Genomic DNA, 55,356 nt, shown 5'->3' with positions numbered 1-55,356 from the left:
GGCACGATCACGCCGTGGGCAGCGCACAGGCCGTTCAGCGTCAACAGGCTCAGGCTCGGCGGGCAGTCGATCAGCACGAAGTCGTACTCGGCACCGACAGCGGCCAGCGCGGTGCGCAGGCGCTTCTCCCGGCGATCGAGTGCCACCATCTCGACTTCGGCGCCGGCCAGTTCGCGGTTGGCGCCCAGCACGTCGTAGCCGCAACCGCCCTCCACCAGCTTGTCTGCCTTGACGCGGGCCTCGGACACCGAGGCCGATTCGAGCAGCACGTCGTACACCGTCAGTTCCAGCTGGCGCTTGTCGATGCCCGAACCCATGGTGGCATTGCCCTGCGGATCGAGGTCGATCATCAGCACGCGCTGGCCGACCTTGGCGAGGCCGGCGGCCAGATTGACGGTGGTGGTGGTCTTGCCGACGCCGCCCTTTTGGTTGGCGATGCAGAAAATCTTGGCCATGTGAGTACCGGGGATCGATCGATCAGCGCGAGATTGCGAGCTTGACGCCGAAGGCAATCAGGAAACTGCCGGCAAGCTTTTCGAGCGTGGTGAAAATGCGGGGATTCGCGCGGATGCGCTCGGCCAGGAAATGCGTGAGCAGCGTTGAGGTCAGGCCGTACAAGAAGGTCAGCGCGGCGATGGTCACCGCCATTGCGCCGAAGGTGATCAGGCCCTGGTGCCGGGCCGGATCCACGAACAGCGGGAAGAAGGCCATGTAGAACACGATCGCCTTTGGGTTCAGCAGCGTGATGGTGAACGCCTGGCGCATGAAATGGCTGGGCTTGATATTGAGGATGGGTGCCGAACCGGGCTTGGCCAGCAGCATCTTGATGCCCATCCGGGCCAGATAGGCAGCACCCAACCACTGCACAGCCTTGAAGGCGGTCGGGTAAGCCGCCATCACGGCCGACACGCCAGCCACCGCCGCCCACAGCAGAAACTGGTCGCCGATGATCACGCCGGCTGTCGCAGCCAGGCCGCCTCGGATGCCACCCTTGCTGGTCGAGGTGATCAGCGCCAGATTGCCCGGACCGGGAATCAGAAGGAACAGGACGATAGCGGCGACGAATGCGCCGTAGTCAGCAATGCCGAACATGGGTTTTGCCTCGAAAAAGCGAGTCGGAAGAGAGACCGAAGGGAGGCATCGAGTCTAAGCGAGCACGCCGTCACAGAGACTGTTCCGACACCGGCTTTTACCGGTGCCGCCGCATCTTTTGCGTATTCAGTCGCTGATTTGGGCGAGGTCCTTGCGCGCCCAAACGATGCAGCGCTCGGCATCCAGGCCCGGAACCGTCAGTTGTTCCACGTGAAACACTTTGACGCCCTTGGGCAAGACTGCAAGTTCATCGGTAGGCACCTTGCCCTTCATGGCCAGCCAAACGCCGCCGGGCGCGAGGAGATTCATCGAACCGTTGAAGAAGTCTGGCAACGATGCGAAGGCGCGCGAGCTGATGACCTCGTAGCTGCCAGCCAGGGATTCGACTCGGGCATGCAGTCCGCGCAGGTTCGGCAGCTCCAGTTCGGCGGCCACTTGCTGGACAAAGGCCGCCTTCTTGGCGACCGCATCGAGGCAGCTCACATCGAGGTCGGGCCGCATGATGGCGATCACCACGCCGGGCAAACCGCCGCCGGAGCCGACATCGAGCAACTTGCCCTTCCCCGCCCACTCGCGTTGCAGCGGTGCGATGGCCGCGAGACTGTCGAGCAGGTGGTGTGTGAGTACGCTGGCCGGATCGCGCAAGGCCGTGAGGTTGTAGACCTTGTTCCACTTGAGCATCAGCGTGCCGTAAGCCAAGAGGCGTTCACCCTGGCTGTCGGACAAGGCGACGCCCATCGCAGCTGCGCCGGCGCGCAGCGTATCGATCGGCGCCGTCATTCCGCGGACTGCGGCTCGGTGGCTGCTTCCGTGGTGGCGGTGTCGCTGGCAAAGGCCCTATGGCCACCCTTGCGCAGATGAATCATCAGCAAAGAAATGGCGGCTGGCGTCACGCCAGAGATGCGTGAAGCCAAACCCAAGGTCTCCGGACGGTGCTTGTCCAGCTTCTGCCGGACCTCGAAACTCAGCGCCTTGACTTGGCCGTAGTCGAAGTCGGCGGGAAGTTTGAGGTTCTCGAAGTGCGCCGCGCGCTCCACCTCGTCGTGCTGGCGCTCGATGTAGCCTGAATACTTGGCCGAAATCTCGATCTGCTCGATCTCGGTTTCACTCAGCGCCACCTGCGCGCTGTACTTGCCGCCGTCCAGCGACATCAGCGTCTCGTAGTTCACGTCGGGCCGGCGCAGCAGGTCGGCCAGGTTGTATTCGTGGTCGATGGCCTTGCCCAGCACCCGCTCCGACTCGGCGGCCGGCAGGTTACGCGGGTTCACCCAGATCGACTTGAGACGCTCTGTTTCACGTGAAACAGCATCGCGCTTGCGGCTGAAGGCGTCCCACCGTGCGTCATCGACCAAGCCGAGCTTGCGCCCTGCTTCGGTCAGGCGCATGTCGGCGTTGTCCTCGCGCAGCTGCAGACGGAACTCGGCGCGGCTCGTGAACATCCGGTAAGGCTCGGTCACCCCCTTGGTAATCAAGTCGTCGACCAGCACGCCCAGGTAGGCCTCGTCGCGACGCGGCAGCCAGGCGTCTTCGCCGCGACACTGCAGCGCAGCATTGATGCCGGCGAACAGGCCCTGGGCCGCGGCTTCTTCGTAGCCGGTCGTACCGTTGATCTGCCCAGCGAAGAACAGGCCCTTGACCGAGCGGGTCTCGAAGCTGCTCTTGAGTTCGCGCGGATCGAAGTAGTCGTACTCGATGGCGTAGCCAGGCCGAAGGATGTGCGCGTTCTCCAGACCCGGCATCGAGCGCACCAGCTGGTACTGGATGTCGAACGGCAGGCTGGTCGAGATCCCGTTCGGGTAGTACTCGTTGGTCGTCAGGCCTTCGGGTTCCAGGAAGATCTGGTGGCTTTCCTTGTCCGCAAAGCGGTTGATCTTGTCTTCCACACTGGGGCAGTAGCGCGGACCCACGCCGTCGATCTTGCCCGTGAACATGGGGCTGCGGTCGAAACCCGAGCGGATGATCTCGTGCGTGCGCGCGTTGGTGTGGGTGATCCAGCAGGGCATTTGCCGGGGGTGCATGTCGGTGCGGCCCATGAAGCTGAACACCGGCATCGGCCCTGCCCCGCCGGGCATGCCGTCGCCCGGTTGTTCGGTGCACTTCGAGAAATCGATGCTGCGGCCGTCGAGCCGCGGCGGCGTGCCGGTCTTCAGGCGGCCCTGTGGCAACTTCAGCTCCTTGAGCCGCGCCGACAGGCTGATTGCCGGTGGATCGCCTGCCCGGCCAGCCTGGTAGTTATCGAGGCCGACGTGGATACGGCCATCGAGAAAAGTACCCGCGGTCAGCACCACCGTGCGTGCGCGAAAAGCAATGCCCACCTGCGTGACAGCGCCGACCACGCGATCGCCCTCCACCATCAGGTCGTCGACGGCCTGCTGGAACAGGCTCAGGTTCGGCTGGTTTTCCAGGCGATGGCGGATCGCGGCCTTGTACAGAATCCGGTCGGCCTGCGCACGGGTGGCGCGCACGGCCGGGCCCTTGCTCGAGTTGAGAATACGGAACTGGATGCCGGCTTCGTCGGTCGCAATTGCCATCGCACCGCCCAGCGCATCGACCTCCTTCACGAGATGGCCCTTGCCGATGCCGCCAATCGACGGGTTGCAGCTCATCTGCCCCAGCGTCTCGATGTTGTGGGAGAGCAGCAGTGTCTTGGCGCCCATGCGCGCGGCGGCGAGCGCGGCTTCGGTGCCGGCATGGCCGCCGCCAACGACGATCACGTCGAATTCTTCGGGATACAGCATTTGAAATGGGAGCGCACAACTGACGCGTGCGCGGCGCAAAAGGGGGCGCCAATTTTAATCGTCCAGGCTCGTTTGCGCCCGTTGTGTGGACAAGCTAGGGGCGTCTGCCCAGTCGAGCCCCAACGCCCGTTGTCATTGAACAGATTGCTATGTATTTAATAGCAGCCGGGCGGCATCAATCGAGCGTCTTCTTCACCGCGCCAATGCCAAGCGCGGCCAGCACGATGAACAGAACCGCCAGCACCAGGAACAAGCCGAACAGCAGCTTCGCAATGCCGGCAGCACCCGCCGCCACGCCACCAAAGCCCAGCAAGGCGGCCACGAGGGAGATGACCGCAAAAATGATCGCGTACTTCAACATTCGGAAACTCCTTCCGGCAGGCCTGATGCCACCGTGCCGCGGAGCTTAGAAGAGCCATCGACACGCTTGATGGTCCCCGCGCGCGAGCCGCCGTAGGACAAGAACGCGAGGCTGCCGAACCCGCTAGCATCCGCTGCGGTCTCCCGCAAAATCAACCTCCGTCATCCATTGGAGTTTTTCGAATGAAGCTGTATTACTCGCCCGGCGCCTGTTCGCTCTCCCCTCACATCGCGCTGCACGAGGCAGGCCTCGCCTTCGAGCCGGTGCTGGCCAGCACCAAAAGCCACAAACTGCAGGACGGCACCGACTACTACGGCATCAATCCGCTGGGCTACGTGCCGATGCTCGAACTCGACGACGGCGCCCGCCTGCGCGAAGGCCCGGCCATCCTCCAGTACATCGCCGACCTCGCCCCCACCAAGAACCTCGCGCCGGCCGCCGGCACCATGCAGCGCTACCGCCTGCAGGAGTGGCTGACCTTCATCGGCACCGAAGTGCACAAGGGCTTCAGCCCCCTGTTCAACCCGGGCATGCCCGAAGAAGCCAAGGGCATCTTCAAGGACAAGCTCAAGTCGCGCTTCCAGTGGCTCGACGGCGAACTGGCCAGCAAGCAGTTCCTGATGGGCGATCATTTCAGCGTGGCCGACGGCTACCTGTTCACCGTCACCAACTGGACCAAGCCGACCGGCGTCGACATCTCCGACTTTCCCAACCTGCTGGCCTGGCACGCACGCGTTGGTGCTCGGCCCGCCGTACAGGAAGCGATGAAGGCCGAAGGCCTCCTGAAGTAAGCCGAAGCACGCGAAAGCGTGCAGAAGCAGCGCAGCGAGCGGGGCCCATCCTAGGGAAAACCCGCATCGCTTCAGCCACAAGCCGCACGATGCGGCTTTTTTTATGGCGCACGCTACAGGAAGGCTTCAGAAGACCGAAGAAGGAATCCCCACCATGCCCGAGAAGACCCCTCCCGAACTGCGCGAAGAGATGCGAGGGCCCGTCATGTGGCTCACCATCGACCGGGAAGAGCGCCGAAATGCGATCAACGGCGCGGTGGTCGCCCGGCTGTCCGACGCTCTTGCCCGCGCCAACAGCGACAACGCCGTGCGCGCCGTGGTCATCACCGGCGCCGGCACGCGCGCCTTCTGCGCAGGCGCCGACCTGCAAAGCGGCACCTCCTTCAAGTTCGACTACGCCGCGCCCTACCAGAACATCGCCAACCTGTTCCGCCAGGCACGCCAGTCGACGGTGCCGCTGATAGCCCGCGTCAACGGCGCCTGCATGGCGGGCGGCATGGGGATCATGGCGATGTGCGACATGGCGGTGGCCAGCAGCCAGGCCGTGTTCGGCCTGCCCGAGGTGAAGGTCGGCCTCTTTCCCGCGCAGGTGCTCAGCGTGCTCGGCGGCCTGCTGCCGCGCCGGGTGCTGGCCGAGATGTGCATCACCGGCGAACCCATCACCGCCGCGCAGGCGCTCGAACTGAAGCTCGTGAACCGCGTGAGCGACGACGTCGACGAAAGCGTCGACTGGCTGCTCGGCCGCATGCTCGACAAGTCGCCCGCCGCCATCCGGCGCGGCCTCTACACGATGAAGAAGATCGAGGCGATGCCCTTCGAGGAATCGATGGCCTTCACCGAAAGCCAGATCGGCCTGTTCGCACTCACCGAAGATGCAGCCGAGGGACAACTCGCCTTCCGCGAGAAGCGCAAGCCGCAATGGAGCGGCCGATGAACAGCGGCAGAAACGAACGCATCGTGCGCATCGGCGGCGCCTCCGGCTTCTGGGGCGACAGCAGCGTGGGCGCGCCGCAGCTCGTGGCCAGCGGGCAGGTCGACTACCTCGTGTTCGACTACCTCGCCGAACTCACCATGTCGATCCTTGCGGGCGCGCGGCTCAAGAAGCCTGAACTGGGCTATGCCACCGACTTCGTCTCCGTCGCGATGAAGGCCGTGCTGAAGGACGTCGTGAAACAAGGCATCCGCGTGGTGAGCAACGCCGGCGGCGTGAACCCGCAAGGCTGCGCCGATGCGCTCGCGGCGCTGGCCGCCGAACAGGGCATCGCGCTGAAGATCGCCGTGGTGAGCGGCGACGACGTGTCCCATCTGCTGCCGCAGCTGCGCCAGTCGCAGCCGCCCGTGCGCGAGCTGCAAAGCGGCGCCGCCTTGCCCGAACGCGTGCTCACCGCCAACGCGTACCTCGGCGCACGGCCGATCCAGGCCGCGCTCGACGCGGGCGCGCAGGTCGTCATCACCGGGCGCTGCGTCGACTCGGCCGTCACGCTCGGCGTGCTCATGCACGAATTCCATTGGCAGCCGGGGGACTTCGACCTGCTCGCGGCCGGCAGCCTCGCGGGCCACATCATCGAATGCGGCTGCCAGGCCACCGGCGGCCTGCACACCGACTGGGACACCGTGCCCGACTGGCCCAACATCGGCTACCCCATCGTCGAATGCAGCGCCGACGGCAGCTTCGTCGTCACCAAGCCCGCGGGCACCGGCGGCAAGCTCACGCCCGCGGTGGTGGGCGAGCAGATGCTCTACGAGATCGGCGATCCCGCGGCCTACCTGCTGCCCGACGTGGTGGCCGACTTCACGCAGGTGCGCATCGAGCACGCCGGCAAGCACCGCGTGCGCGTGCACGGCGCGCGCGGCCGTGCGCCGACCGCGAGCTACAAGGTCTGCGCCACGTATGTCGACGGCTTCAAGACCGCGGCGCAGCTCACCATCGTCGGCTTCGATGCGGTGGCCAAGGCCAGGCGCACGGGCGAGGCGATCCTCGCGCGCACGGGTGCGCTGTTCTCGCAGCAGGGCTTCGGCCCCTACAGCGGCGCGCTGCTCGAAGTACTCGGCGCGGAGTCATGCTACGGCCCGCATGCGCAGGCCCTGCAGACGCGCGAAGCTGTGCTGCGGCTCGCGGTGACGCATCCGCGCAGGGAAGCCCTGGAACTGTTCGCGCGCGAGGTCGCGCCAGCCGGCACCTCGTGGGCGCCCGGCACCACCGGCGCGGGCGGCGGGCGGGCCTCGGTCTCCCCGTCGATCCGGCAGTACGCATTCCTGCTCGACAAGTCGCAGGTCGAAGCCCGCGTCAGCATCGACGACGTGCGCATCGACGTGCCCCGCGCCACAGCGCCTGCGCCGCACGCCGGGTCCGTTTCACAGCCTGCCAGAGCCACGGAAACGCATGCGGCACCCGTGCCCGCGGACGCCGTCGAAGTGCCGCTCCTGCGCCTCGCATGGGCGCGCAGCGGCGACAAGGGCGACACCTCGAACGTCGGCGTCATCGCACGCCACCCCGCCCTGCTGCCGCTGCTGCGCGAACAGCTCACCGAGGCGCGCGTGGCCGACTGGCTCGCACACCTCGTCAAGGGCCGCGTCACGCGCTACGAGGTGCCGGGCATCGACGCCTTCAACTTCGTCTGCGAACAGGCGCTGGGCGGCGGCGGCATGGCCTCGCTGCGCAACGACCCGCTTGGCAAGGGCATGGGCCAGATCCTGCTCGCCGTGCCGCTGCGCGTGAGCCCGGCACTGCTGGCGCTGCTTCCCTAGCACCATTCGGGACAACCGTGCGACAGCAGGGTTGAGGCCGGGCGCTTAGCCTTGCGCCTGTTCCAACTCTGCCATTTGATCGCACGATGTCCAACCTCTTCGACCCCGTCCAGGCCGGCGACCTGAAGCTCGCCAACCGCATCGTCATGGCGCCGCTCACGCGCAACCGCTCGCCGAATGCGATCCCGCCCGACCTCGCCGCCACCTACTACGCACAGCGCGCCAGCGCCGGCCTGCTCATCACCGAAGCCACCGCCATCAGCCACCAGGGCCAGGGCTACTCGGACGTGCCCGGCCTCTACGGCACGGAACAGCTCGACGGCTGGAAACGCGTGACCGACGCCGTGCACGCCAAGGGCGGCAAGATCGTGGTGCAGCTGTGGCACGTGGGCCGCGTCTCGCACAGCGAACTGCAACCCGGTGGCGGCAAGCCCGTCGCCCCCTCGGCCATCACCGCCAAAACCAAGACCGTGCTCATCAAGGACGGCGTGCCGACCTTCGTCGAGACCTCCGAACCGCGCGCGCTGGATGCGGGCGAGCTGCCCGGCATCGTGCACGCCTTTGCGGTGGCCGCACGCAGCGCGGTCGAGACCGCCGGCTTCGACGGCGTGGAACTTCATGGTGCCAACGGCTACCTGCTCGACCAGTTCCTGAAGGACGGCAGCAACAAGCGCACCGACGACTACGGCGGCAGCATCGAGAACCGCGCCCGCCTGCTGCTCGAATCCGCGCGCGCCGTGGTCGACGCCGTCGGCGGCGGCAAGACCGGCATCCGCCTGTCGCCCGTGACGCCTGCCAACGACGCGCACGACAGCAATCCGCAGCCGCTGTTCACCTACGTGGTGAAGCAGCTCGCCGCGCTCGACCTGGCCTACATCCACATCATCGAAGGCGCCACCGGTGGCCCGCGCGAGATCGAAGACCGCCCCTTCGACTACGAGGCCCTCAAGGCCGCGTACCGCCAAGCCGGCGGCAAGGGCGCATGGATGGTCAACAACGGCTATGACCGACCGCTGGCCGAGGAAGCACTGAAGGAAGGCGATGACCTCGTGGCTTTCGGCAAGCCCTTCATCTCGAACCCCGACCTCGTGCGCCGCCTGCGCGAAAACGCGCCGCTCAACGAGCTCGACAAGGCCACCATGTACGGCGGCGGCGCGAAGGGCTACACGGACTATCCGGCATTGGCCTGAGCCACGTCGCGCTAGGGGGGCCATGGCAAGATGCGGCGGACCCATCCATCCGCCGTCATCCGCCGACAGGAGAGAAATGCCATGGCCCTCATTGCGCAACGACTGGCCTCGCTCGGCCTCGTGCTGCCGCCGCCCGCGATCCCGCCGGCCGGCGTCATCCTCCCCTTCCAGTTCGTGCGCGTCGTCGGCCGCCGCGCGTTGATCTCCGGCCACGGTCCGCTCAACGCCGATGGCACCATCGCCGCGCCGCTCGGCAAGCTGGGCCGCGAACTGAACGTCGAGCAGGGCTACGCAGCCGCGCGCCTCACGGCACTCGCGATGCTCGGCAGCCTGCAGCGCGCCCTCGGCGGCCTCGACCGCATCACCGCGTGGACGCGCGTGTTCGGCATGGTCGCGAGCGCACCCGGCTTCGACAGGCAGCCCGCCGTCATCAACGGCTTCTCCGACCTCATCCTCGAAATCTTCGGCCCCGACATCGGCGCTCATTCGCGCAGCGCCGTGGGCATGGCCGAGCTGCCGTTCAACATCCCTGTGGAGATCGAAGGCGAAGTGGAGTTCGACGCATGAGCGCCGCGCCGGGCCGCCCCAAGCAAGCTCGCACCGCAGTGCGAAGCACGAAGGTACTCCAATGAGCGCCGTGCCCTGGACCTTGCGGCGCGCCGACACCGCCGATGCAGCAGCCATCAGCGAATGCGCAGGCCTGGGTCGCGCAGCAGCATGAACAAGTCGTCGCGACGCTGGTGCTCGACATCACCGACGAAGGCTTCCTGATCGACGTGATCGCGGTGCACCCCACACAGCAGGGCACCGGCGTAGGCCGCGCATTGCTCGAACTGGCGGAGAGCGAAGCGCTGCGGCAAGGTCATGACTCGATCTACCTCTTCACCAACGAGAAGATGACCGAGAACCGCGCGCTCTACGAGCGCATCGGCTACGTCGAATACAAGCGCCTCGTGCTCGCACAGCGCACCCGCGTTTTCATGCGCAAGCCGTTGAAATGAGGCTTCCCGCGATGCAGCTCGAACGCATTCATCACGTCGCCATCATCTGCTCCGACTACGCGGTGTCGAAGCGCTTCTACACCGAGGTGCTGGGCCTGCGCGTGGTGGCCGAGAACTACCGCGCCGCGCGCGATTCGTACAAGCTCGATCTCGCCCTGCCCGACGGCTCGCAGATCGAGCTCTTCTCCTTTCCCGATGCACCTGCGCGGCCCACGCGACCCGAAGCGCAGGGCCTGCGACACCTGTCCTTCGAGATGCACGACGTGCAGGCCGCCGCCGACGAACTCTCGGCGCAGGGCATTGCGGTGGAACCGCTTCGCATCGACGAATACACGGGTCGTCGCTTCACCTTCTTTGCCGACCCCGATGGCCTGCCGCTCGAACTCTACGAGGCCGCGCCGGGCAAGGATCTCGAAGCGTTTCTACTGGAACTCGAAGGCGCGTTGCATCTGCGCGAGGTGCGCGCGAGCGCCGCACGGCTGGAAGAACTGCTGGACGACGACTTCCATGAACTCGGCGTCTCAGGCACTGTGTGGACGCGCGCCGCCATCATCGAAGCGCTGCGCGACGAAGCCTTTTCGGAACGCACGATCTCGGACTTTCGCGTGCTGCGCATGGCCCCCGATGTGGCGCTGGTCACCTACCGCGCGCACCGAGAAGCCATTCCGCAACGTCCGGCTGCCAACTCTCTGCGCAGCTCGCTATGGAAACTCCGCGCCGGCCGCTGGCGCATGGCATTCCACCAGGGCACGCCGCTCGCCTGAACGCTCAGGCCACTTCGCCGAACGCCACACTCACGCGCAGGCCAGTGGGCTCCGCCGCTTCGAGCCTCAGCTCGGCGCCCAACAGCTCGGCATAACGCGCCACGATCGACAGCCCCAGTCCCGAGCCCTGCCCCAGCTTCTCGCCGGCCGGACCCTGCGCCCAGCGCTGCATCAGGTCGCGCTGCGCCTCCAGCGGAATGCCTGGCCCGTCGTCGATCACACTCAGCGTGTGGCCCGCGAGCTCGACCGTGATGGTGCGCCCGCCATAGCGCAACGCGTTGTCGATCAGGTTGTCGAGGATGCCTTCGACCAGCGCCTCGTTGGCCTGCACGACCACGCCGTCGTCGAGGCCACGCGCGCCCAGGTCGACACCGCGCGCGTCGGCGCGCGCAAGGTGCCGCAGCACCGTCTGCTCGGCCAGCACGTCGAGCCGCACCGGCACGCGCTTGAGCTCGGTGCGCGCCTCTTCGGCCAGCGCCAGCGCCAGCAGCTGGTCGATCAGGTGGCTGGCGCGCGCCTGCCGTTCCGACACGCGCTCCAGCTGTTCGCGCCACACATTGGTGTCGTGCTGCGCCAGCCCGTACTCGGCCAGCGCGCGGATGCCCGCCAGCGGCGTGCGCAGTTCGTGCGCCACGTTGCCCACGAACTCGCGCTGCGCCTGCACGCTGTGGCCGAGCCGCTCGAACAGCGAGTTGACCGCGTTGCCCAGGCGCTGGATCTCGCGCGAGGTCTGCGCCACCGCCACCGGCGAGAGGTCGCGCACGTCGCGCCTGTCGAGTGCACGCTGCAGGTCGCCGAGCGGCCGCAGGTCGCTGCGGATGCCGTACCAGAGCCAGATGGCCAGCAGGATGAGCAGCACGATCTGCGGCGCCAGCGCGTAGCCCAGCAACTGCCGCACCAGTGCGGTCCGGCTCAGCGTGGTCTGCGCGATCACCACGCGGTACGGCATGCTGATGTCGGGCTCGGCGTCGTGCTCGAGCACCACGGCGCGCAGCACGCTGCCTTCGTAGTTGATGTCGGCGAAGCGGTAGCGCGCCCCGTCCGCCGGCAACGGCGCCTGCAGGCCCGGCTGCCCGGAGATCAGCGTGCCGTCGAGCCGCTGGACCGCGAAGTACACCTTGTCGACCTGGTCGAAGAGCACGGTGGCCACCTCGCGCGGCGTCAGCAGCAGCTCGATGCCGCGTTCGCCCGCCTGCACGTTGGCCGACAGCGCATAGGCGTCGTCGAGCATGCCGCGGTCGAAGGCCTGCTCGGAAAAATAGTTGGCGATGACCAGCGCGATGACCGCGCCGACCATCCACGTGAGCGCCAGCGGCACCAGCACGTTGCGCAGCACGCGCCGCGTGAGCGATGGCGCACGAATGGCCGCGGGCTGCGGTTCTGTCGTCTGCTCGGTCACGCTCGGGTCACACCTCGGCTTCGAGCAGGTAGCCGATGCCGCGCAGCGTGCGGATGCTCGCGCCCGAGCCCTGCAGCTTCTTGCGCAGGCGCGAAATGAAGGCCTCGAGCGCGTTGTCGCCCAGCGATTCGTCGAAGCTCGAGAGCTTGTCGGACAGCGCCCGCTTGCTCACGGTGCGGCCCGGCGGACTCATGAGTTCCCACAGCACCTCGAACTCGCGCGCCGGCAGGTCGAGCGGACCGCTCGCGGTCGAGAAGCGGCGCGCCTTGCGGTCGAGCTTCAGCTGGCCCAGCAGCACGAGGTCTTCGGTGCCCTTCGCGCGGCGCACCAGCGCACGCAGGCGCGCTTCGACCTCGGCCAGGTCGAAGGGCTTGCCGAGGTAGTCGTCGGCACCCGCGTCGAGGCCCGCGATGCGTTCTTCGGTGCGCCCGCGCGCCGTGAGCACCAGCACCGGCGTGCGGTCGCCCCGCGCGCGCGCCTGCCGCAGCGCGTTGAGGCCGCTCGCGAGGCCGCTGGTCGGGCTTGCGGTGGCCGGCAGGTTGAGGTCGAGCAGCACGGCATCGAAGGGCTGCACACGCCACAGGTGGTCGGCGTCCTCGACGTTGGTCGAAACGTCGACGCGATGGCCGGCATCCGCGAGGCTGCGCACCATCACGTCGCGCAAAACGGCGTCGTCTTCGACAAGCAGAATTCGCATGGTGTTTGAATGGTTGGGGGGTAATCTGCCTTGCGAACGACGGGTCAGCGGCCGGTCAGTCGCTCCAAGCGATAAACGCTGCATGAGCATACGACAGCACGATGAAACACGGGCCATTTTCATGGCTGGCACCACACGATGAGTGCGCGTGAACCCTCCGATCTGTTGAGCCTTGTGCCGCCGCAAGTGCAGCGCACCGCCGTGGTCCTGCTGCATGGTTTATGCAGCACGCCTGACGAGCTGCTGACCGTGCAGTCCGCACTGCGCAGCCGCGGCTACCCGGTGCACCCGCTGTCGATCGAGGGTTATTCGTTCGATGCCGCTGCGCCGATGCAGCGCGCCGCGCCGTACGAACGCTGGCTCGACGCCATCCAGGCCCATGTGAAGGCGCTGCGCACGCAGCACGACCGCGTGATGCTGGTCGGCATTTCCGCCGGCGCCTCGCTCGCGCTCGGCGCGGCCATCCGCTGCGGCAGCGACGTCGATGCACTGGTGCTCATGTCGACCACGCTGCGCTTCGACGGCTGGGCCATCCCGCGCACGCAATTCCTGCTGCCGCTGGCCTTCTACACGCCGCTCGGCCGGTTCTGGCAATACCGCGAGCGCCCGCCCTACGGCGTGAAGAACGAGCGCGTGCGCGCCTGGATCGAGCGCGAGCTGCGCCATCGCAAGGTTTCGCGCGCCGGCAGTTCCGTCATCGGCGTGGGACATCTGCGCGAGCATGACCGGCTCATCCGCCACGTGCGGCGCAACCTCAACGACGTGCAATGCGGCAACGTGCTCGCGCTGCATGCCCAGCAGGACGAGGTGGCCAGCGTGGCCAACCTCGACATTCTCGCGCGCGGCCTGCGCTGCCGCGACTTCCGCACCGTGGTGGTCGCCAACAGCTACCACATGATCACGATAGACAACGACCGCCAGCAGGTGGTGCGCGAAACGGTATCGTTCGCCGATGCAGTGGCGCATGGCACGACGCCGGAGCATCCGCTGTACGCCTGACCTCGTTCGACACGCCTCAAAGGAAAGCATCTCCATGTCTTCTTCCGCCTCCCCCACCTTCAACAGCATCGCGGCGATCCTCGAGACCGACTTCCGCATCGAGCGCTCGGCCATCTCGCCGGCCACCGCGCTGTCGGACCTCGGCCTCGACTCGCTCGCGCTGATGGAGTTCCTCTTCGCCGTCGAGGACGCCTTCCACCTGCGCATTCCCGAAGACCGCCTCGACCCGCGCGAAGCCGGCATCACGCTGGAACGCCTGTGCGACGTGATCGACGCCGAGAGCGCCCCCGTGGCCGCCGTCCAGCCCGCCGAAGCGGCCGCATGAGCAGCGGCGCCGCCCACGCCGTGCTCGCCGCTTCGGCCACACGCGCCGCCTCGGCGCCGGTGCGCGTGAGCGGCATCGGTTTCGTCACGCCCATCGGCCGTACCGTCGAGGCCTTCGACGAGGCGTTGTTCGCGGGCCGCTCGGCCGTGCGTGCGCAAACGCTGGAGATCGAGGGCATGGACCCGATGGCGCTCGCCGTCGCCGCCTGCGACTTCGATTCGAATGGCATGCGCAGCACCTCCCGCCTGCCGCTGGACCGCGGCACCGCCATGGCCCTGGCTGCGGCACAGGACGCGGCTCTCGAAGCAAAGATCGACCTCGACACCATCGACCGCGACCGCCTCGGCATCTTCTGGGGCAGCGGCCTCGCCGGCGCCGGCACCTTCGACAACACCACCAGCGCGCTCTACGGCGAACAGCGCCGCATGCGCCCGACCACGGTGCTCACCGTGATGCCCAACGCCGCCGTGGCGGAGCTCGCGCTGCACTTCGGCGCGCGCGGATCGGCCATTGCCTACGCCTGTGCCTGCGCCTCCTCGGCCGTGGCCGTCGGCGAGGCGATGCGCGCCATCCGCGGCGGCTGGATCGACGTGGCCATCGTCGGCGGGCACGACGCCATGCTCACGCCCGGCGTGATGGCCAGCTGGAACGCGATGCGCGTGATGGCGCCGCCGCCGGCCGATGCGCCCTCCTCGGCCTGCCGTCCGTTCTCGGGCGACCGCGCGGGCTTCGCCATCGGTGAAGGCGCGGCCGCGCTGGTGCTCGAATCCGAAGCGCATGCGGCCGCACGCGGAGCCGAAGCCGCGCCCTTCGTGCTCGCGGGCTACGCCACCAACTGCGACGGCACGCATATCACCAACCCCGACACCGCGGGCCAGGTGCGCGTGATGCGCGCCGCGCTGCGCGACGCGGGCATCGAGGCCTCGGACGTCGGCCACATCAACGCACACGGCACGGCCACCTCGGCCGGCGATGCAGCCGAGGCCGCATCGATCCGCGAAGTGTTCGGCAAGGCCACGCCAGTCAGCGCGACCAAGGCGATCCACGGCCACGTGCTCGGCGGCGGCGGTGCCATCGAACTCATCGCCGCGCTGCGCGCACTGGCGCGCGAGACGCTGCCGCCCATCGCCAACCTGCAGACGCCCGACGCCGCATTCGACCTCGATTTCGTGCAGGGCGAGGCGCGCGAGGCCAAGGGCATCCGCTATGCGCTATCCAACTCCTTCGCCTTCGGCGGCACCAACGCCGTCATCGTGGCCGGCCGCGCGTGCGAACGCTGAAGATTCGCTGAACACTCTCTGAAAAATCGAACGCGGTGCACCGGCTGGTCATTTTCGTCGTACCCGTGTTCGCGCTGCTCATGGCCTGCGAGTTCGCCTGGGGCTGGCTCCAGCGGCGCAACACCTACCGCTTCAGCGACACGCTCGGCAGCCTGAGCCAGGGGCTGCTGAGCCAGGCGCTCGCGGTGTGCACGCAGCTGTTCCAGATCGGGCTCTATGCCATGGTCTATCCGCTGGTGGCGATCTGGACCCGGCCCGGCTTCTGGGACAGCGCTGCAGGCTGGATCGCCGCCGTGCTGCTGTTCGACTTCTTCGACTACTGGCTGCACCGCGCGGGCCACGAGTCGGCCGTGTTCTGGGCCGCGCACTCGGTGCACCACCAGAGCCAGCATTTCAATTTTTCCACCGCGCTGCGCCAGGAAAGCACCGTTGTCTTCCTGGGCTGGGCCTTCTACCTGCCGATGGCGGTGGTGGGCGTGCCGCCCGAGCAGTTCGGGCTGGCGGGACTCATCGTGCTCGTCTACCAGTTCTGGATCCACACCGAGCACATCGGCAAGCTCGGCTGGTTCGACCGCGTGTTCTCGTCGCCCTCGAACCATCGCGTGCACCACGCGGTGAACGACGGCTATTTGGACCGCAATTACGGGGGCATGCTCGTGGTGTGGGACCGCATGTTCGGCACCTTCGCCGAAGAAACCGAACGCTGCGTCTACGGCACGCGCAAGGCGCTCGCGAGCTTCGACCCGATGCGCGCGATCCTCGGCCCCTATGTGCCGCTGCTGCGCGACGCATGGCACACGAAGCGCTGGCGAGACAAGATCGCCGTGTGGTTCAAGCCCCCGGGCTGGCGGCCGGCCGACGTCTCGGCGCGGTTTCCGGAAGCGCCTTTTTCGCTGGAAGAAGCCATGCACATCCACGCCCCCGCGCTGACGCGCCCGCAGGTCGCGTCGGCCGCCCTCCACTTCGCATGCTGGGTCGGCGTGACGCTGGCCTTTCTCTGGCGCGCCGACGACCTCGCGTTCCATACCGGGCTGACGCTGCTCGTGCTGGCGGTCGGCGGCTTCTGGTCCATCGGCGCGGTGCTCGATTCGCAGCTTCGGCTGCGATGGGCCTGGTGCGCGCAGGCGGCGCTGCTGGCGATGTCCGCGGTGCTGCTCTTCACCTGATCGACATCCGCTCGCCCCCGCTATGCTCGGCGCCTTCATCGTTGCAAGGCACCCATCATGCGCAGGCTGGCCACACACGAAGACATCGACACCGTCTTCGCCCTCTACATGCACGAGAAGGTCGTGCCCTTCCTGGGCTACGACCCGATGCCGATCGAGGACTTCCGCGCCATCTACCAAGAACTGCTCGACGGCCGCAACTTCTACGTCTACGAGCACGAAGGGCGCATCGCCGGCTTCTACCGGGCCACGCGCTACCCGGGCCGGGTGCGGCACGTGGCCTGCCTGGGTACGCTCGCGGTCGATCCGGCATTTCACGGCCAGGGCATCGCGCTCGCCATGGTGAGCGAAGCCATCGACGCGTTGAAGGCCACTGGCATCAGGCGCATCGAACTCTTCGTCGAAAGCGACAACGCGCCGGCGATGCGCTTCTACGAAAAACTCGGTTTCGAACGCGAAGGCACCTTGCGCAAGTTCTACAAGCGCGCCGGCGATGCGCAGGCCATCGACGACCACGTCATGGCGCTGCTGATCGACTGAGCGGAGAGCCTCAGGCCCTCCAGCGCCGCAGCAGCAGCGCATTGGCCATCACGCTCACGCTCGACAACGCCATGGCAGCACCGGCCACCACCGGGCTCAACAGGCCGAAGGCCGCAAGCGGAATGCCGGCCACGTTGTAGGCGAAGGCCCAGAACAGGTTCTGCCGGATCTTCGCGACCGTGCGGCCCGAAAGCTCGAAGGCCTGCGCCACCAGCGCGAGGTCGCCGCGCATCAGCGTGATGCCGGCTGCTTCCATCGCCACGTCGGTGCCGCCGCCCGAAGGCGCCATCGCGATGCCCACGTCGGCCGCTGCCAGCGCGGGCGCGTCGTTGGCGCCGTCGCCGACCATCGCTACGACGTGTCCGTTCTTCCTCAGCGCACCGACCTGTGCCGCCTTGTCGGCAGGCAGCACGTCGGCACGCACGTCTTCGGCCGCGATGCCGAGCCGTGCGGCCATGGCCTGGGCTGCGCGCAGGTTGTCGCCCGAGATCATCACCACGCGCAGGCCGCGCGCATGCAGCGTGCGGATGGCTTCGGCGGCTTGCGGCTTGGGCTCGTCGGCGAAAGCGAGCAACGCCTGCACATGCGCGGCGCCCGCCTCATCGAAGCGCAGCAATGCAGACACGGTGGCGCCTTGCGCCTGCAGGCCGTCGACATCGGCGGCGTCGGGCATCGCGTCGAGTTCGCGGCACCAGCGCAGGCTGGTGATGGCCCAGGTCAGGCCATCGACATCGCCGCGCACACCGCGGCCCGGCATCGCCTGCATTGCGCTCAATGCATGCGGCTGCAGGTTGCGCTGTGCTGCGGCGGCCAGCACGGCCTTGGCCAGCGGATGCTCGCTGCCGCTTTGCAGGCTGGCGGCAGTTGCCAGCAGTTGGTCTTCGCTTGCCTGAATACCTGCCGCCCGTACCAGCGCAGTCAACACCGGTCGGCCCACCGTCAACGTGCCGGTCTTGTCGAACGCGACGGTATCGACGCGGTGCGCAATTTCCAATGCACGCGCGTCCTTGATCAGAATGCCGTGCCGCGCCGCCACGCCCGTGCCTGCCATCACCGCGACCGGCGTCGCAAGGCCCAGCGCACATGGACAGGCAATGACGAGCACGGCCACGGCGTGGATCAATGCGGTCTCGATGCCTGCGCCCGCCATCATCCAGCCAGCGAACGTGACGAGAGCGATCACCAGCACCACCGGCACGAACACGGCCGCCACCTTGTCCACCAACCGCTGGATCGGCGCCTTCGCAGCCTGTGCATCTTCGACCAGCCGGATGATGCGCGCGAGCACGCTCTCGGCGCCGACTGCGCTCACTTCGATGACCATGCGCCCGTCGCCATTCACGGCACCGCCGGTCAACGCATCGCCCGGTCCCTTGGCCACCGGCAGCGGCTCGCCGGTGAGCATCGATTCATCGACCTCGGACTGCCCTTCGATCACCCGTGCGTCGGCCGGCACGCGCTCGCCGGGCCGCACCGCGAGGCGGTCGCCCACCATCACCTCGGCCAGCGGCACGTCGCTTTCCTTGCCGCGCGCGCCCACCAGGTGCGCCACTTCGGGCCGAAGTTGCTGCAGCGCGCGGATCGCGGACGTGGCCTGGCGCTTGGCGCGCGCCTCCAGCCACTTGCCGAGCAGCACCAGCGTGATCACCACCGCAGACGCCTCGAAGTACAGGTGCGGCATCGCGCCATGGCCCGCATGCTCGCCGGTCGCCGCGCGCCACCAGAGCCAAAGCGACAGGCCGAAGGCCGCGCTGGTGCCGAGAGCCACCAGCAGGTCCATGTTGCCGGTGCGCGCTTTCGCCGCATGCCAGCCAGCGCGATAGAAGCGTGCGCCCAGCCAGAACTGCACCGGTGTCGCGAGCAGCAGCTGCAACCAAGGCGGCAGCATCCAGTCCTGCCCGAAAGGATCGCCGAGCATGGGCGCCAGCAATGGGATCGACAGTGCCAGGCCCACGGCGACCGGGCCGAAACCCTGCCAGGGCGACAGCGCAGCGGCTTCGTCGGCCGCGGTGCTTGCCGCGCGCGGCTCGTAGCCCGCGGCGCGCACGGCGCGGCGCAGGCGAACGTCCATGCCTTCGTTGCCGCTCGTGACCACTCGGGCCGATTCGGTCGCGAGATTCACGCTCACGTCCTGTACGCCGGGCACGTTCTTGAGCGCACGCTCGACGCGCATCACGCACGAGGCGCAGGTCATGCCGCCGACCGAGAGGTCCAGCGTCATTGGAGGAGATTGCAGATTTTCCATGCCCCAAGGCTAAAGCCTCACACGATGGCAAGGTCAAGCGGCAGATCCAGTGTCCCTTTGCTGGACATTGACATCGTGAGAGGGTTCAAACTTGCGTCTCACATACTTCCATCACTTCCAAGGAGCCATCACGATGAGCCAGAAATTCCAGGTCACGGGCATGAGCTGCGGCCACTGCGTGAGCGCGGTGCAGAACGCGGTGCAAACGGTGGACCCCGAAGCACAGGTCACGGTCGACCTCGAGACCGGCCATGTCGACGTGCTGAGCGAACAGCCGCGCAAGGACATCGTCGCCGCGATCGAGAACGCGGGCTACGCCGTTCAATGAGCGCGAGCCACGTCGCCATCGGCGAAGCGGCGCAGCGCTCCGGCGTATCGGCCCGCATGGTCCGCCACTACGAAGGGCTGGGCCTGCTGCCGGCGGTGGCGCGCACCGAAAGCGGCTATCGCCAATACGGCGATGCCGACATCCACACGCTGCGCTTCATCAAGCGCTCGCGCGACCTCGGGTTTTCAATGGAAGAAATCGCCGAACTCGTCGGACTGTGGCACAACCGCCGACGCACGAGCGCCAGCGTGAAGCGCATCGCCGAGAAGCACCTCGGCGAACTGGAGCAGCGCATTGCGGACATGCAATCCATGCGCAACACGCTGGCCCACCTGGTGCACTGCTGTCACGGCGACGCCAGACCGGACTGCCCCATCCTCGATGACCTGAGCAAGGTCTAGATCAGGCGCCCCGCACCAGCGAGAGCACCTTGCCTGCATCCAGCGTGCGGGCTTTTTCCTGGATCGCCGGCAGGTACTGCGTCTGCAGGCTCTGCCCTTCCTTCACCACGCCCGAGAACGCGTCCTTCAGCATCTGCGTCGAAAGCGTCCGGCCGCCGGCGTAGTAGCGCTTGGCCACATGGCCCAGCGCATAGGTCGAGGCGAAGCTCATCCCCGAGCTCACGGCCTGGTTGCCCAGCCCGCGCAGCAAGCCACCGCCGACCTTGCCGAGCAATCCGCCGAGCAGCTTACGACCGGCCTGCTCCAGGTATTGCGAGGTCAGGCCCACGCCGACCGTCGCCAGGAAATCCTTCACGTGGCCACTGTCGAGCTGGTAGCCGTACGACTGGCCGATCCGGTAGACCAGCTTCATCTGCAGCGGAATGATCGCCATGGTCGAGAGCGTCTCGGGCAGCAGTTCCAGCGCGCCGTTGAGGATGGCGGCATTGAGGATCGATTTGTCGAGCTCGGCGCTGTCCGGGGTGCCGGGCGCCGCCACGGCGCTGCCCCCAGCGGCGGTAGCCACCGGCACCGCCGCGATGTCTTCCGCCTGCTGCGAGAACGCGGCCGCCGAGGCATCCAGCCCCAGCGAAGTTCGCACGTCCGCCAGGAACATCCGCTCGGCCTCCGACTGCGTGCCGTCCGCATCGCACACGCACACGGCCATCTCGTAGGCCAGCTGCCTCGACTCGGTGCTTTTCAGCTCCCCGGCCACCGAGGCCAGCGACACGCGCTTCATCAGCACGTCCTGGTAGAGCGTCGGCAGGTTCAGGCCGTCGGCCTGCGACAGGCCCTCGGCAATCCGCTTGATCTCGGCGCGCTCGCGCTCGTGCTTCTCGCCGTCGACAAAGGCAGCCAGCAGCGACAGGGTAACTATCGACTTTGTTTCTGAAGGTGTCATTTGTACGAAATTTCGCAATATGAAGGATCCGGTTCGGTCGCCATGGCTGGCGAAGGTTCCGCCGCCGGTTCTCCCCACAAACCTTGGGCAACTCTGTGGATAACGTCGGCACTTCTGTGTAGGGGTTCGGCAAGTCATTGATTCACAAAGGAAATTAACAGTTTGCCCAAATTTTCAGCAATGAATTTCTCGCACCGGAAATCGCCTTTCGCAGATTTTCCGGAGCGCGTCAAAGGACAACTCTGGGGACATTTTTTGAACAAGGCATCGGTTATCCACAGGCCGGAGCGGGTACCCCATGTTGTTCATATGCCGGGTACAAACCCGAAGCGCGGCTGCGCACAGTGACAGAGGTATGACAAGTGCTTGTCGCATAACGAAAAAAGCGGCATGTCCACAGAAGTGGGCGACCCTTATCTACTACTACTAATTTGAATAAGAAGAATAAGAAGATGGGAAAGGGGAAAGCTGCGCCCGAAAAAAAAGCCGCGAACGGCCGCGCCGGTCCACGGCGCCTTCGGTCCAAACCGGTCCTCCCGGCACGTTCCCCTCGCTAACATCTGCGGATGAGCTTCAAACCCCGGATCCTGATCGCCGAAGACGAATCGGGCATCGCCGACACGCTGCAGTACGTCCTGAAAAGCGACGGATTCACGCCGGTCTGGTGTGCCACGGCCGAAGAAGCCATTGCCCAGTTCGCGCAGGAGCCGCCGGCGCTGGCCATCCTGGACATCGGATTGCCCGATCTCAACGGTTTCGAACTCTTCAAGCGCCTCCAGGCGCTGAACCAGTCCATGGGCGGCCCGGAGGTGCCGATGGTGTTTTTGACGGCCCGCAGCGACGAAATAGACCGCGTGGTGGGCCTCGAACTGGGCGCGGACGACTACATTGCCAAACCGTTCTCGCCGCGCGAACTCGTCGCACGTGTGCGGACCATCCTGCGGCGCAGCGCGAGAAACGGCGCAGGAGCCCCGGCAACAGCCGCGGTTGCAAACCATGGGGTGCCCCATCAAATTCCGGCCCAGACGCCTCCTGAGAGCTCTCAAGCACCCGCAATGCCCTTCGCGCTCGACCACGAGCGCATGCAGATCCGCTATTACGGCCGCGCGCTCGAGCTCTCGCGCTACGAATACGGCCTGCTGAGACTGCTGGTGCAGCGCCCGGGACGCGTCTTCACGCGCGACGAACTGCTCGAACTGGTCTGGGACGATTCGAGCGACAGCTTCGACCGGACGGTCGACGCGCACATCAAGACCCTGCGCGCCAAGCTCAAGGCGATCGCGCCCGAAGTCGAGCCGATCCGCACGCTGCGCGGCACCGGCTATGCACTGAACGAAGAACTGCCGACCAAGGCGTCGTGACAAGACGCACGCGCATCTTCATCGGCATCCTGCTGATCTACACGGCGGGCATCGCCTTTCTCCTCTATCGCGTCGTTTCCGACATCGACCCGCGCTACCGCGAGTCGGCCGAGGAATCGCTGGTCGAGACCTCCCAGCTCGTGGCCAGCCTGGTCGAGCAGGATGTGATTGCCGGCGCCATCAACACCGCACGGCTCGAGCCGCTTTTCCGCACCGTCTACGCGCGCGAGTTCTCGGCGCAGATCTACAACCTGCACAAGAGCCGCGTCGAGCTGCGCGTCTACGTCACCGACCGCAGCGGCCGCGTGATGTTCGATTCGCTCGGCAGGCACCTCGGCGCCGACTATTCGCAATGGAGCGACGTGAGCCGCACGCTCGCCGGCCTGTACGGCGCACGCACTTCGCGCGATGTCGATGGCGATCCGCGCACTTCGGTCATGTACGTGGGCGCGCCCATTCGCTGGAACAACGAGATCGTCGGCATGGTCAGCGTCGGCAAGCCGGTGCAGAGCTTCGGCCAGTTCGTGGAAGACGCGCGCGTGCGCACCATCTGGGTCGGCGTCGGTTCGGCGCTCGCACTGCTGCTGCTCACGCTCATCGTTTCTGTGTGGCTGGTGCGCCCCTTTGGCCTGATCCGCGACTACTGGACCTGGGTGCGCGCACAGCGCAGCCTGAGCCTGGCGCGCATGGCACGACGCGCGGTCGACGGTGTGCGCACCGGCTTCAGCGAAATGCGCGATGCGCTGACCGGCCGCAACTACGTGGCCGACTACGTTCAGACCTTCACGCACGAGGTGAAGAGCCCGCTCTCTGCCATCCGCGGCGCGGCCGAGCTGCTGCAGGAACCGTCGATGCCGCATGCCGAGCGCGAACGTTTCCTGAAGAACATCGAAGGCGAGACGCAACGCATCCAGGAAATCGTCGACCGCATGATGGAGCTCACTGCGCTCGAAACGCGGCGCACGCTGGACCGCACCGAGCCGGTGGCGCTGGCTTCGCTGATCGACGACATCGCCATCAGCGCGCAGCCCGCGGCTGCAAGGCGCAACATCAAGTTGCTCGTGAACATCCGCGACGAAGCCCGCACGGAAGGCGACCCGTTCCTGCTGCGCCGCGCGATCAGCAACCTGCTGGACAACGCCATCGATTTTTCACCGCGCGACAGCGAAGTGCTGCTCACGCTGGAAACCACGTCGAAGCTCGCCCGCGTGAGCGTGCGCGACCGTGGCCCGGGCATTCCGGAATACGCGCAGGAAAAGGTCTTCGAGAAGTTCTATTCGCTCGCCAGGCCGCACAGCCAGAAGAAGAGCACGGGACTGGGGCTGGCGTTCGTGAAGGAGATCGCGGCATTGCACCGCGGCCGTATCGAGCTCGGTAATGCGTCGCGCGGCGGGGCCGTGGCGACGCTCACGCTGCCGCTTTCATCGAACCATTGAACGGGCTTTGACGAGTTCAGGACGCGGCGGCAGCGATTCGGGAAGGCGCAGGTCCCACACCAGGCCACACCGCTCAAGCAGCATGAGCATCCACCACCCCGGATCCCACTCGCCGGGCGCGAGTCCCAGCCGGGCAGAGCCCGGAAAGGCATGGTGGTTGTTGTGCCAGCTCTCGCCCATGGTCAGCAGCGAGGTCCAAGGGATGTTGCGCCCTTGCACGGCGGCACCACGCACTTCGTAGTTCATTGCGCCCCTGTTGTGCGCGAACCAGCCGATCAGCCAGTGACCCAGGACGCCCGCAGTGACCCGTGCACACACGCCCCAGAAAACGAAAGCCCAGCCGCCCCAGAGATAGAAGAGCATGGCGACGGGCAGTTGCTGCAGCATCCAGGTCTTTTCGAGCCAATGCAGGAAGCGGTCGTTGGCGACAAGGGGTTCGAGCTGGATGCGGGGTGGGTGTGTGAGATGAAGATCGCAATGCAGTTGCCACCACGCATCGGTCCAGAAACTGCGGCCATGTCGCAGGTAGTCGTGACAGATCGGTAGGCGTTGTGCGTAGTCGCGCAATTCATGCTGGCGAAGAATGCCCAATGGTCCAGCCAGGCCGACAAGCACGCCGCAATAGATCAACGTGCGGCGCAACCACCCTGGACACTGGAAACTGTGATGAATCAGTTGGCGATGGCTGCCCAGCGAGTGGCCGAACAACAGTACGCAGGCGGTGCTGACGACGAAAAGCGCAAGGGCGTCCCAACGAAAGAAGAAGTAGCCGCCGACAAGCGCGGCTGCTGCCATGCCGGAGAACCAGAGCGACTTGACCGGTGCATATCGAACTTCGCCATCACAGGCGAAATCGGCTCGCCTTGCACGAATACGATGGTGATCGAGATTCGTGGGCTGCACCTCAAGCCTCAGGTGCCGATCAGCGCGCCGTACGCACGGCGCGTCTCCGGGCTCACCGCCCCGAGCGCCTGCAGATATTGCGTCTGGTGCTGCGCGATCATGCGTGCCGACGCCACCGTCTTCGAGCGGCAGTACCAGTGGCAGGTGTGCTGCATCAGGAACAGCTCGGCCGACATGGTGAAGGCCTTCGACTTGGGCGTGCGCCCGGCCTCGTTGCGCATGACGACGGCGATGCCGCTCGCGTGGATCAGCAGGGCCTGCCGCATGTCGAAGGTCGCGGCCGGAAAGAAGTGGGTGAACATCGGAATGGCAACCGGCAGCTTGCTCACGCGCGTCACAGCTTCGGGCAAGCGCGAGAACTCGGCGGCGAAGCTGTCGAGCTGGGCGGAGAGCTTTTCCTCGGTGGCGTCCAGCAAGTGCCAGATCTGCTGGCGGCGCTCGGCGTCGTCTTCGCCGAGGCAGCGCATGTAGCCGGAGGTGAGGCTTTCCATCAGCTTCTCGATCTGATGGCGGCCGAGGTGGCTGGCCAGCAGCGCGATGCGCAGGCGCTGTTCCCTGGACTTGAGGATGTAGAAGCCGGCAGCAAAAAGCGCCACCAGAGTAAGAATTTCCATTTATACGTGGGAAAAAAAGAGAAGGCGGGAAGCAGCACCGAGTGTAGGCACCGCGACCCGCCTTCTCTTTTTGGCTTCGACTTCTAGCGGAAGAAATCGAGGATCTTGTTGCGCTCTTCGGGTGGTGGCGGTGCCCCGATTGGCGCACCCGTGAGTTCTTCGGCCGGCGGTGGCGGCGTCCCGTTGTTCTCCAGGCCCAGGCTCGCCACGCTGTGGCCCGGCGTGAAATCGTCGAAGTACCACTCGCCGTCGACGTTCACCACGCCGGACGGTTCGGCCGGCTGCGTCACGGGCACGCCCTGCAGTGCTGTCTGCATGTAGCCGATCCAGATCGGCAGGCTCAGGCTGCCGCCGGTTTCGCCGCGCACGCCGAGCTGGCGCGGCGTGTCGTAGCCGATCCACGCGATGCCGACCATGGTCGGCTGGAAGCCCGCGAACCAGGTGTCGAAGGAGTCGTTGGTGGTGCCGGTCTTGCCATAGAGGTCGTCGCGCTTCAGTGCCTGATGGGCCTTGAAGCCGGTGCCGCTCTTCACCACGCTCTGCAGCAGCGAATCCATGATGAAAGCGTTGCGCTGCGGAATGGCGCGGCGTGTTTCGTCGAGCACCGGCGCTTCGGTTTCCATGATGACCTTGTCCCTCAGGTCGGTGACGCGCGTGACGAGGTACGGATTGACGCGATAGCCGCCGTTGGCGAACACCGAGTAGCCCACCGCCATCTGCATCGGCGTGACCGAGCCGGCGCCCAGGCCCATCGGCAGGTTGGCGGGGTGCTTGTCCTTGTCGAAGCCGAACTTGGTGACCCAGTCCTGCGCATAGGGCGCGCCGATCGATTGCAGCACGCGCAGCGTGACGAGGTTCTTCGATTTCATCAGCGCGGTGCGCAGCGGCATCGGGCCTTCGTAGGTGCCCTCGAAGTTCTTCGGCTCCCACGGCTGGCCACCGTTGGCGGCGGCATCGAAGTACAGCGGCGCGTCGTTCACCACGGTGGCGGGCGTGAAGCCCTTTTCGAGCGCGGCTGAATAGATGAAGGGCTTGAAGCTCGAGCCCGGCTGGCGCCAGGCCTGCGTGACGTGGTTGAACTTGTTCTTGCCGAAATCGAAACCGCCCACCAGCGCCTTGATGGCGCCGCTGCGCGGGTCCATGCCGATGAAGGCGCCTTCGACTTCCGGCAGCTGCGTGATTTCCCAGGTGTTCTTCGGCGTCTTCGCCACGCGGATCACGGCGCCGCGGCGGATCTTGATGTTGGGCGGTGCCTTCGCGGCAAGGCCGGACTGCGCGGGCTTCAGGCCATCGCCAGTAATCTGGATGGTTTCGCCATTGGCGCGCACGGCGCTGATTTCCTTGGCGTTCGCGTCGAGCACCACGGCAGCGACCACGTCGCCGTTGTCGGGATGCTCGGCGAGCGCGTCGTCCACGGCCTCGTCGACTTCCTTCTGCTCGGTCGGCAGGTCGACGAACTTCTCCGGGCCGCGATAAGGCTGGCGCCGTTCGTAGTCCATGATGCCCTTGCGCAGCGACCGGTAGGCCGCGGCCTGATCGGCCGCCACGAGCGAGGTGTAGACCTTCATGCCGCTGGTGTAGATGCTGTCGCCGTACTGCGCGTACATCATCTGGCGCACCGTCTCGGCCACGTATTCGGCATGCAGGCGGTTCGGGTCGGCGGCGTCGCGCAGGTGCAGTTCTTCCTTCTTGGCTTCGGCGGCCTGCTCGGCGGTGATGAAGCCGGTTTCGTGCATGCGGTCGATCACATACAGCTGGCGCGCCCGCGCGCGGCGCGGATTGGCCACCGGATTGTTGGCGCCGGGCGCCTTCGGCAGGCCGGCCAGCATCGCGGCTTCGGCGACAGTGACGTTCTGCAGCGGCTTGCCGAAGTAGGTTTCGGCCGCGGCGGCAAAGCCGTAGGCACGGTTGCCGAGGTAGATCTGGTTCAGGTAGATCTCGAGGATCTGGTCCTTGGTGAGCTGCCGTTCGAGCCGCAGCGCCAGCAGGATCTCGTAGGTCTTGCGGCTCATCGTCCGTTCGGAACTCAGGTACACGTTGCGCGCCACCTGCATCGTGATGGTCGATGCGCCCTGCTTGCGGCCACCCTTCAGGCTGGCGACCGCGGCGCGCAGGAAGCCCTTGTAGTCCACCCCGCCGTGGTCGTAGAAGCGTGCGTCTTCAACGGCCAGCACAGCGTCCTTCATGACCTTCGGAATGCTGGCGAAGGGCGTGAGGTTGCGGCGCTCTTCACCGAACTCGCCGATCAACTGGCCCTCGGTCGAGTACACGCGCAGCGGCAGCTTGGGGCGGTAGTCGGAAAGCTCCGAGACATCGGGCAGCTTCGGGTAGATGGCAACCACCGCGACGATGGCTGCGACCAGCACCACGAGCGCGCCGGAGCCCACCCCGATGGCGCCCCAGCCGGCAACGCGTTTCCAGCGGCGGCGGGGATCGTTCGGCGCCGCGCTGTCGTCGTCGGAAGGTTTGGGGCTTGAGCGTTTGAACATAGGAATTGGCTACTGGCTAGCGAAAGGTTGGAGCCGCCGCGCGCTGCTGCGTTCCAGCATCGAGAGGTCGAGCGCGCCGCACTGCGCCGCCTGCTGCGCGCAATGCATGGCATCGAAATACTTGTCTTGGTCGAAGGCGATCGGCAACAGGTCCACGCTGGCGCCGAGGGCACGGACGGTGGCATCGCAAAGACCGCGGTTGCAGGCCGCGCCCATCGTGAGATCGTCGGTGACGAGCAGGCCCTGGCAGCCCCATTCGCCTCGAATCACCTGTTTCACGATTTTGCGCGAGAAAGAGACCGGATATTCGGCGTCGAGTTCCACAAGGATGACATGGCCCGGCATGACCGCGGCATCCGAATGTTTCGACACGTCTTGAAACGGTTTCCGGCCGCGCGCCCTCAGCAGCTTCATGCCGCCTGCGCTTCGGGCGCCGCGACCGGAGCCGGTTCCACGCGGCGGGAGAGCGCATACCAGTCGACCTTGCGCGTGACGAGCATCAGCACGGCCAGCATGCCGAAGATCAGCAGCGCGCCCAGCAGCAGCGCATTGCTTTCGGAAGCCAGCAGGCCGTAGAGCGCGCCATAGAGCAGCGCAACGAAGGCGCCGAACGACAGGCCGCGCCGCCAGCCTCCGAGCACTGCGCTGAAGTACACGGCCAGCAGGGCGACGCTCGCGGTGGCGGCGCCCGCGTACGCCATCCAGAACGCGAATTTCTCGGAGAGCGCGAGCAGCAGCAGGAAGAACAGCGCGATCGACAAGCCGACCAGCCCGTACTGGATGGGGTGCAGGCGCAGCTTGCGGAACAGCTCGAACATGAAGGCGGCCATCAGCACCAGCCCGATGAACAGCACGCCGTACTTGCCGGCGCGCGTGCTCATCGAATAGACGTTGATCGGCTGCGCGAGCGACACGTCGAAGGTCTGCAGCGGACCCGTGTTGCGGTGCGCGGCGGTGACAACAGCTGCGGCGGCGGCGTTGTCGTCGGCGGGACCGCCGCGGGCCGAGAGACCCGCGCGCACCTGTTCGCGCGCCGAAGTCACGAGCGAGGACACGCGCCAGTGCGCGTCGAAGCCCTGCGGCGTCACGCTGCGCTCGGCTGCGAGAAAGCGCCCACCGAAGCTGGGGTGCGCCCAGGGCGAGCTCAGGTGCGCGGTCGTTTCCTCGGCGATGGGCGCGATCGCGAGCGTGTCCTGCCCGACCAGGCCGAGCTTCATGTCGAACGAAACCGGTGTGCCGGCCTGCCATGCGGTGAGCGCCGCGCCCGTGACCGGTGCGTGGATGCCGTCGGCAAACCAGGCGCCGTCGGCCAGGCCCGGCACGCGCTGCTTGAAACGCAGCGCCTCGCCGCCCATCGTCATCGCCGGCGAACCGTCGAGGCCGCGCAGGTCGCTCACGTTGAAGGCGATGAAGGGCACCTTGAATTCGATTTTCGAATCGGTCTCGCTGTGCGCCACGGCGTTCAGGTCGAAGGCCGCGAAGCCACCGGTGAGCGTGGCGCTGAGTGTGTAGAACGGAATCCTGAAGATGCCGCGGTAGCGTTCCTGCGGAGCCATCGAGCCTTCGATGTGCAGCTTGTCCGGGAACACCACGTGGGCCATTTCCTTGCTGCGCGGCTCCTGGCCGATCACCTTGCCCTGCGCGTTGCGCAGCGGCTCCATCCAGCGCTCCACGTACGGCACCAGCAGCAGCGGGCCGACCATCGTCTGGCGCCCGGCGTAGGTGGCGGCGAGTTCGTCGGCCGCTTCGCGCTGGCTCTCGCCGCGGGCGCGGTTGATCGATTGGATCTCCCCCAGCGGAATGCACAGGAGCAGCAGCAGGAACAACAGGCCGGCGACCTTGGCCAGCATGGAATTCAGCACGGCCTTCAACAACTGAAGCATTTTTTCTCTCCTCGTCTGTAGCGAAGCCGCGATGCTCGCCGCGCGACCCGAAGGCCGTGTGAAGGGCGCACGCCGCCTCGCTTCACACAGACTTCACACAGCGGGCGCGGGCGGCCGGCGACTTCAACGCGCCTTCCAACTGCCTTCTCGTGCGGTGCCGACAGTTGCGGCTGTGCAAGTTCGCACGGACAAGGACCCTCGCCATGGATGCCCAAACCACCCTACGTCCCGGCCGCTGGCTCTGGCTCGCCACCGTGAGCCTGGCGGCCGCGGGCTTCATCGCCATGGGCGCGCGCCCGGCGCATGCGCAGGAAGCGCCCGCCGGACCGCGCCTGAAGACCGAGAGCCCCTATTTCTTCGTGAAGAGCGACGACCCTTCGGTCGACCGCCTGCCCCTGAAGGGCACCGAGGTCTCGGTGAAGATCTCGGGCGTGATCGCCGACGTGACGGTCACGCAGACCTACCGCAACGAAGGCCAGCGCGCCATCGAGGCGAAATACGTGTTTCCCGGTTCGACCAAGGCCGCCGTGAGCGGCCTCAACGTGCGCCTGGCCGACCGGCTCATCACCGCGCAGATCCGCGAGAAGCAGCAGGCACAGATCGAGTACGACACGGCGAAGAAAGAAGGCAAGACCGCCGCGCTGCTCGAGCAGCACCTGCCCAACGTGTTCCAGATGAACGTCGCCAACATCCTGCCGGGCGATGACGTGAAGGTGGAGCTGCGCTACACCGAGCTGCTGGTGCCGCAGTCGGGCAACTACCAGTTCGTGTTCCCGACCGTGGTCGGGCCGCGCTACAACAGCCCGAAGTCGGAGAACGCGCAAGCCAAATGGGTCGCGCAACCGACGCTGGCCGCGGGCGTGGCGCCCAACACCGGCTTCAAGCTCAAGGCCAGCATCGATACGCCGATGGGCCTGAAGGAAATCCGCTCGGCCACGCACTCCATCGACGTGAAGAAGAGCGATGAAGACCAGCACGCCGACATCGTGCTCACGGCCGATGGCCGCCCCGCCGACAACCGCGACTTCGTGCTCGACTACCGCCTGGCGGGTGAAAAAATCGAATCGGGCCTGATGCTCTACAAGGGCCAGGGACAAAACTTGGATGGAAGCGCCGAGAACTTTTTCCTCGCCATGGTCGAGCCCCCCAAGGCCGTGGCCGCCAGCGCGATTTCGCCGCGCGACTACATCTTCGTGGTCGACATCTCGGGCTCGATGCACGGCTTTCCGCTCGACACCGCGAAGACGGTGCTCGAACGCCTGATCGGCGGCCTGCGGCCGAGCGACACCTTCAACGTGCTGCTGTTCTCGGGCAGCAACAGGATGCTGTCGCCGAAGTCGGTGCCGGCCACGCGCGCCAACATCGAGCAGGCGCTGGCCACCATCCAGAACTACAGCGGCAGCGGCAGCACCGAACTGATTCCGGCGCTCAAGCGCGTGTACGCTGAGCCGAAGGAAGAGAACGTGTCGCGCACGGTGGTGGTGGTGACCGACGGCTACGTGACGGTCGAGCGCGAAGCCTTCGAGCTGGTGCGCAACAACCTCTCGAAGGCCAATGTGTTCGCTTTCGGCATCGGCTCGTCGGTCAACCGCAGCCTGATGGAAGGCATTGCGCGCGCCGGCATGGGCGAGCCCTTCATCATCACCGACCCGGTGCAGGCGCCCGAGCAGGCCGCGCGCTTTCGTCGCATGGTCGAGTCGCCGGTGCTCACCAGCGTGAAGGCCACCTTCGGCGGGCTCGACGTGTACGACGTGGAGCCGCAGGCGCTGCCCGACGTGCTCGGCGAGCGCCCGGTGATCGTGTTCGGCAAGTGGCGCGGCGAAGCCAAGGGCCGCGTGATCATCGAAGGCCGCAGCGCCAACGGGCCCTACCGCCAGGAAGTGCGCATCGACGAGCGCACCCGCCAGGACTCGGCCGCGCTGCGCACGCTGTGGGCCCGCCATCGCATCCAGAGCCTGAGTGACCAGGAAACGCTGGAAGGCGGCGCGGCCTTCAAGGAGCGCATCACCGAACTCGGCCTGAAGTACAGCCTGCTCACGCAGTACACGAGCTTCATCGCCGTCGACAAGGTGGTGCGCAATGTGGCACCGCAGAACAGCGTGGACGTGAACCAGCCGCTGCCGATGCCGCAAGGCGTGAGCGACCTTGCGCTGGGCGCCGAGGTGCCGAGCACGCCCGAGCCCGAATCGCTGGGCGCCATCGCTGTCGTGCTGTCGATGCTGGCCATGCTGCGCCGCCGCGCGCGCCGCAACGACCCCCGCCGCTTTACCGCCTGATCCATCGAGAAAGAAAAAAATGTCTCTGGCAACGCTCGCCCACCGCCACCCGCGCATCGTGGACTGGGGCATCCACATCGACCGCACGCCGGCCGCAGGCTGGCTCGGGCTGCAGTTCGTCGCGCTGATGCCGACCTGGGCCTGGATGGCGCAGCGCATGCGCGACGGCTCCGACGATCCGATGGGGCTGCTGGCACTGGTCGCGCTTGCCGCCCTGGCCTGGAGCCGCCGGCGCGAACTGCGCGCCTCGCCGCGCCTGGGCTGGCTCGCGCTGGCGGGCGCGGGCACCGTGCTCGCGACGCTGCTGCGCACGGGGCTTGGCTTCATGCCCGCGCTGCCGCCGCTCGCGGCGGGGCTGGCGGCCGTGCTGTCGCTGGCGTGCGGGCTGCTCGCTTTCCTGCCGCGCCGCGTGGCTGCGCTGCCGGTGGCCGGCCTGTCGGTGCTCGCGCTGCCGCTGCTGTCGTCGCTGCAGTTCTATGCCGGCTATCCGCTGCGCGTGGTGACGGCCGAGGCCAGCCGCTGGCTGCTCGCGCCTGCCTTCGAGGTGGCGCGCGAAGGATCGAGCCTGGTGGTCGACGGCCGGCTCGTGGTCGTCGATGCGCCCTGCTCCGGCGTGCAGATGGTGTGGCTCGGCTACTTCACGGCCTGCGCGGTCGCGCTGTGGGCGTCGCGCAGCGACCGGGCCTTCATGCGGCGGCTGCCGATGGTCGGCCTCCTCGTGCTGGCCGGGAACATCGTGCGCAACAGCGTGCTGATCGCCTTCGAAGGCGCAGGCCATCCGCTCGCGCCCTGGGCGCACAACGCGCTGGGCCTGCTGGTGCTGGCCCTCGTGTGCGGCGCCATCGCCCGCCTCATGGTGCCGGCGCGACCCGTGCCCGAGCCGGCCGAACTGCCCATCCCGGGCCTGATCACCACCCACGGAGGCCGCCATGTCGACACCGTTCTTTGAGCGCTGGTTTGCGAACCATTTCATCAATCGCATCGGCCACAAGACGGCTTTCGCGCTGGCAATGCTGCTGTGCGTGCTGTGGTCGGCCGCCGCGGCGATGCGTGCCCCGGCCGAACCGGTCGCCGCCGCCGTGCCGCATGAATGGCCGAGTGAATGGGATGGTGTTCCGTTGCGCCCGCTGGCACTGAGCGATGTGGAACAGCGTTTTGCCGAGCGCTTCCCCGGCGCCATCGGCCGCATGACCGACGGCGCGCAGACGCTGGTGATGCGCGAGGTGACGCTGCCCACGCGCATGCTGCATCCGGCCGCGGACTGCTACCGTGCGCTGGGCTATCGCATCGAACAGGCGCGCCTGGAACGCGATGCGCAGGAACGGTTGTGGCGCTGTTTTGTTGCGCAACGGCACGGAGCGCAAAAAATCCGCGTTTGCGAGCGCATCGTCGATGCCCGGGGCACCGCTTTCACAGACACTTCAAGCTGGTACTGGGCAGCGGCCAGCGGCCTATCCCATGGGCCGTGGCAAGCAGTCACCGTGGCGAGACCGATCTGAGAACGTGCCTGTGAAGAAGACCCTGCGATTCGTGCTTTTCGGCCTGCTGGCCCTGGTCATTACGGCCTGCGTGGCTATCTTCCTGATAGCCAAGCTGGCGCTCGCTCCGGCTGCCGGCGAATGGAGCACCACGGTGAAGGCGGGGCCGCTGAGTTTCGAGATCGGCGTTCCGACGGCCGTGCGCGTGGCCACCTCGCCGTGGTTCGCGCCGCATCTCGACGGGCGTTCGCTGGACACCCGCTTCGGCACCGTGCGCTTCGCCTGGAAGCCGGCCGGCGAGCTGCTCGAAATGCAGTGCGCGCCCTGCAGCGCCGAAGTGCCGGCGCTCGGAACCCAGCCGATCAGGATCGAGCGCCTGCTCGCCACCGTGAAGCGCGACGGCAACACGCTGAACGGCACCTTCGAAGCCACGCCCCAGAGCACCGACACCACCCGGCTGCAGGGCCATTGGGACGGCAAGGTCACGCTGAAGAACCTGCAGCTCAATGCCAGCGTGCAGGATGCGCCCATCGAGCGCTGGTACGCGGTGCTGGTGCCCACACTGCCCGAGCTGCAGCGCGCACGCATCGGCGGCACGCTCGCGCTGCGCGGCCAGCTCGTGCTGCCCGAGGCCACCTTCGCCGTGCAGCCCGTCATCAGCCAGTTCACCGTCGAGGGGCTGGGCACCGAGGCCATGCTCAACGCGCGCACCAGTTGCGGACCGTCGGCCAGGCTCGCCAACGACAGCTGGCTGGCGCGCGCCGTCATCGCCGCCGAAGACCAGCGCTTCTTCACCCACAACGGCTACGACCTGACCGAGATCCTCGCGTCGATCGACAACAACCAGAAGCCCGGCCAGACCCGGCGCGGCGGCAGCACGATCACGCAGCAGCTGGCCAAGCTGCTGGTGACGGGCAGCGACCGCACCGCCGAGCGCAAGCTGCGCGAGCTGCTCTACGCGGTCGAGATGGAGCAGACGCTGGGCAAGGCCCGCATCCTGCAGCTGTACCTGGACAACGCGCCGTGGGGCGGCAACACCTGCGGCGCCGAGGCCGCAGCGCGCCGCTACTTCAAGCGCAGCGCGCGCACGCTCGAGCCGGCACAGGCGGTGTGGCTCGCCGCCATGCTGCACAAGCCGCAGGCCGTGCTCGAACAATGGCGGCAGGATGGCCACGTCGACGCCGACCGCATCAAGTGGATTGCCGAGGGTATCCGCGGGATCAGCCGGAACCAGCGCGAAGCGCTGCTCAAGGGCGTGGCCGCGGCGAAGTTCACGGCGCCGGAGGCCACGAAACAATGAACACCACACCCCTGGGCGTCCCGGATATCGAGGCCATCGAGCGCGCCACCATCGCGGCGGTGTCGCCCGACCTGACCGAGGAGCTCGACGGCTGGCTGCTGCCCTTTGCCAGCGGCACCGTGAAACGCGCGAGGTCGGCCGTGCCGCTGCACCGCAGCGAGGTCGACCACGGCACGCTCGACCGCATCGAGGACCGCTACGACAGCCGGCAGCTCGCCCCCGCGCTGCGGCTGGCCGACACGCCCTGCTTCGACGGCCTGCGCGCCGAACTGGAGCGGCGCCACTACATCGACGACAGCCCGACCTGCGTGCAGGCCGGCTCGGCGCAGCGCATGCGGCAGGTGGTCGCAGGCGGCGCGCTGGCCGACGTCGATCACGCGCCCGACGCCGCCTGGTCGGCGCTGTTCCTCGGTGAAGGCTTCGATCCGGTGGACGGGGCCCATCGCGTGCGGATGCTGTCGCGCGCCAAGGGCTCGCTCTACGCCAGCGTGCGCGAAGGCGGCCGCACGGTGGCGGCGGGCGCGATGGCGTTCGGGCACGGCTGGGCCAGCGTGCACGGCATGCGCACCGACCAGGCGCAGCGGGGGCGGGGCCTGGCGGCGCGCGTGCTGGCCGGGCTGGCGCAGGCCGCGTCGGCGCGCGGCTTCGAGCGGGTGTTCCTGCAGGTCGATGCGCACAACCATGCGGCGCTGTCGCTCTACCGCCGCGCCGGCTTCGAAACGCAGTGGAAATACTGCTACTGGCAGCGCCAGCAGTGGCCGTGACATTTCAAGCCGTCCGCTGAAAGGCCGCGGGTGGCGCGGTGGGCGCGTTAGTGCCACCATGGACGGATGACGAACGCCAACCACCACGCCAACCATCCCACCGATCCCGTCGCCACGCCGCGCGGCATCGACCACATCGTGGCCGGTGTTTCCACCAGCGACGGCGACGGCGTCAAGCTCACCCGCGTGCTGCAGCAGCCGCTGCAGAAGCGGCTCGACCCCTACCTGATGCTCGATGCCTTCGGCAGCGACAACCCGGGCGACTACATCGGCGGCTTTCCCAACCATCCGCACCGCGGCTTCGAGACCGTCACGTACATGATTGCCGGCCGCATGCGCCACCGCGACAGCGCCGGCCATGAAGGCCTGCTGGAGAACGGCGGCGTGCAGTGGATGACCGCCGGCCGCGGCCTCGTGCACAGCGAACTACCCGAGCAGGAAGAAGGCCTGATGGAGGGCTTTCAGCTGTGGCTCAACCTGCCGGCCAAGGACAAGATGCGCGAGCCCTGGTATCGCGACATCCAGAGCGAGGAGATCCCGGAGTTCACCACCACCGGCGGCGCGCACGTGCGCGTGATCGCGGGCGCGAGCCACGGCATCGAGGGTGCGGTGCGGCGCGAGCACACCGAGCCGCTGTACCTCGACATCACGCTGCCCCCGGGCGCGGAATTCGCGCAGCCGCTGCCTTACGACCACAACGCGCTGGTCTACGTGTTCCGCGAGTCCCTGTGGATCGCGGGCAGCGAAGTCCCGACGCGGCGCATGGCGATCCTGGCCAACGACGCAGGCAGCGACGGCGTGGTGCTGCGCGCCGGCGCGACCAACCACAGCCCCGCGCGTGCGCTGCTCATCGCCGGCAAGCCGCTGCACGAGCCCATCGCGCAGTACGGCCCCTTCGTGATGAACACGCAGGAGCAGGTCCAGCAGGCGGTGCACGACTTCCAGAACGGAAAGCTGGGCTGAGTCTGTAGTCGCCCACCTACCGAAAGTCGGCATCGGGCAGGGTTCCGGCCATCGCATGGGCACCCTAGATTGTGCTCATGCCCACCACGATCCGAAAAGGACAGGCGCCCGCCACGCTGCAACGCGCCCAGTTCCACGAACGCTTCATGCAGCCCTTCCAGGATCCGGCCTTCCAGGCCGAGGCCGACTCGCTGCGGCGCATCGAGATCATCGCCTGGGAAGCCTATGAGCAAGGCCGCAAGGCGCCCGTCACCCGCAGGGCGGGGCCCGGCTATGCGGACCCGGACTACGAACTGTCCGTCGACTGGCTCGAAGCCAAGGCCCGCATCGACGCGGCGCAGCTCGCCTGGGGCCTGCCGCAGACGCCTTCGCGCGTGCTGCTGGTGAACGGTTCGCCGCGCAACGACGGCACCTGCCCCGGCGAAGTCTCCAAGACATGGCGCCTGGCCGAACTCGCGCGCGAAGTGCTCGGCGGCAGCGGCATCGAGACCGACCTGCTCGACCTGAGCCTGCTCACCTCCGAGTACGGCCGGCAGATCCACCCCTGCAAGGGCTGCGTCTCCACCGCCATGCCGCTGTGCCATTGGCCCTGCAGCTGCTACCCCAACCATTCGCTGCGCCAGACCGGCGACTGGATGAACGAGATCTACGAACGCTGGGTGTCCGCGCACGGCGTGATCCTGCTCACGCCCACGCACTGGTACCAGGCGGCGAGCCCGCTGAAGCTCATGATCGACCGCCTCGTGTGCGCCGACGGCGGCAACCCGGACCCCACCAGCACGCACGGCAAGAAGCCCGAGGAGGCCAAGGCGCTCGAACTCGAAGGCTGGGGCTATCCCAAGCACCTCGACGGCCGCGTCTACGGCGTGGTGGTGCACGGCGACGTGGCAGGCGTGGAGAGCGTGCGCCGCAGCCTCGCCGACTGGCTCGACTGGATGGGCCTGGTCGACGCCGGCACGCAGGCGCTGCTCGATCGCTACATCGGCTACTACGAACCCTACGCCACCAGCCATGACGCCCTCGATGCCGATGCCGACGTGCAGGAAGAAGTGCGCAACGTGGCGCGCGCCGTCGCCCGGGCGGTCGGCGACCTGCGCGCCGGCAGGCTGCAGGTGCCCGACCGCGGGCTGAAGCGGCCGCGGCCCAAGTAAAAAGTCACGCCACAGGCCGCTTTCGCGTTCGCTGTACATCATTCTTTACGCAAGCTCACGCCGGCCTAACGGAGGCGATACAGAGCGCTTCCACACTTCGTCTCACCTGCTGCCCATCGGTGGCGGGCTTCTTCGAAAGGAAGCACTTCTCATGATTTCTCTTCGCCAACGCATCGTCTGGGCCAGCCTGCTGGGTTCGGCCGCCCTCGCCTCTTCGGGCGCCTTCGCTCAAGCGCCGGCCGCCTCCACCCCAGCCGCACCCACCGCCGCGGTGGCCCAGGCCGACAACGCCGCGGCGCCCAAGGCGCAGCACAAGCGCATGGACCCCGCCCAGCGCATGGAGCGCATGCAGGAGCGCCGCACCAAGCGTCTTGCCGCCCTGAAGGAAAAGCTCAAGCTCACCGCGGCCCAGGAAGGCGCATGGAGCACCTTCACCGCAGCGACGCAGCCGCCCGGCGGTCCGCGTCCGCACATGGACCGCGCCGAGTTCGCCAAGCTGACCACGCCGCAGCGCCTGGAGCGCATGGAGGCTCGCCGTGCCGAACGCAGCGCGATGTTCGCCAAGCGCGCCGAAGCCACGAAGACTTTCTACGCCGCGCTGACGCCCGAGCAGCAGAAGACCTTCGACGCCGAGACTGTGCACTTCGGTGGCCACCGGGGTGACCACGACGGTCACCGCGGCCATGAAGGCCAGCGCGGTGCGCCGGCACCTGCCAAGGGCTGATCCGCGCCCCGCTGCGCCGGTGACGGCGCCATCGAATGAAAGCCCGCAACGCGAAAGCGCTGCGGGCTTTTCTCATCGACGGGCGGGTTTTACTGCGGCGTGCCCGTCTTGTCCGTCGGATTGGTCACCACTTCGGGGCGTTCGCCCTTCTGGCCGAACTGCGGCTTGACCTTGCGCCCCGTCTGGCTGACCTCCGCGCGGGACATCTCGCCGGTCGGCTGCGGCATGGCGTTGGGCTGGTGGTTGACGGTGGTGGACGCCTCGCCCTTGGGCACCACGCTGTTGGCATTGTTGCGGTTTTGCGCACGGGCCTCGGCCTTCACGGCCTCGCGCGAGACGGGCATCGAGGCGTCGGGGCGCTGCGGCGGATTTGCGACGCCGGCAGGCGTCATGGTGCTGGCTTCGCCGCCCACCGACGGGTCGGGCTGGGCGGGCATGGACGTGGCTTGTGCCGACGCGATGCCGGCCATGCCCAACAACGCGGCGAGAACCGTGGCGTGAAAAGTAATTTGCTTCATGGATGTGCTCCTTGTGGCTTTGTGTCGGTGTCGAGGATGAAACGCGGGCTGCTTCCCGAGCCCTCGAAAATCACCGTAGGAGCGGCGAAATTCCCACCGTGTGGGGGTGCGGCAGGCCTGCCTGTAGGAGCCGGCCGCCCACGCGTGAAAGGGGGGCGGAAGGAGGTGGCGAGTTCCTACAGGCAGGAGGGGCGCGGCAACGTACAACTTGCACAACGATGTCCTCCTCTCCCATTCCAGACGCCGCGGCGTCCGCGCAGGCCTCGCCGACCTCGCTCAAGGTCATGACGGTGAACACCCACAAGGGCTTCACCGCGCTCAACCGCAAGTTCATCCTGCCCGAGCTGCGCGACGCCGTGCGCACCGTGGGCGCCGACGTGGTGTTCCTGCAGGAAGTGCTCGGCACCCATTCGCGCCATTCGCGCAGGGTGAGCAACTGGCCCGAGGCGCCGCACTACGAATTCCTGGCCGACACCATGTGGCCGCAGTTCGCCTACGGGCGCAACGCGGTGTACCCGAAAGGCCACCACGGCAATGCGCTGCTCTCGAAATTCCCGATCGTGCATTTCCGCAACCACGACGTGTCCGTGAGCGGCCCCGAGAAGCGCGGGCTGCTGCATTGCGTGCTGCGGCTGCCGGGCCGCGTCGTCGACGTGCACGCGGTCTGCGCCCACCTCGGCCTGGCCGAGGCGCACCGGCAGCAGCAGCTCGAGCTGCTCTGCCACATCGTGCGCGACGAGGTGCCGGCCGACGCGCCGCTGATCGTGGCGGGCGACTTCAACGACTGGCGCGGCCGTGCGCACGAGATCCTGGAAAAAGGCGCCGCGCTGCGCGAGGTGTTCGTGCATGCCAACGGCCGCGCGGCCAGGACCTTTCCCGCCCGCTTCCCCGTGCTGCCGCTGGACCGCATCTACGTGCGCAATGCCGGCGTGCACGCGCCCGTGGTGCTGCCGCGCCGGCCGTGGTCGCACCTGTCGGACCACGCCCCGCTGGTGGCGGACATCGACCTGTGAGCGCAGTGCGCGCGCGAGCCATGAGCAGCAGGAACAACAACAACCACTGGACCGGCGGCAACCGCATCGAGCTGCTGGAGAACGGCGAGCAGTTCTTTCCGCGCGTGTTCGACGCCATCCGCAAGGCACGGCGCGAGGTGATCGTCGAGACCTTCATCCTGTTCGAGGACAAGGTCGGCCTGCAGCTGCACGCCGCCATGCGCGAGGCGGCGCAGCGTGGCGTGAAGATCGACCTGATGATCGACGGCTTCGGTTCGCCGGATCTCTCGCGCGAGTTCATCGAGGGCCTGACCTCGGCCGGCGTGAAGGTGCGGGTGTTCGATCCGGGCCAGCGCTTCATGGGCCAGCGGCTGAACGTGTTCCGCCGCATGCACCGCAAGATCGTGGTGGTCGACGGCGAGCGCGCCTTCGTCGGCGGCATCAACTATTCGGCGGACCACCTGCTCGATTTCGGACCCAAAGCCAAGCAGGACTATGCGGTGGAACTCGCGGGCCCGATCGTGGGAGAGATCCACCAGTTCGTGTTGCGCGCCATCGCGCTCGGCGGCAAGGGCGCGGGCTGGTTCCGCCGCCGGCTGAAGCTGGCGCCGCCCGTGAACCAGCTCCGTGCCGGCGAGGCCGACGCAATGTTCGTCACGCGCGACAACCGGCGCCACACCAACGACATCGAGCGGCAGTACCGTGCGGCCATCCGCGCGGCGCGCAAGCGCATCGTGATCGCCAATGCGTACTTCTTTCCGGGCTATCTGCTCATCAAGGAACTGCGGCGCGCGGCGCGGCGCGGCGTGGACGTGCGGCTCGTCCTGCAGGGCGAGCCCGACATGCCGATCGTCAAGACCGCCGCGAGCATGCTCTACCACCACCTGCTGCATGCCGGCGTGCGCATCTACGAATACTGCGACCGTCCGCTGCATGGCAAGGTCGCGCTCATGGACGACAGGTGGAGCACCGTGGGGTCGAGCAACCTCGATCCGCTGAGCCTGTCGCTGAACCTCGAGGCCAACGTGATCGTGCGCGACGCGGCCTTCAACCACGTGCTGTGGGAGCGCATGGACCGGCTGATGCGGCACAGCTGCAAACAGGTGGAGGCGGCCGACCTCGCCAGCGAATGGAGCGGCTGGCGGCTGGTGCGCAGCTTCTTCGTCTTCCACATCCTGCGCTGGTACCCGGCCCTGCTGGGCCGCCTGCCGCGACACGCGCCGCGCCTGACGCCGGCCGAGGCCACCGATCTCGCGAGCCGGCGCGACAGCGGCCGCAGCGACCCGGCCGGCGGCGCCACCCGGACGGAAGCCGCCTGAGCGGAAGCGCCGCATCGAATCGATGAGCACCATGGCCCTCTCCCGCCACGGCTGGTGGCCCTGGATTCGCCGCGCGGCGACGTGGGGCTTCTTCGCGCTGATCGCGTGGCTGCTCGTGCGGCAGGCGCGCACCATCCACTGGGACGAGGTGTTCGACGCGATCCACTCGCTGCCTGCCGTCGCCCTGCTTGCGGCCGGTGCGCTGGCGGCCTGCAGCTTCGCGCTCTACAGCACCTACGACCTGCTGGGCCGGCACCTGACGCGGCATCGGCTCGGCACGGGCACGGTGATGGGCGTGACTTTCATCAGCTACGCCTTCAACCTCAACCTCGGGTCGCTGGTGGGCGGCGTGGCCTTCCGCTACCGGCTCTATTCGCGCCTGGGCCTCGGGAACGAGACCATCACGCGCGTGCTCGGCTTCAGCATGCTGACCAACTGGCTCGGCTACCTCGTGGTGGCCGGTGCGGCATTCCTTTTCTGGCCGATGACGCTGCCGCCCGGCTGGAAGATCGACCACGAGGACCTGCGCATGCTCGGCGCGGTGCTGCTGATGGTGGCCCTGGCCTACCTGGTGCTGTGCGCAGCGGCGAAGGGGCGCGTCTGGCGCGTGCGCGGCCATGCGTTCAGGACGCCGGGGCTGGCGATGGCACTGCTGCAGCTCGCCATGTCATGCACCAACTGGTCGCTGATTGGCGGCGTGATCTGGTTCCTGCTGCAGGGTCAGGTCGGCTATCCGCAGGTGCTCGCGGTGCTGCTGGTGGCGGCGGTGGCCGGCGTCGTCACGCACGTGCCGGCGGGGCTCGGCGTGCTCGAGGCGGTGTTCGTGGCGCTGCTGTCTCACGAGGTGCCGGAAGCCCAGCTGCTCGGCGCGCTGCTGGCCTATCGCGGCCTGTACTACCTGCTGCCGCTGATGGTGGCCGCGCTGGGCTATCTGGTGACGGAGGCGAGAGCGAAGCGGCTGGGAATGGCGGGGCGCTAGAAGCGATAGGCGTAGCGCAGCCGGACGAAGGTCTCGCCCGGGTTCGGTTTCTTGATGCCGCCATTCGAGAAGTGCTGCACGCGCAGCGACAGTTCATGCGCGCCGTGTTCGCCGAAGCTGCGTCCGATGCCCAGCACCTCCGTGAACTGGAAGGCGGTGCTGAAGCTGCGGTCGGGTGTCCTGTAGACGTGATCCATCACGCTGCCGCCGACGCCGCCTTCGGCAAACCAGGGCGAGTCGCCATGGTCGAAGCGGTAGCGCCAGGTGTAGACGGCGCCGATCTGCGTGTAGTTGCGCGGGCCGTTGCCGAGGGCGGGCGCATGCCAGTTGCTCAGGTACACATCCCAGTAGCCCGAGAGTGCGCCTTCGCGCACCGGCTGGCGCGGTGACCATGGGAAGGTCATGCCCACCGTGGCCGAATCGGCGCTGCCCATTTGCCCGTGCGGGGCGCGGCCTCCCTCAACGTACATGCCCGTTGCGCTGTCTTCGAATGCATGGGCCGCCGCGCCCGGAAGAGCCAAAAGGGCCGAAAGGGCCGTGAACAGGGCGGCCCGGAGAGGTGTGGCGACGCGAAATCTCATGATGCGGCCCGTGATGGAGTGACCTGAAACAGGAAGACGCCATCAATCTCAACCCTGTTCAGCATTCGCTCGGCACGTAATTTCCACATCGGGAAGTAGGACCCGATCAATAAAAATGCAGTGTCGGATTTGCTGCACTGCAGCATTTTCGGGCCGACGAAGCCTATAGTGACCCGACCTCCTCCAGCGCACTGCCCTCATGCCCTCCCTCACCTCCGCCGCCCGCCTGGCCAATCCGCTCGTGCAGTGGTTCGACCTGGCCTTCAAGACCCAGGAGATGCTGCTGTCGTCCGGCTCCGTGATCCGCATGCGCACCGAGCGCATCGCCAAGGCCGGGCTCACGCCCAGTGCGGCCGACCTCGCGGAATTCCAGCTCATGGGGCAGGAAAAGTTGGCGGCTGCAAGCGAGGCTGGCATCGCGATGGCGAAGCAGTGGCACAGCAGCCATTTCTCGCTCGCCAGCCGGGTGCTGCAGCAATGGGTCCAGGGCACGACGGCCTTCTTCTTGCTGGCGGGCAGCGTCACGCCGGCCCAGGCGGCCGCGCATGGCGATGCGTTCGTGCAATCGGCCGCAGGCACGGTCGATGCCGCGAGCCAGCTGCCGGAAATCGCGGCGCGCATCGCACGAGAGGGCCTGGAGCCGATCCACGCGGCGGCTACCTCCAACGCACGCCGGCTGGCCGAACTGGAATCCTGAGCAGACTCTTCAGGACTTCGCCGGCACCAGCGTCAGCAGCGTGATTTCGGAAGGCGCGCCAAAGCGCTTCGGCGGGCCCCAGTAGCCGGTGCCCCGGCTCACGTACACCCACATGTCCTGCAGGCGGTGCAGGCCGGCCGTGAAAGGCTGCTGCATCGGCACGAACAGGTTCCAGGGAAAGAACTGGCCGCCGTGCGTGTGGCCAGACAGCTGCAGCTGGTAGCCGGCCGCCGCAGCCAGTGGCGCGCTGCGCGGCTGGTGCGCGAGCAGCACGCGCGTGTGCACCAGCGGCGGCGCGTCGTGCAGCGCCAGGTGCGGATCGCTGGTGTGCGCCGCGTCGAAATGCCCAGCGGTAAAGTCGGTCACGCCAGCAAGTACCAGCGCGCTTTCGAACAGCTCTTCATCGGTCTGCGCACCGCGCACGTTGCGCGTCTGCAGCACCACGTGCTCGTTGAGCAGCACCTTCAGGCCGAGCCGGCGCAGCTCGTCGATCCAGGCATGCGCGCCCGCGTAATACTCGTGGTTGCCCGTGACCACGAAGGTGCCGTGGCGCGCACGCAGACCGGCCAGCGGCGCGATGTGCTCGCGCAGTTCCGGCACGGTGCCGTCGACCAGGTCGCCGGTGATCGCGATGGCGTCCGCGCCCAGGCGATTCACCGCGTCGACGATGCGCTGGATGTACGCGTTCCGGATCGTCGGTCCCACGTGGATGTCGCTGAGCTGCGCGATCGTGAAACCTTCGAGCGCCTGCGGCAGGCCGCGGATGGGCACCTCCACCCGCTTCACGCCGGCCGTGCGGCGCGCATTGAGGAAACCGATCGCCGACGTGGCCGTGGCCATCGCCAGCACGGCCAGCGCGCTCCATGGCTGCAGCACATTCCACTGCACCGGCACGCCGCCCAGCGCGCTTGCGAGCCAGGCGAGCAGCAGGCCAGCGTCGCGCAGCAGCGTGAGCACGAACATCGACGAGAACCAGCCCATGCCGATCAGGCCGATCCACTTGAGCACATCGCCCGTGGCGGCATCGCGTCCGGCGCGGCGCGACACGAAAGGCAGCGGAATCGTGACCGCCGACACCGCGAGCGCGAGCAGCGCCAGCGGCCACGCGGGCGTGAGCACGGCCAGCGCGGGCAGCAGGCGCAGCGCGATATAGACGTGCAACAGCGCGGTCAGGGCGCTCAGGGGGCGGATCGGCATCGGGGCAATGAAATCGGGCACTGCCCGGGACACCTCATCTGCAAGGCGCATGCCGCGCATTCAAGGCGCCGGGAAGCGCGGCGGTAGCTATTTTTTCTATAGCGCGATGCGCCCGGATAGCAGGCTTCATGGCTCGGCCGGGCCCGCAAGAACGGCACCGGTCCGCCGCGGTGCCGGCGCCCACTTTCGCCGCGCTACTGCACCGTGCGCGTGCCGGCCGAAGCCATGTCGGTGCCTGCCGGCCAGGTGAAGCTCGCCTTGGCCGGCGCGCCCTGCAGCACGTGCAGCTGCTGCTTCAGCACCTGGCTGCCAATGCGGGCCTCGACCTCATAGGTGCCCGGATCGAGGCGCGCCACCATGAACGGCCCGCCCGACACCACGTTGTCGAGCAGCGCGGTGCCGCTGCTGTCGCGCACCGTCACGTGCACGTTGGCCGCGAAGTCGGCGCCCTTGCTGTCCTTGACCGCGAATTCGAAGGTGGCGGGCCAGCGCGGCGACACCGTCTCCATCAGCTGGGCCTCGTCGCTGCCGATGCCGCCGCTCATGTATTCGACACCGTGCGCCATGTAGATCGGCGGGTTCACCGCCGCCTGGGCAGGCGAAAGCGCGCCGAGCACAACGGCGGCGCAGAACAGAGCGGCCGCCAGCGGCCGCATCGCGCGCGATGATGGAAAACGGGTGCTCATGGTCGGAATCCTTTCCTTGTCGTCGTGGCGAGAAGCCACGACGTCACTATGCGGTTCGCGGCTTAGGAAAGGCTGACCGGAAAAACACTCAACGGGCGGTGGACGTCTGCGCCAGCGCCTGCGGCAACGACGGCGCCACCGAGGCCATGTCGAAATTCGAGGGCCACACGAACGACGCACGCGCCGGCATGCCGGCAATCACCACCAGCGACTGTGTCAGTGTGAGGCCGCCCAGCGTCACGTTCACGTCATAGGCGCCCGGATTGAGGCGCGCGAGCATGTAGGGGCCTTGCGACTGCACGTCCATCACGACCTGGCCGGTGTATTTCTGGCGTATTTCAATGAGGGCCTTGGCGGGAAAGCCGGGCACCCCTGCACCCTTGCCGTCGCTCACGCCGAAATCGATGGTCGCGGCCCAGCGCGGCGACACCATTTCCATGAACGCGGCTTCGTCCTTGGCGGCGCCGCCGCACATGTACTCGATACCCTGCGCCACCTGGATGGGCGGGTTCGAGAACGCGTGGGCTGAAGTCACGGCCCCGAGGAATGCTGCTGTACCGCCCAATACCAGCGCGGCCAGGGGCCGGCGGAGACGCGTAGGGTTCATTGCTGTGTGGTCCTCGATCTTGCGTGACGTGAAATCCGTCGGGGATTTTGCTTAGCAAGAGTCGGGCTAGATATAGCGTTTACGAGGAACGATCTTCGGATTGGAGGTGAATGCTATTGTTTTCATAGCTGATGACGGCCTTGTGACGTGCATTGCCGGTACTTTTGCTGACAAACCTCAGGGAAACCCTGATGCGCCTTGGTCTGCGGCGTTTTCGGGACGGATTCCGCCGGCGGGCATGGCGCGCGCCTACAGCCGTGCATGGCGGTGCGAGCTAAGAACGGTTGAACGCAAACAAGGAGCTTCAGCCATGACACTCCAATCGACCATCGACGACTTCAGGAAAGTGGATGCCGCGCGCGCCGACTATCCCGGCGAGCACCTCGCCGTGCTGGGCGCCGGCGTCTTGCTGCTGCTGGCGGCGGGCCGCAGCCGCTCGTTCCTGACGCGCATCGCGGTCGGTGCGGCAGGCGGCGCCCTGATCGGGCGCGCGGCGAGCGGCACCGGCGGGATCGCCCGGTTGGCAGGCGCATTGCAGGCCGGGGGCTGGCCATGGCTGCGGCGCTGAGAGGACGGCCTGGCCGGTCCTTCGGGCCTTGGGGGCCGCCGCAGTATTGGGCGCCGTGCCTCGGGGTGGCACTCGTTGCGATGTGCCTGTTCTATGCAACCCTCCAGGGGCTGGTGCGTGAGAGCGCGGCACGCGCGCCGGTTCAGGCGAGCGTCCCGGCTGCGTTCGTCCAGCCGCCCGTGACGAGCGATCGCGAGGAAGCTGCGCCGCCTGCGAGGCCGGCTGCCCTCCCCGTCGCGTCTCTCGTTCCGCTGGAACGTGCCCCTGTCGAGCCTCCCCGCGTGGCAACGCCCACCGTCGAGGTGACCAAGTGCATCGGCCCGTCGGGCGAAGCCGAATATTCCGACGGCCCGTGCTCGAACGGCGGGCTCGCCACGACCTTGCGCCTGCAATGAGAAACGCCCGGGTGACCGGGCGTTCTCAGGCTCTTCAGCGGTGCGGCACGGGGCCGCGCGCGTCGGTGACGACCATCGTCACACGTCGATATTCGCCGCCCGCAGCGCGTTCTGCTCGATGAACTCCCGACGCGGCTCGACCTCGTCGCCCATCAGCATCGTGAACACGCGATCCGCTTCGATCGCGTCGTCGATCTGCACGCGCAGCAGGCGCCGCACGGTCGGGTCCATCGTGGTTTCCCACAGCTGCTCGGGGTTCATCTCGCCCAGGCCCTTGTAGCGCTGGCGCGAGGTGGCGCGCTCGGCTTCGCTGATCAGCCACTTCATGGCCTGGCGGAAGTCGTCGACCTTTTCTTCCTTGGCGCGTTCGCCTTCGCCGCGTTTCACCAGAGCGCCTTCGGGGCTCAGCAGGCCGCGGAAGGTGTTGGCGGCTTCGGCGAGCGCTGCGTAGTCGGCGCCGTGGACGAAGTCCTGCGTGAGCACGCTGCTCTTGATGTTGCCGTGGTGGCGGCGGCTGATGCGCAGCAGCGGCTTGTCGGTGCGGGCGTCGAACTCGCTGCTCACCTCGGCCGGCACGCCGGTCGTGTTGAGCTCGCGCAGCTTGGCCTGCAGCGCGACGGCCGAAGCCTCGGCGGCGGGCGTGGTGTCGAGGTCGAGCGCCACGCCGTCGGCAATCGCGCGCAGCGCCTCGGCGTCCATGAAGTTGCGCAGGCGCGCAATGACGGCCTCGGCCACCTGGTGCTTGCGCGCCAGCTCGCCCAGGGTGTCGCCGCTCAGCGTGGTGGAGTTCGCGCCGCCGGTCTGCAGGCTCGCGTCCTTCAATGCCACCTTGAGCAGGAATGCGTCCAGCGCGGGGCCGTCCTTCAGGTACTGCTCTTCCTTGCCGACCTTCACCTTGTACAGCGGCGGCTGCGCGATGTAGATGTGGCCGCGCTCGACCAGCTCGGGCATCTGCCGGTAGAAGAACGTGAGCAGCAGCGTGCGGATGTGGGCGCCGTCGACGTCGGCGTCGGTCATGATGATGATGCGGTGGTAGCGCAGCTTGGCGACGTTGAAGTCGTCCGCGCCGCCGCCCGCAGTGGTTGCGCCGGCACGGCCGATGCCGGTGCCCAGCGCGGTGATCATCGTGAGAATTTCGTTGCTGGTCAGCAGCTTCTCGTAGCGCGCTTTTTCCACGTTCAGGATCTTGCCGCGCAGCGGCAGGATGGCCTGGAACTTCCGGTCGCGGCCCTGCTTGGCGGAGCCGCCGGCGGAGTCACCCTCCACCAGGTAGACCTCGCACAGCGCCGGATCTTTTTCCTGGCAGTCGGCCAGCTTGCCGGGCAGGCCCATGCCGTCGAGCACGCCCTTGCGGCGCGTCATTTCGCGGGCCTTGCGGGCGGCCTCGCGGGCGCGGGCAGCCTCGACGATCTTGCCGCAGATGATCTTGGCGTCGTTCGGGCGTTCCTGCAGGTAGTCGGTCAGCAGCTTGCCGACGATGTCTTCCACCGGCGCGCGCACTTCGCTGGACACCAGCTTGTCCTTGGTCTGGCTCGAGAACTTGGGCTCGGGCACCTTCACGCTCAACACGCAGCACAGGCCTTCGCGCATGTCGTCGCCGGTGACTTCGACCTTGGCCTTCTTGGCGAACTCGTTCTCTTCGATGTACTTGTTGATGACGCGGGTCATCGCGGCGCGCAGACCCGTGAGGTGGGTGCCGCCGTCACGCTGCGGGATGTTGTTGGTGAAGCAGAGAACCTGCTCGTTGTAGCCGCTGTTCCACTGCATCGCCACTTCGACGCCGATGTGCGTGCCGGGGATGCCGCCGTAGGTGTCGGCCGGGCGTTCGCCCTCGGCGTAGAACGAGTTCGGGTGCAGGACGGTCTTGCCCTTGTTGATGAACTCCACGAAGCCGCGCACGCCGCCGGCGCCGGAGAAGTCGTCTTCCTTGCCGGTGCGCTCGTCCTTCAGGCGGATGCGCACGCCGTTGTTCAGGAAGCTCAGTTCGCGCAGGCGCTTGCTGAGGATTTCGTAGTGGAAGTCCGAGTTCTCCTTGAAGATCTCGGTGTCCGGCAGGAAGTGAACCTCGGTGCCGCGCTTGTCGGTGTCGCCGATGATCTTCATGGGCGAGACTTCGACGCCGTTCACCGTTTCGAGCAGGCGGTCCTGCACGAAGCCGCGGCTGAATTCGAGTTCGTGGATCTTGCCTTCACGGCGCACCACGAGGCGCAGCATCACGCTCAGCGCGTTCACGCAGCTCACGCCCACGCCGTGCAGGCCACCCGACACCTTGTAGCTGTTCTGGTTGAACTTGCCGCCGGCGTGCAGTTCGGTCAGCGCGATTTCGGCGGCCGAGCGCTTGGGCTCGTGCTTGTCGTCCATCTTCACGCCGGTGGGAATGCCACGGCCGTTGTCGGTGACGCTGATGGAGTTGTCGGTGTGGATCGTGACGACGATGTCGTCGCAGTAGCCGGCCAGCGCTTCGTCGATGGAGTTGTCGACGACTTCGAAAACCAGATGGTGCAGACCGGTGCCGTCGGAGGTGTCGCCGATGTACATGCCGGGGCGCTTGCGCACGGCCTCGAGGCCCTCGAGGATCGTGATGGAGCCCTCGCCGTAGCTGGCGTCGGGCGGCACGACCTGAACTTCAGGGGTGTAGACCGGCTCGGTGTGCGGCACTTCGGGCTTGTTTTCTTCAGCACTCATTCGGATATTCCTCTGTCTCTCACGGCATTCACGTGATTTTTCGGGCTCTCAAAAGCTCAATTCGCCGCCTCTTGAAAGCGCAAACCCGCGGAGGGCCGCGGGCTGTGTGCGCAAGGCGCTTCGGGGTCTGTCTGCTAGATACGCATCGGCATCACGACGTACTTGAAGGATGCGTTCTCGGGGATGGTCAGTAACGCCGAGCTGTTGGAGTCGGCAAGGTCGAGCTTGACCATGTCCTGGTCCATGTTCGACAGCGCGTCGATCAGGTAGGTGACGTTGAAGCCGATCTCGATGGCGTCGCCGCCGTAGTCGATGTCGAGTTCGTCCTGCGCTTCTTCCTGCTCGGCGTTGTTCGACGCGATGCGCAGCGTGCCGGGCTCGATGTTCAGGCGCACGCCCTTGAACTTCTCGCTCGTCAGGATGGCGGTGCGCTGCAGGCTGGCCAGCAGCGGCGCGCGGCCCAGCGTGACGCTGTTCTTGTGGTTCTTCGGGATCACGCGGTTGTAGTCGGGGAACTTGCCCTCGACCAGCTTGGTGACGAACTCCATGCCGCCAAAGCTGAACTTGGCCTGGTTGTTCGCGAACTGCATCTCGATGGCGCCCTCGGCGTCCGACAGCAGGCGCTGCATTTCGATCACGGTCTTGCGCGGAAGAATGACTTCCTGGCGCGGCACCTCGACGTCGAGCATGGCGGAAGAAAACGCCAGGCGGTGGCCGTCGGTGGCGACCAGGCTCAACTGCTTGCCTTCGGCCACGAACAGGATGCCGTTCAGGTAGTAGCGGATGTCGTGCACGGCCATCGCGAACGAAACCTGCGAGAGCAGGTCCTTCAGCGTCTTCTGCGGCACGCTGAACACAGGGCCGAAATTAGCGGCTTCCTGCACCAGCGGGAAGTCTTCGGCGGGCAGCGACTGCAGCGTGAAGCGGCTCTTTCCGCCCTTGAGCACCAGCTTGCTCGCGCTCGACTCGAGGCTCACGGTCTGGTCGGCCGGCATGGTGCGCAGAATGTCGATCAGCTTGCGCGCGCCGATGGTGGTGGTGAAGTTGCCTTCGTCGCCGCCGAGCTCGGCGGTGGTGCGGATCTGGATTTCGAGGTCGCTGGTGGTCAGCTGCAGCTGGCCACCGGTCTTGCGGATCAGCACGTTCGCCAGGATCGGCAAGGTGTGACGCCGCTCCACGATGCCCGCCACCGACTGCAGCGCGGCGAGGACTTTGTCTTGGTTTGCCTTCAAAACGATCATGTCTTCTTCCTCTTCTCTATCTCTTTGAATCAGCTTGTAAGGGCGCCATTCTCCGCTGTCGCGAGGGGCTTTCTTGATGACATTCGGCGGTCAGCCCTTGAGCGTCTGCTCGAGCACGTGAAGCTGCTGGTTGAGCTCGGTGAGCTGCTGGCGCTCGCCCGAGATCTTGCGCACCGCGTGCAGCACCGTCGTGTGATCGCGCCCACCGAACAGCTCGCCGATTTCGGGCAGGCTTTTCTGCGTAAGCTCCTTGGCCAGGTACATCGCGATCTGCCGCGGTCGCGCAATGCTGGCCGGGCGCTTCTTGCTGTACATGTCGGCGACCTTGATCTTGTAGTAGTCGGCGACCGTCTTCTGGATATTCTCGACCGAGATCTGACGGTTCTGGATCGACAGGAGGTCGCGCAGCGCCTCGCGCGCCAGAGCGATCGAGATTTCCTTCTGGTTGAAGCGCGAGTAGGCCAGGATCTTGCGCAGCGCGCCTTCGAGTTCGCGCACGTTGGAGCGCACGTTCTTGGCGACGAAGAAGGCCACTTCTTCCGGCATTTCGGCCGATTCGGCGCGCGCCTTGTTGATCAGGATGGCCACGCGCATTTCGAGTTCGGGCGGTTCGATGGCCACCGTGAGGCCCGAATCGAAGCGCGACACCAGGCGTTCGTGGATGTCGGCCAGGCCCTTCGGATAGGTGTCGCTGGTCATCACGATGTGCGACTTCTTGGCGAGCAGGGCCTCGAACGCATTGAAGAATTCTTCCTGCGTCCGGTCCTTGTTGGCGAAGAACTGCACATCGTCGATCAGCAACAGATCGAGCGAGTGATAGCGCTCCTTGAACTCATCGAAAGTCTTGCGCTGATAGGCTTTGACCACATCCGAGACGAACTGCTCGGCGTGGATGTAGAGAACTTTGGAGTCCGCCTTGTCGGCCAGCAGCCGGTTACCCACAGCGTGCATCAGGTGGGTCTTGCCCAGGCCGACGCCGCCGTAGATGAAAAGCGGGTTGTAAAGATGACCCGGCATGCCGGCCACGTGCATGGCCGCGGCGCGCGCCATGCGGTTGGCCGTGCCCTCGACCAGGGTGTCGAAGGTGAGACCGGAATTCAGCCTGTTCTTGAAGCCGGCGGCGGCCGGCTCCTCGCCCGGGCCGGCCACGTCGCGCGGCACGTCGGTTTCGGCCATGACGGCCACAGGTGCAGGACGGACGGTCGCTTCGCGAGGAGCAAGCGCTAACTCAATGGCGACCGGCTGGCCGTACATCTTCTCGGCCATGGCGGCGATCTTGCCGGCGTACTGGGCCCGGATCCAGTCGAGCTTGAAGCGGTTGGCGACGAACACCGTCATGCGCGAGAGGTCGTCGGCGACCTGCGCTGTCAGGGGCTTGATCCAGGTGTTGAACTGCTGCTCTGACAGCTCCTGCGCGAGTTGGTCGACGCAGGCCTGCCAGAGGCTTTCGCCGATGCCGTCAGTCGACATGGGCGCTTGAAAAAGTGATGAGACCCTCGGGCATTTTTTGGTATAGGTATTGTGGATATTCTCTGCTGGAAGGCGCCCGGCATTCTAACTTGTCAAAACCTTATCCACACGCCGCCGGGCCGATCGAAAGGCCCGCAAATCCACTCGAAGATTGTTCCGGCGGCCAATGTTTGCGATAATTGCGGGTTTCCCTGAAAACCTCTTGCGTCTTTCGGGGACCATCCGAAACACGCTCCCCCGGCGGCCCGCAGGTACTTCATGCTTTTTGTGCGAAGAACCGGCGCGAACAGGGAAATAGGAAATCACCATGAAACGCACTTATCAAGCATCCAAAGTCCGCCGCGCCCGTACCCACGGCTTCCTGGTCCGCATGAAGACTCGCGGCGGCCGCGCCGTCATCAACGCACGCCGCGCCAAGGGCCGCAAGCGCCTGGCCGTCTGACGGCAGCCCACCTGCCGTTGCCAGCAGCCGACACGTCAGCGCAGGCTTCCACAGCCAGCGCTTCTGGCGTATCCGGTCCGGCTTCCATGCAGCGGCTCAAGACCCGCGCGCAATTCCAGGCCGTCCTCGCAGGTGCCACCGTGGCGCGCACTGCTCATTTCGCATTGCATCGCTGTGCGCTCGATCTCGCATCGGGCGCACCGCCGTTGTTCGCGTCCGACGATGTCTGGCTGGGCGCCATGGTGCCCAAGCGCTGGGCGCGTCGCGCGGTCACGCGCAACGCCATCAAGCGCCAGATCTATACGGTGAGCGCCGCACCCGGTGTCGGCTTGCCACGTGCTGCGCACGTGGTGCGGCTGCGCGCCGGTTTCGACCGCAAGGAATTCGTGAGCGCCACTTCGGACAAGCTCAAGGCAGCGGTGCGCGCCGAGCTCCAGCAGCTGCTGGCGCGGGCGGCGCGTTCTTCCGCGCCCGCTTCGGCGCCTCCGCCCGCTTCCTCCTCGTCATGAAACGCCTGCTGATCGGCCTTGTGAAGGGCTACCGCCTGCTGCTGAGCCCCTGGCTCGGCCAGTCGTGCCGCTTCACGCCGACCTGCTCGGTGTATTCGATCGAGGCGCTGGAAGTGCATGGCGCGCTCAAGGGCAGCTACCTCACTCTGCACCGCATCGCGCGCTGCCAGCCATGGTGCGATGGCGGGCACGATCCGGTTCCACCGAAATCACAGCGTCGCACTGACAAGTCAGGCTCGCTGTTTTCGTCTCTTCTCTCCTCCGACAAGAAGTCTTCGTCATGAACGATATACGCCGCACGATCCTGTGGGTGATTTTTGGGTTCTCGCTGGTGCTGCTGTGGGACCAATGGCAGGTCTTCAACGGCAACAAGCCGACCTTCCTGCCGTCGAGCAAGCCGGCCGCGGTGGCCTCCGCCCCTGCTGCTGGCAGCACACCCGCTGCCAGCAACGGCGTGCCGGCTGCATCTTCGTCGGGCGCGAGCGGCGGCAGCGCCGGTGCCGTGCCCACGCAAGCCGCTGCAGCCGCGCCGCGCGAGCAGGTCAGCGTGACCACCGACCTGTTCAAGGCCACGATCGACAGCGAAGGCGGCACGGTCAACCACCTCGAGCTGCTGAAGTACGACGAAGCCGACCGCACCAAGCGCGTCGTGCTGTTCGAAAACGGCTCGCCGGCCACGCGCTATGTGGCGCAGACCGGTCTGCTGAACCCGGTCGACTCGGGTGAGCGCTTTCCCAACCACCTGACGCCGATGACGCCGAAGGCCGGCCCGCGTGAAATGGCCGATGGCCAGAATACGCTGGAAGTGGGCTTCGAAAGCGCCCCCGTCGGCGGCCTGAAGTACGTCAAGACCTACGTGTTCCACCGCGGCGACTACGCCATCGGCGTGCGCCACGAGGTGGTCAACGTGAGCGACCAGCCGCGCGACGCCCAGCTCTACATGCAGCTGCTGCGCCACGGCACCGTGGCCGCCGGCACGATGTTCGGCACCAACACCTTCACCGGCCCGGCCGCGTACACCAACGAGAAGAAGTTCCACAAGCTCGACTTCAAGGACATCGCCAAGGGCAAGATCGAACCGCCCCCGCCGGCCAACGACGGCTGGATCGCGATGGTGCAGCACTACTTCGCGTCGGCCTGGCTGCTCAAGGGCGATCCGGCCAGCGAACAGCTGCGCCGCGAATTCCGCGTGAAGGACCTGGGCGACAACCTCTTCACCGTCGCCATGGTGGCCACGCTGCCGAAGATCGCGCCGGGCGCCACGCAGGTCGTGAACAGCGCGCTGTTCGCCGGCCCCGAAGAAGAAAAGAAGCTCGAAGCCATCGCCCCGGGCCTGGACCTGGTGAAGGACTACGGCATCTTCGCGATCATCTCCAAGCCGCTGTACTGGCTGCTCACGCAACTGCACGGCATCCTGGGCAACTGGGGCTGGGCGATCGTGGCGCTCGTGGTGCTGCTGAAGGCGGCCTTCTACTGGCTCAACGCCAAGGCCTACGCCAGCATGGCCAAGATGAAGGCCATCAACCCGAAGATCATGGAAATGCGCGAGCGGCTGAAGGACAAGCCGCAAGAAATGCAGCAGGAAATGATGCGGATCTACAAGACCGAGAAGGTCAATCCGATGGGCGGCTGCTTCCCCATCGTGATCCAAATCCCGGTGTTCATCGCGCTCTACTGGGTGCTGCTGTCGTCGGTCGAAATGCGCCACGCCCCGTGGATCGGCTGGATCACCGACCTGTCGGCACCGGACCCCTGGTACATCCTGCCGATCGTGATGACGGCCACCTCGCTGTTCCAGACCTGGCTCAACCCGACGCCGCCCGATCCGATGCAGGCCAAGCTGATGTGGATCATGCCGCTCGCGTTCAGCGTGATGTTCATCTTCTTCCCGGCCGGCCTGGTGCTGTACTGGATCACGAACAACACGCTGTCGATCGCGCAGCAGTGGTTCATCAACAAGCGGCTCGGTGTGCTCGGCGCCAAAAAGTAGCCGCACGACGCCCCAGTCATCCCCCGAAAGGGCCGCGAAACAGTCTGTGTAAATAGTCGGCGTTGAGTCTGCCTTGAATGCCCTTCAGACGTTGGTCTGGAGGGCATTTTTCATTGGAGAGCGATCAATGGGA

The 55,356-nt window shown here is 66.8% G+C and carries 55 protein-coding genes (1 of these 55 only partly in view); 33 read left to right on the top strand and 22 right to left on the bottom strand.

The features are described 5' to 3' along the window. The 5 genes from ASD05_RS28705 to ASD05_RS28685 form a co-directional block, all read right to left on the bottom strand. Positions 1-455, bottom strand: partial view of a ParA family protein gene (locus tag ASD05_RS28705; protein WP_056600095.1) — the 5' end (the start) only. The gene continues 466 nt to the left of window position 1, outside the view; only the first 455 of its 921 coding nucleotides appear in the window; its start codon is at positions 453-455; its stop codon lies off the left edge, out of view. A 22-nt stretch (positions 456-477) separates the two neighbouring features. Next, a complete protein-coding gene (locus ASD05_RS28700; protein WP_056600091.1) occupies positions 478-1,092 on the bottom strand; it encodes a LysE family transporter in 615 nt (204 codons plus the stop codon). Between the two features lie 126 nt (positions 1,093-1,218). Then, positions 1,219-1,872, bottom strand: coding sequence for a 16S rRNA (guanine(527)-N(7))-methyltransferase RsmG (rsmG, locus tag ASD05_RS28695; RefSeq protein WP_056600088.1), 654 nt, complete (start codon positions 1,870-1,872; stop codon positions 1,219-1,221). Further along, positions 1,869-3,830 (bottom strand): tRNA uridine-5-carboxymethylaminomethyl(34) synthesis enzyme MnmG, encoded by a 1,962-nt coding sequence (gene mnmG, locus ASD05_RS28690; protein WP_056600085.1) that lies wholly within the window; start codon positions 3,828-3,830, stop codon positions 1,869-1,871. Before mnmG ends, rsmG begins: the two co-directional genes overlap by 4 nt. A gap of 175 nt (positions 3,831-4,005) precedes the next feature. Further along, positions 4,006-4,191 carry a DUF1328 family protein gene (locus ASD05_RS28685; protein WP_007833591.1) on the bottom strand — a complete coding sequence of 62 codons (186 nt, stop codon included), beginning with the start codon at positions 4,189-4,191 and terminating at the stop codon, positions 4,006-4,008. A 182-nt stretch (positions 4,192-4,373) separates the two neighbouring features. Between ASD05_RS28685 and gstA the strand changes: the two genes are divergently transcribed. The 7 genes from gstA to ASD05_RS28650 all read left to right on the top strand — a co-directional run bounded on the left by gstA (position 4,374) and on the right by ASD05_RS28650 (position 10,685). Then, entirely contained in the window at positions 4,374-4,982 is a 609-nt protein-coding gene (gene gstA / locus ASD05_RS28680) for a glutathione transferase GstA (RefSeq protein ID WP_056600082.1), read from the top strand. Between the two features lie 154 nt (positions 4,983-5,136). Then, positions 5,137-5,916, top strand: coding sequence for an enoyl-CoA hydratase/isomerase family protein (locus tag ASD05_RS28675; protein WP_056600079.1), 780 nt, complete (start codon positions 5,137-5,139; stop codon positions 5,914-5,916). Further along, complete coding sequence (locus tag ASD05_RS28670; protein WP_056600348.1) at positions 5,913-7,730, top strand: acyclic terpene utilization AtuA family protein; 1,818 nt, start codon at positions 5,913-5,915, stop codon at positions 7,728-7,730. The genes ASD05_RS28675 and ASD05_RS28670 overlap by 4 nt, the downstream gene beginning before the upstream one ends. 86 nt (positions 7,731-7,816) lie before the next feature. Continuing rightward, positions 7,817-8,920, top strand: a complete 1,104-nt coding sequence (locus ASD05_RS28665; protein ID WP_056600075.1) for an alkene reductase — start codon at positions 7,817-7,819, stop codon at positions 8,918-8,920. 81 nt (positions 8,921-9,001) lie between these two features. After that, positions 9,002-9,487 (top strand): RidA family protein, encoded by a 486-nt coding sequence (locus tag ASD05_RS28660; RefSeq protein WP_056600072.1) that lies wholly within the window; start codon positions 9,002-9,004, stop codon positions 9,485-9,487. Positions 9,488-9,591: 104 nt separating this feature from the next. Beyond that, positions 9,592-9,921 (top strand): GNAT family N-acetyltransferase, encoded by a 330-nt coding sequence (locus tag ASD05_RS28655; protein ID WP_235508143.1) that lies wholly within the window; start codon positions 9,592-9,594, stop codon positions 9,919-9,921. Then, positions 9,918-10,685, top strand: a complete 768-nt coding sequence (locus ASD05_RS28650) for a VOC family protein (protein WP_235508142.1) — start codon at positions 9,918-9,920, stop codon at positions 10,683-10,685. Before ASD05_RS28655 ends, ASD05_RS28650 begins: the two co-directional genes overlap by 4 nt. A 4-nt stretch (positions 10,686-10,689) precedes the next feature. Here ASD05_RS28650 and ASD05_RS28645 read toward each other — a convergent pair whose 3' ends face one another. Continuing rightward, positions 10,690-12,084: a sensor histidine kinase gene (locus ASD05_RS28645; RefSeq protein WP_056600065.1), complete on the bottom strand. Its 1,395-nt coding sequence runs from the start codon at positions 12,082-12,084 to the stop codon at positions 10,690-10,692. A 7-nt stretch (positions 12,085-12,091) separates the two neighbouring features. Next, positions 12,092-12,781 (bottom strand): response regulator transcription factor, encoded by a 690-nt coding sequence (locus ASD05_RS28640; RefSeq protein ID WP_007833605.1) that lies wholly within the window; start codon positions 12,779-12,781, stop codon positions 12,092-12,094. 138 nt (positions 12,782-12,919) lie between these two features. Between ASD05_RS28640 and ASD05_RS28635 the strand changes: the two genes are divergently transcribed. From ASD05_RS28635 to ASD05_RS28615, 5 genes are read left to right on the top strand one after another with little or no spacing between them, the layout of a single operon-like run. Then, the gene (locus ASD05_RS28635) at positions 12,920-13,780 is read left to right on the top strand and encodes an alpha/beta hydrolase (RefSeq protein ID WP_056600062.1); all 861 of its coding nucleotides are present in this window, start codon (positions 12,920-12,922) and stop codon (positions 13,778-13,780) included. A 34-nt stretch (positions 13,781-13,814) separates the two neighbouring features. After that, positions 13,815-14,105, top strand: a complete 291-nt coding sequence (locus ASD05_RS28630) for an acyl carrier protein (protein WP_056600060.1) — start codon at positions 13,815-13,817, stop codon at positions 14,103-14,105. Further along, positions 14,102-15,385 (top strand): beta-ketoacyl-[acyl-carrier-protein] synthase family protein, encoded by a 1,284-nt coding sequence (locus tag ASD05_RS28625; RefSeq protein ID WP_056600057.1) that lies wholly within the window; start codon positions 14,102-14,104, stop codon positions 15,383-15,385. Before ASD05_RS28630 ends, ASD05_RS28625 begins: the two co-directional genes overlap by 4 nt. A 35-nt stretch (positions 15,386-15,420) precedes the next feature. Beyond that, positions 15,421-16,551, top strand: coding sequence for a sterol desaturase family protein (locus tag ASD05_RS28620; protein ID WP_056600053.1), 1,131 nt, complete (start codon positions 15,421-15,423; stop codon positions 16,549-16,551). Positions 16,552-16,608: 57 nt separating this feature from the next. After that, on the top strand, positions 16,609-17,091 hold the full coding sequence (locus ASD05_RS28615; protein WP_056600050.1) for a GNAT family N-acetyltransferase: 483 nt from the start codon (positions 16,609-16,611) through the stop codon (positions 17,089-17,091). A 10-nt stretch (positions 17,092-17,101) separates the two neighbouring features. Here ASD05_RS28615 and ASD05_RS28610 read toward each other — a convergent pair whose 3' ends face one another. Continuing rightward, positions 17,102-19,312, bottom strand: a complete 2,211-nt coding sequence (locus tag ASD05_RS28610; protein WP_200955515.1) for a heavy metal translocating P-type ATPase — start codon at positions 19,310-19,312, stop codon at positions 17,102-17,104. Between the two features lie 157 nt (positions 19,313-19,469). Between ASD05_RS28610 and ASD05_RS28605 the strand changes: the two genes are divergently transcribed. Continuing rightward, the gene (locus tag ASD05_RS28605) at positions 19,470-19,664 is read left to right on the top strand and encodes a heavy-metal-associated domain-containing protein (RefSeq protein ID WP_007833622.1); all 195 of its coding nucleotides are present in this window, start codon (positions 19,470-19,472) and stop codon (positions 19,662-19,664) included. Then, complete coding sequence (gene cueR, locus ASD05_RS28600; protein WP_056600044.1) at positions 19,661-20,065, top strand: Cu(I)-responsive transcriptional regulator; 405 nt, start codon at positions 19,661-19,663, stop codon at positions 20,063-20,065. Before ASD05_RS28605 ends, cueR begins: the two co-directional genes overlap by 4 nt. 1 nt (position 20,066) lies before the next feature. Here cueR and ASD05_RS28595 read toward each other — a convergent pair whose 3' ends face one another. After that, positions 20,067-21,005 (bottom strand): YcjF family protein, encoded by a 939-nt coding sequence (locus ASD05_RS28595; RefSeq protein ID WP_056600042.1) that lies wholly within the window; start codon positions 21,003-21,005, stop codon positions 20,067-20,069. A gap of 566 nt (positions 21,006-21,571) precedes the next feature. On the opposite strand from ASD05_RS28595, the gene creB reads away from it, so the two are divergent. Together creB and creC are read left to right on the top strand one after the other, a co-directional pair. Beyond that, positions 21,572-22,366, top strand: coding sequence for a two-component system response regulator CreB (creB, locus tag ASD05_RS28590; RefSeq protein ID WP_056600040.1), 795 nt, complete (start codon positions 21,572-21,574; stop codon positions 22,364-22,366). Continuing rightward, positions 22,363-23,802 carry a two-component system sensor histidine kinase CreC gene (gene creC / locus ASD05_RS28585; protein WP_056600037.1) on the top strand — a complete coding sequence of 480 codons (1,440 nt, stop codon included), beginning with the start codon at positions 22,363-22,365 and terminating at the stop codon, positions 23,800-23,802. Before creB ends, creC begins: the two co-directional genes overlap by 4 nt. Here the strand turns inward: creC and ASD05_RS28580 are convergent. The 5 genes from ASD05_RS28580 to creD all read right to left on the bottom strand — a co-directional run bounded on the left by ASD05_RS28580 (position 23,788) and on the right by creD (position 29,691). Continuing rightward, positions 23,788-24,705 (bottom strand): acyl-CoA desaturase, encoded by a 918-nt coding sequence (locus ASD05_RS28580; RefSeq protein ID WP_056600033.1) that lies wholly within the window; start codon positions 24,703-24,705, stop codon positions 23,788-23,790. The two genes, creC and ASD05_RS28580, sit on opposite strands and share 15 nt — an antisense overlap. Before the next feature lie 8 nt (positions 24,706-24,713). Then, positions 24,714-25,319 (bottom strand): hypothetical protein, encoded by a 606-nt coding sequence (locus ASD05_RS28575; RefSeq protein ID WP_056600031.1) that lies wholly within the window; start codon positions 25,317-25,319, stop codon positions 24,714-24,716. An 83-nt stretch (positions 25,320-25,402) separates the two neighbouring features. Next, a complete protein-coding gene (locus ASD05_RS28570; RefSeq protein WP_056600028.1) occupies positions 25,403-27,808 on the bottom strand; it encodes a penicillin-binding protein 1A in 2,406 nt (801 codons plus the stop codon). Positions 27,809-27,817: 9 nt separating this feature from the next. Continuing rightward, positions 27,818-28,222 (bottom strand): glycoside hydrolase family 3 N-terminal domain-containing protein, encoded by a 405-nt coding sequence (locus ASD05_RS28565; protein WP_235508141.1) that lies wholly within the window; start codon positions 28,220-28,222, stop codon positions 27,818-27,820. Beyond that, the gene (creD, locus tag ASD05_RS28560) at positions 28,219-29,691 is read right to left on the bottom strand and encodes a cell envelope integrity protein CreD (protein WP_056600022.1); all 1,473 of its coding nucleotides are present in this window, start codon (positions 29,689-29,691) and stop codon (positions 28,219-28,221) included. The genes ASD05_RS28565 and creD overlap by 4 nt, the downstream gene beginning before the upstream one ends. Positions 29,692-29,894: 203 nt before the next feature. On the opposite strand from creD, the gene ASD05_RS28555 reads away from it, so the two are divergent. The 8 genes from ASD05_RS28555 (at position 29,895) to ASD05_RS28520 (ending at position 38,347) form a co-directional block, all read left to right on the top strand. After that, the gene (locus ASD05_RS28555) at positions 29,895-31,967 is read left to right on the top strand and encodes a VIT and vWA domain-containing protein (RefSeq protein ID WP_056600019.1); all 2,073 of its coding nucleotides are present in this window, start codon (positions 29,895-29,897) and stop codon (positions 31,965-31,967) included. A gap of 19 nt (positions 31,968-31,986) precedes the next feature. Then, a complete protein-coding gene (gene xrtQ, locus ASD05_RS28550; protein ID WP_056600017.1) occupies positions 31,987-32,916 on the top strand; it encodes an exosortase Q in 930 nt (309 codons plus the stop codon). Then, positions 32,897-33,466, top strand: a complete 570-nt coding sequence (locus ASD05_RS28545) for a hypothetical protein (protein ID WP_056600014.1) — start codon at positions 32,897-32,899, stop codon at positions 33,464-33,466. The genes xrtQ and ASD05_RS28545 overlap by 20 nt, the downstream gene beginning before the upstream one ends. Before the next feature lie 10 nt (positions 33,467-33,476). Beyond that, positions 33,477-34,745, top strand: a complete 1,269-nt coding sequence (locus tag ASD05_RS28540) for a biosynthetic peptidoglycan transglycosylase (RefSeq protein WP_056600011.1) — start codon at positions 33,477-33,479, stop codon at positions 34,743-34,745. Continuing rightward, positions 34,742-35,509: a GNAT family N-acetyltransferase gene (locus tag ASD05_RS28535; RefSeq protein ID WP_056600008.1), complete on the top strand. Its 768-nt coding sequence runs from the start codon at positions 34,742-34,744 to the stop codon at positions 35,507-35,509. Before ASD05_RS28540 ends, ASD05_RS28535 begins: the two co-directional genes overlap by 4 nt. A 66-nt stretch (positions 35,510-35,575) precedes the next feature. Continuing rightward, a complete protein-coding gene (locus ASD05_RS28530) occupies positions 35,576-36,472 on the top strand; it encodes a pirin family protein (protein WP_056600005.1) in 897 nt (298 codons plus the stop codon). 77 nt (positions 36,473-36,549) lie between these two features. Next, on the top strand, positions 36,550-37,623 hold the full coding sequence (locus ASD05_RS28525) for a flavodoxin family protein (RefSeq protein WP_056600003.1): 1,074 nt from the start codon (positions 36,550-36,552) through the stop codon (positions 37,621-37,623). 151 nt (positions 37,624-37,774) lie between these two features. Further along, positions 37,775-38,347, top strand: a complete 573-nt coding sequence (locus ASD05_RS28520; RefSeq protein WP_056600000.1) for a Spy/CpxP family protein refolding chaperone — start codon at positions 37,775-37,777, stop codon at positions 38,345-38,347. 89 nt (positions 38,348-38,436) lie between these two features. On the opposite strand, the gene ASD05_RS28515 is transcribed toward ASD05_RS28520, so the two are convergent. Then, positions 38,437-38,865 (bottom strand): hypothetical protein, encoded by a 429-nt coding sequence (locus ASD05_RS28515; protein WP_056599997.1) that lies wholly within the window; start codon positions 38,863-38,865, stop codon positions 38,437-38,439. Between the two features lie 218 nt (positions 38,866-39,083). Between ASD05_RS28515 and ASD05_RS28510 the strand changes: the two genes are divergently transcribed. From ASD05_RS28510 to ASD05_RS28500, 3 genes are read left to right on the top strand one after another with little or no spacing between them, the layout of a single operon-like run. Continuing rightward, positions 39,084-39,878 carry an endonuclease/exonuclease/phosphatase family protein gene (locus ASD05_RS28510; protein WP_056599994.1) on the top strand — a complete coding sequence of 265 codons (795 nt, stop codon included), beginning with the start codon at positions 39,084-39,086 and terminating at the stop codon, positions 39,876-39,878. 20 nt (positions 39,879-39,898) lie between these two features. Next, the gene (gene clsB, locus ASD05_RS28505; protein WP_056599991.1) at positions 39,899-41,176 is read left to right on the top strand and encodes a cardiolipin synthase ClsB; all 1,278 of its coding nucleotides are present in this window, start codon (positions 39,899-39,901) and stop codon (positions 41,174-41,176) included. A gap of 22 nt (positions 41,177-41,198) precedes the next feature. Beyond that, a complete protein-coding gene (locus tag ASD05_RS28500; protein ID WP_056599988.1) occupies positions 41,199-42,155 on the top strand; it encodes a lysylphosphatidylglycerol synthase domain-containing protein in 957 nt (318 codons plus the stop codon). On the opposite strand, the gene ASD05_RS28495 is transcribed toward ASD05_RS28500, so the two are convergent. Next, positions 42,152-42,589: an acyloxyacyl hydrolase gene (locus ASD05_RS28495; protein WP_235508140.1), complete on the bottom strand. Its 438-nt coding sequence runs from the start codon at positions 42,587-42,589 to the stop codon at positions 42,152-42,154. The two genes, ASD05_RS28500 and ASD05_RS28495, sit on opposite strands and share 4 nt — an antisense overlap. A 346-nt stretch (positions 42,590-42,935) precedes the next feature. Here ASD05_RS28495 and ASD05_RS28490 point away from each other — a divergent pair, with 346 nt between their 5' ends. Beyond that, entirely contained in the window at positions 42,936-43,433 is a 498-nt protein-coding gene (locus ASD05_RS28490; protein WP_056599983.1) for a polyhydroxyalkanoate granule-associated phasin, read from the top strand. A gap of 9 nt (positions 43,434-43,442) precedes the next feature. Here ASD05_RS28490 and ASD05_RS28485 read toward each other — a convergent pair whose 3' ends face one another. From ASD05_RS28485 to ASD05_RS28475, 3 genes are all read right to left on the bottom strand, one after another. After that, positions 43,443-44,690, bottom strand: coding sequence for a metallophosphoesterase (locus tag ASD05_RS28485; protein ID WP_056599979.1), 1,248 nt, complete (start codon positions 44,688-44,690; stop codon positions 43,443-43,445). A 134-nt stretch (positions 44,691-44,824) separates the two neighbouring features. After that, positions 44,825-45,316, bottom strand: coding sequence for a hypothetical protein (locus ASD05_RS28480; protein WP_056599976.1), 492 nt, complete (start codon positions 45,314-45,316; stop codon positions 44,825-44,827). An 88-nt stretch (positions 45,317-45,404) separates the two neighbouring features. Next, positions 45,405-45,923: a carboxypeptidase regulatory-like domain-containing protein gene (locus ASD05_RS28475; protein ID WP_056599973.1), complete on the bottom strand. Its 519-nt coding sequence runs from the start codon at positions 45,921-45,923 to the stop codon at positions 45,405-45,407. 310 nt (positions 45,924-46,233) lie between these two features. Here ASD05_RS28475 and ASD05_RS28470 point away from each other — a divergent pair, with 310 nt between their 5' ends. Then, a complete protein-coding gene (locus tag ASD05_RS28470) occupies positions 46,234-46,491 on the top strand; it encodes a hypothetical protein (protein WP_056599970.1) in 258 nt (85 codons plus the stop codon). 473 nt (positions 46,492-46,964) lie between these two features. On the opposite strand, the gene gyrB is transcribed toward ASD05_RS28470, so the two are convergent. The 3 genes from gyrB to dnaA form a co-directional block, all read right to left on the bottom strand. Then, the gene (gene gyrB / locus ASD05_RS28460; protein ID WP_056599962.1) at positions 46,965-49,571 is read right to left on the bottom strand and encodes a DNA topoisomerase (ATP-hydrolyzing) subunit B; all 2,607 of its coding nucleotides are present in this window, start codon (positions 49,569-49,571) and stop codon (positions 46,965-46,967) included. 134 nt (positions 49,572-49,705) lie between these two features. After that, entirely contained in the window at positions 49,706-50,812 is a 1,107-nt protein-coding gene (dnaN, locus tag ASD05_RS28455; RefSeq protein ID WP_056599958.1) for a DNA polymerase III subunit beta, read from the bottom strand. Positions 50,813-50,902: 90 nt separating this feature from the next. Continuing rightward, the gene (gene dnaA, locus ASD05_RS28450) at positions 50,903-52,282 is read right to left on the bottom strand and encodes a chromosomal replication initiator protein DnaA (RefSeq protein WP_056599955.1); all 1,380 of its coding nucleotides are present in this window, start codon (positions 52,280-52,282) and stop codon (positions 50,903-50,905) included. A gap of 307 nt (positions 52,283-52,589) precedes the next feature. Here dnaA and rpmH point away from each other — a divergent pair, with 307 nt between their 5' ends. The 4 genes from rpmH to yidC all read left to right on the top strand — a co-directional run bounded on the left by rpmH (position 52,590) and on the right by yidC (position 55,223). Then, complete coding sequence (gene rpmH, locus ASD05_RS28445) at positions 52,590-52,724, top strand: 50S ribosomal protein L34 (protein ID WP_007834827.1); 135 nt, start codon at positions 52,590-52,592, stop codon at positions 52,722-52,724. Between the two features lie 86 nt (positions 52,725-52,810). Then, positions 52,811-53,233, top strand: coding sequence for a ribonuclease P protein component (locus ASD05_RS28440; RefSeq protein WP_056599951.1), 423 nt, complete (start codon positions 52,811-52,813; stop codon positions 53,231-53,233). Then, on the top strand, positions 53,230-53,517 hold the full coding sequence (gene yidD, locus ASD05_RS28435; RefSeq protein ID WP_007834832.1) for a membrane protein insertion efficiency factor YidD: 288 nt from the start codon (positions 53,230-53,232) through the stop codon (positions 53,515-53,517). The genes ASD05_RS28440 and yidD overlap by 4 nt, the downstream gene beginning before the upstream one ends. Beyond that, positions 53,514-55,223, top strand: coding sequence for a membrane protein insertase YidC (gene yidC, locus ASD05_RS28430; RefSeq protein ID WP_056599948.1), 1,710 nt, complete (start codon positions 53,514-53,516; stop codon positions 55,221-55,223). Before yidD ends, yidC begins: the two co-directional genes overlap by 4 nt. The last annotated feature ends 133 nt before the right edge of the window (positions 55,224-55,356 follow it).

Source organism: Variovorax sp. Root434 (assembly GCF_001426595.1).
Classification (GTDB): domain Bacteria; phylum Pseudomonadota; class Gammaproteobacteria; order Burkholderiales; family Burkholderiaceae_C; genus Variovorax.
This window is presented reverse-complemented; position numbering and strand designations above follow the sequence as displayed.

Bases quoted from the DNA above. Each gene is read 5' to 3' on its own strand.
- ASD05_RS28475 (WP_056599973.1), bottom strand. From the start codon at position 45,923: ATGAACCCTACGCGTCTCCGCCGGCCCCTGGCCGCGCTGGTATTGGGC.
- ASD05_RS28530 (WP_056600005.1), top strand. From the start codon at position 35,576: ATGACGAACGCCAACCACCACGCCAACCATCCCACCGATCCCGTCGCC.
- cueR (WP_056600044.1), top strand. From the start codon at position 19,661: ATGAGCGCGAGCCACGTCGCCATCGGCGAAGCGGCGCAGCGCTCCGGC.
- dnaA (WP_056599955.1), bottom strand. From the start codon at position 52,282: ATGTCGACTGACGGCATCGGCGAAAGCCTCTGGCAGGCCTGCGTCGAC.
- ASD05_RS28665 (WP_056600075.1), top strand. From the start codon at position 7,817: ATGTCCAACCTCTTCGACCCCGTCCAGGCCGGCGACCTGAAGCTCGCC.
- creB (WP_056600040.1), top strand. From the start codon at position 21,572: ATGAGCTTCAAACCCCGGATCCTGATCGCCGAAGACGAATCGGGCATC.
- ASD05_RS28655 (WP_235508143.1), top strand. From the start codon at position 9,592: ATGCAGCAGCCATCAGCGAATGCGCAGGCCTGGGTCGCGCAGCAGCAT.
- ASD05_RS28500 (WP_056599988.1), top strand. From the start codon at position 41,199: ATGAGCACCATGGCCCTCTCCCGCCACGGCTGGTGGCCCTGGATTCGC.
- ASD05_RS28520 (WP_056600000.1), top strand. From the start codon at position 37,775: ATGATTTCTCTTCGCCAACGCATCGTCTGGGCCAGCCTGCTGGGTTCG.
- ASD05_RS28670 (WP_056600348.1), top strand. From the start codon at position 5,913: ATGAACAGCGGCAGAAACGAACGCATCGTGCGCATCGGCGGCGCCTCC.
- ASD05_RS28675 (WP_056600079.1), top strand. From the start codon at position 5,137: ATGCCCGAGAAGACCCCTCCCGAACTGCGCGAAGAGATGCGAGGGCCC.
- ASD05_RS28700 (WP_056600091.1), bottom strand. From the start codon at position 1,092: ATGTTCGGCATTGCTGACTACGGCGCATTCGTCGCCGCTATCGTCCTG.
- ASD05_RS28660 (WP_056600072.1), top strand. From the start codon at position 9,002: ATGGCCCTCATTGCGCAACGACTGGCCTCGCTCGGCCTCGTGCTGCCG.
- ASD05_RS28610 (WP_200955515.1), bottom strand. From the start codon at position 19,312: ATGACGCTGGACCTCTCGGTCGGCGGCATGACCTGCGCCTCGTGCGTG.
- ASD05_RS28605 (WP_007833622.1), top strand. From the start codon at position 19,470: ATGAGCCAGAAATTCCAGGTCACGGGCATGAGCTGCGGCCACTGCGTG.
- ASD05_RS28485 (WP_056599979.1), bottom strand. From the start codon at position 44,690: ATGCGCGGCATGCGCCTTGCAGATGAGGTGTCCCGGGCAGTGCCCGAT.
- ASD05_RS28635 (WP_056600062.1), top strand. From the start codon at position 12,920: ATGAGTGCGCGTGAACCCTCCGATCTGTTGAGCCTTGTGCCGCCGCAA.
- ASD05_RS28495 (WP_235508140.1), bottom strand. From the start codon at position 42,589: ATGGGCAGCGCCGATTCGGCCACGGTGGGCATGACCTTCCCATGGTCA.
- ASD05_RS28440 (WP_056599951.1), top strand. From the start codon at position 52,811: ATGCAGCGGCTCAAGACCCGCGCGCAATTCCAGGCCGTCCTCGCAGGT.
- ASD05_RS28555 (WP_056600019.1), top strand. From the start codon at position 29,895: ATGGATGCCCAAACCACCCTACGTCCCGGCCGCTGGCTCTGGCTCGCC.
- clsB (WP_056599991.1), top strand. From the start codon at position 39,899: ATGAGCAGCAGGAACAACAACAACCACTGGACCGGCGGCAACCGCATC.
- rpmH (WP_007834827.1), top strand. From the start codon at position 52,590: ATGAAACGCACTTATCAAGCATCCAAAGTCCGCCGCGCCCGTACCCAC.
- ASD05_RS28650 (WP_235508142.1), top strand. From the start codon at position 9,918: ATGAGGCTTCCCGCGATGCAGCTCGAACGCATTCATCACGTCGCCATC.
- gstA (WP_056600082.1), top strand. From the start codon at position 4,374: ATGAAGCTGTATTACTCGCCCGGCGCCTGTTCGCTCTCCCCTCACATC.
- rsmG (WP_056600088.1), bottom strand. From the start codon at position 1,872: ATGACGGCGCCGATCGATACGCTGCGCGCCGGCGCAGCTGCGATGGGC.
- xrtQ (WP_056600017.1), top strand. From the start codon at position 31,987: ATGTCTCTGGCAACGCTCGCCCACCGCCACCCGCGCATCGTGGACTGG.
- ASD05_RS28640 (WP_007833605.1), bottom strand. From the start codon at position 12,781: ATGCGAATTCTGCTTGTCGAAGACGACGCCGTTTTGCGCGACGTGATG.
- ASD05_RS28470 (WP_056599970.1), top strand. From the start codon at position 46,234: ATGACACTCCAATCGACCATCGACGACTTCAGGAAAGTGGATGCCGCG.
- ASD05_RS28535 (WP_056600008.1), top strand. From the start codon at position 34,742: ATGAACACCACACCCCTGGGCGTCCCGGATATCGAGGCCATCGAGCGC.
- ASD05_RS28480 (WP_056599976.1), bottom strand. From the start codon at position 45,316: ATGAGCACCCGTTTTCCATCATCGCGCGCGATGCGGCCGCTGGCGGCC.
- ASD05_RS28685 (WP_007833591.1), bottom strand. From the start codon at position 4,191: ATGTTGAAGTACGCGATCATTTTTGCGGTCATCTCCCTCGTGGCCGCC.
- ASD05_RS28570 (WP_056600028.1), bottom strand. From the start codon at position 27,808: ATGTTCAAACGCTCAAGCCCCAAACCTTCCGACGACGACAGCGCGGCG.
- creD (WP_056600022.1), bottom strand. From the start codon at position 29,691: ATGCTTCAGTTGTTGAAGGCCGTGCTGAATTCCATGCTGGCCAAGGTC.
- yidD (WP_007834832.1), top strand. From the start codon at position 53,230: ATGAAACGCCTGCTGATCGGCCTTGTGAAGGGCTACCGCCTGCTGCTG.
- ASD05_RS28630 (WP_056600060.1), top strand. From the start codon at position 13,815: ATGTCTTCTTCCGCCTCCCCCACCTTCAACAGCATCGCGGCGATCCTC.
- ASD05_RS28595 (WP_056600042.1), bottom strand. From the start codon at position 21,005: ATGACACCTTCAGAAACAAAGTCGATAGTTACCCTGTCGCTGCTGGCT.
- mnmG (WP_056600085.1), bottom strand. From the start codon at position 3,830: ATGCTGTATCCCGAAGAATTCGACGTGATCGTCGTTGGCGGCGGCCAT.
- gyrB (WP_056599962.1), bottom strand. From the start codon at position 49,571: ATGAGTGCTGAAGAAAACAAGCCCGAAGTGCCGCACACCGAGCCGGTC.
- yidC (WP_056599948.1), top strand. From the start codon at position 53,514: ATGAACGATATACGCCGCACGATCCTGTGGGTGATTTTTGGGTTCTCG.
- ASD05_RS28565 (WP_235508141.1), bottom strand. From the start codon at position 28,222: ATGAAGCTGCTGAGGGCGCGCGGCCGGAAACCGTTTCAAGACGTGTCG.
- ASD05_RS28625 (WP_056600057.1), top strand. From the start codon at position 14,102: ATGAGCAGCGGCGCCGCCCACGCCGTGCTCGCCGCTTCGGCCACACGC.
- ASD05_RS28615 (WP_056600050.1), top strand. From the start codon at position 16,609: ATGCGCAGGCTGGCCACACACGAAGACATCGACACCGTCTTCGCCCTC.
- ASD05_RS28545 (WP_056600014.1), top strand. From the start codon at position 32,897: ATGTCGACACCGTTCTTTGAGCGCTGGTTTGCGAACCATTTCATCAAT.
- ASD05_RS28515 (WP_056599997.1), bottom strand. From the start codon at position 38,865: ATGAAGCAAATTACTTTTCACGCCACGGTTCTCGCCGCGTTGTTGGGC.
- ASD05_RS28510 (WP_056599994.1), top strand. From the start codon at position 39,084: ATGTCCTCCTCTCCCATTCCAGACGCCGCGGCGTCCGCGCAGGCCTCG.
- dnaN (WP_056599958.1), bottom strand. From the start codon at position 50,812: ATGATCGTTTTGAAGGCAAACCAAGACAAAGTCCTCGCCGCGCTGCAG.
- ASD05_RS28525 (WP_056600003.1), top strand. From the start codon at position 36,550: ATGCCCACCACGATCCGAAAAGGACAGGCGCCCGCCACGCTGCAACGC.
- ASD05_RS28575 (WP_056600031.1), bottom strand. From the start codon at position 25,319: ATGGAAATTCTTACTCTGGTGGCGCTTTTTGCTGCCGGCTTCTACATC.
- ASD05_RS28490 (WP_056599983.1), top strand. From the start codon at position 42,936: ATGCCCTCCCTCACCTCCGCCGCCCGCCTGGCCAATCCGCTCGTGCAG.